Annotated in this window: 50 protein-coding genes (1 of these 50 only partly in view); 32 read left to right on the plus strand and 18 right to left on the minus strand. The window is 71.7% G+C overall.

Translation table 11 applies throughout. The features are described 5' to 3' along the window. Positions 1 to 451 carry the end of an efflux RND transporter permease subunit gene (locus ABLE88_RS22635; protein WP_348834100.1) on the plus strand. Its footprint begins 2,777 nt before the window's first position, so only the last 451 of its 3,228 coding nucleotides appear in the window; its start codon lies beyond the left edge, outside the window; its stop codon occupies positions 449 to 451. Positions 452 to 485: 34 nt separating this feature from the next. Here ABLE88_RS22635 and ABLE88_RS22640 read toward each other — a convergent pair whose 3' ends face one another. Genes ABLE88_RS22640 through ABLE88_RS22655 form a run of 4 tightly spaced genes read right to left on the minus strand, consistent with a single transcriptional unit; the run spans position 486 to position 4,196 of the window. After that, positions 486 to 1,979 (minus strand): tripartite tricarboxylate transporter permease, encoded by a 1,494-nt coding sequence (locus ABLE88_RS22640; RefSeq protein ID WP_348834101.1) that lies wholly within the window; start codon positions 1,977 to 1,979, stop codon positions 486 to 488. Positions 1,980 to 1,986: 7 nt separating this feature from the next. Further along, the gene (locus ABLE88_RS22645) at positions 1,987 to 2,451 is read right to left on the minus strand and encodes a tripartite tricarboxylate transporter TctB family protein (protein ID WP_348834103.1); all 465 of its coding nucleotides are present in this window, start codon (positions 2,449 to 2,451) and stop codon (positions 1,987 to 1,989) included. A gap of 3 nt (positions 2,452 to 2,454) precedes the next feature. After that, positions 2,455 to 3,414, minus strand: coding sequence for a tripartite tricarboxylate transporter substrate binding protein (locus ABLE88_RS22650; RefSeq protein ID WP_348834104.1), 960 nt, complete (start codon positions 3,412 to 3,414; stop codon positions 2,455 to 2,457). Positions 3,415 to 3,434: 20 nt separating this feature from the next. Further along, on the minus strand, positions 3,435 to 4,196 hold the full coding sequence (locus ABLE88_RS22655) for a GntR family transcriptional regulator (RefSeq protein ID WP_348834105.1): 762 nt from the start codon (positions 4,194 to 4,196) through the stop codon (positions 3,435 to 3,437). A 124-nt stretch (positions 4,197 to 4,320) separates the two neighbouring features. Between ABLE88_RS22655 and ABLE88_RS22660 the strand changes: the two genes are divergently transcribed. Then, positions 4,321 to 5,190, plus strand: coding sequence for an amidohydrolase family protein (locus ABLE88_RS22660; RefSeq protein ID WP_348834107.1), 870 nt, complete (start codon positions 4,321 to 4,323; stop codon positions 5,188 to 5,190). Here ABLE88_RS22660 and ABLE88_RS22665 read toward each other — a convergent pair. Beyond that, complete coding sequence (locus tag ABLE88_RS22665) at positions 5,175 to 5,858, minus strand: sulfite oxidase-like oxidoreductase (protein WP_348834109.1); 684 nt, start codon at positions 5,856 to 5,858, stop codon at positions 5,175 to 5,177. The two genes, ABLE88_RS22660 and ABLE88_RS22665, sit on opposite strands and share 16 nt — an antisense overlap. Positions 5,859 to 6,253: 395 nt before the next feature. Here ABLE88_RS22665 and murB point away from each other — a divergent pair, with 395 nt between their 5' ends. The 8 genes from murB to recN all read left to right on the plus strand — a co-directional run bounded on the left by murB (position 6,254) and on the right by recN (position 16,885). Continuing rightward, positions 6,254 to 7,207 carry a UDP-N-acetylmuramate dehydrogenase gene (gene murB / locus ABLE88_RS22670; protein WP_348834110.1) on the plus strand — a complete coding sequence of 318 codons (954 nt, stop codon included), beginning with the start codon at positions 6,254 to 6,256 and terminating at the stop codon, positions 7,205 to 7,207. A gap of 339 nt (positions 7,208 to 7,546) precedes the next feature. After that, positions 7,547 to 8,467 carry a D-alanine--D-alanine ligase gene (locus ABLE88_RS22675; protein WP_348834112.1) on the plus strand — a complete coding sequence of 307 codons (921 nt, stop codon included), beginning with the start codon at positions 7,547 to 7,549 and terminating at the stop codon, positions 8,465 to 8,467. After that, positions 8,434 to 9,408 carry a cell division protein FtsQ/DivIB gene (locus ABLE88_RS22680; RefSeq protein ID WP_348834113.1) on the plus strand — a complete coding sequence of 325 codons (975 nt, stop codon included), beginning with the start codon at positions 8,434 to 8,436 and terminating at the stop codon, positions 9,406 to 9,408. The genes ABLE88_RS22675 and ABLE88_RS22680 overlap by 34 nt, the downstream gene beginning before the upstream one ends. Beyond that, entirely contained in the window at positions 9,405 to 10,733 is a 1,329-nt protein-coding gene (gene ftsA, locus ABLE88_RS22685; protein ID WP_348834115.1) for a cell division protein FtsA, read from the plus strand. The genes ABLE88_RS22680 and ftsA overlap by 4 nt, the downstream gene beginning before the upstream one ends. 88 nt (positions 10,734 to 10,821) lie before the next feature. After that, on the plus strand, positions 10,822 to 12,735 hold the full coding sequence (gene ftsZ, locus ABLE88_RS22690; RefSeq protein WP_348834117.1) for a cell division protein FtsZ: 1,914 nt from the start codon (positions 10,822 to 10,824) through the stop codon (positions 12,733 to 12,735). A 294-nt stretch (positions 12,736 to 13,029) separates the two neighbouring features. After that, positions 13,030 to 13,965 (plus strand): UDP-3-O-acyl-N-acetylglucosamine deacetylase, encoded by a 936-nt coding sequence (gene lpxC / locus ABLE88_RS22695; RefSeq protein WP_348834118.1) that lies wholly within the window; start codon positions 13,030 to 13,032, stop codon positions 13,963 to 13,965. Between the two features lie 364 nt (positions 13,966 to 14,329). Next, positions 14,330 to 15,184 (plus strand): outer membrane protein assembly factor BamD, encoded by an 855-nt coding sequence (locus tag ABLE88_RS22700; protein WP_348834119.1) that lies wholly within the window; start codon positions 14,330 to 14,332, stop codon positions 15,182 to 15,184. 6 nt (positions 15,185 to 15,190) lie between these two features. Continuing rightward, complete coding sequence (gene recN / locus ABLE88_RS22705) at positions 15,191 to 16,885, plus strand: DNA repair protein RecN (RefSeq protein WP_348834120.1); 1,695 nt, start codon at positions 15,191 to 15,193, stop codon at positions 16,883 to 16,885. Positions 16,886 to 16,979: 94 nt separating this feature from the next. Here the strand turns inward: recN and arfB are convergent, their stop codons facing one another. Together arfB and olsB are read right to left on the minus strand one after the other, a co-directional pair. After that, a complete protein-coding gene (arfB, locus tag ABLE88_RS22710; protein ID WP_348834121.1) occupies positions 16,980 to 17,402 on the minus strand; it encodes an alternative ribosome rescue aminoacyl-tRNA hydrolase ArfB in 423 nt (140 codons plus the stop codon). A 172-nt stretch (positions 17,403 to 17,574) separates the two neighbouring features. Beyond that, a complete protein-coding gene (gene olsB / locus ABLE88_RS22715) occupies positions 17,575 to 18,717 on the minus strand; it encodes a l-ornithine N(alpha)-acyltransferase (RefSeq protein WP_348834122.1) in 1,143 nt (380 codons plus the stop codon). A 657-nt stretch (positions 18,718 to 19,374) separates the two neighbouring features. On the opposite strand from olsB, the gene ABLE88_RS22720 reads away from it, so the two are divergent. Further along, entirely contained in the window at positions 19,375 to 19,986 is a 612-nt protein-coding gene (locus tag ABLE88_RS22720) for a hypothetical protein (RefSeq protein WP_348834123.1), read from the plus strand. A gap of 249 nt (positions 19,987 to 20,235) precedes the next feature. Here ABLE88_RS22720 and ABLE88_RS22725 read toward each other — a convergent pair whose 3' ends face one another. Then, on the minus strand, positions 20,236 to 21,768 hold the full coding sequence (locus ABLE88_RS22725; protein WP_348834124.1) for a YifB family Mg chelatase-like AAA ATPase: 1,533 nt from the start codon (positions 21,766 to 21,768) through the stop codon (positions 20,236 to 20,238). A gap of 141 nt (positions 21,769 to 21,909) precedes the next feature. Here ABLE88_RS22725 and ABLE88_RS22730 point away from each other — a divergent pair, with 141 nt between their 5' ends. Both ABLE88_RS22730 and ABLE88_RS22735 read left to right on the plus strand, forming a co-directional pair. After that, positions 21,910 to 23,181, plus strand: coding sequence for an MFS transporter (locus ABLE88_RS22730; protein WP_348834125.1), 1,272 nt, complete (start codon positions 21,910 to 21,912; stop codon positions 23,179 to 23,181). 93 nt (positions 23,182 to 23,274) lie between these two features. Beyond that, positions 23,275 to 24,051 carry a class I SAM-dependent methyltransferase gene (locus ABLE88_RS22735; RefSeq protein ID WP_348834126.1) on the plus strand — a complete coding sequence of 259 codons (777 nt, stop codon included), beginning with the start codon at positions 23,275 to 23,277 and terminating at the stop codon, positions 24,049 to 24,051. A gap of 50 nt (positions 24,052 to 24,101) precedes the next feature. Here the strand turns inward: ABLE88_RS22735 and ABLE88_RS22740 are convergent, their stop codons facing one another. After that, entirely contained in the window at positions 24,102 to 24,413 is a 312-nt protein-coding gene (locus tag ABLE88_RS22740; RefSeq protein ID WP_348834128.1) for a polyhydroxyalkanoic acid system family protein, read from the minus strand. Positions 24,414 to 24,431: 18 nt separating this feature from the next. Beyond that, a complete protein-coding gene (gene gshB, locus ABLE88_RS22745; protein ID WP_348834130.1) occupies positions 24,432 to 25,379 on the minus strand; it encodes a glutathione synthase in 948 nt (315 codons plus the stop codon). A 197-nt stretch (positions 25,380 to 25,576) separates the two neighbouring features. On the opposite strand from gshB, the gene lgt reads away from it, so the two are divergent. The 6 genes from lgt to ABLE88_RS22775 all read left to right on the plus strand — a co-directional run bounded on the left by lgt (position 25,577) and on the right by ABLE88_RS22775 (position 30,663). Continuing rightward, positions 25,577 to 26,395, plus strand: a complete 819-nt coding sequence (lgt, locus tag ABLE88_RS22750) for a prolipoprotein diacylglyceryl transferase (protein WP_348834131.1) — start codon at positions 25,577 to 25,579, stop codon at positions 26,393 to 26,395. Continuing rightward, entirely contained in the window at positions 26,392 to 27,480 is a 1,089-nt protein-coding gene (locus ABLE88_RS22755) for a class I SAM-dependent methyltransferase (protein WP_348834133.1), read from the plus strand. Before lgt ends, ABLE88_RS22755 begins: the two co-directional genes overlap by 4 nt. Continuing rightward, the gene (gene pgeF / locus ABLE88_RS22760; RefSeq protein ID WP_348834135.1) at positions 27,480 to 28,247 is read left to right on the plus strand and encodes a peptidoglycan editing factor PgeF; all 768 of its coding nucleotides are present in this window, start codon (positions 27,480 to 27,482) and stop codon (positions 28,245 to 28,247) included. Before ABLE88_RS22755 ends, pgeF begins: the two co-directional genes overlap by 1 nt. Before the next feature lie 50 nt (positions 28,248 to 28,297). Further along, positions 28,298 to 28,855 (plus strand): RBBP9/YdeN family alpha/beta hydrolase, encoded by a 558-nt coding sequence (locus ABLE88_RS22765; RefSeq protein WP_348834136.1) that lies wholly within the window; start codon positions 28,298 to 28,300, stop codon positions 28,853 to 28,855. Positions 28,856 to 28,936: 81 nt separating this feature from the next. Next, entirely contained in the window at positions 28,937 to 29,533 is a 597-nt protein-coding gene (locus ABLE88_RS22770; protein WP_348834137.1) for a hypothetical protein, read from the plus strand. A gap of 176 nt (positions 29,534 to 29,709) precedes the next feature. Then, positions 29,710 to 30,663: a ribose-phosphate pyrophosphokinase gene (locus tag ABLE88_RS22775; RefSeq protein WP_348834138.1), complete on the plus strand. Its 954-nt coding sequence runs from the start codon at positions 29,710 to 29,712 to the stop codon at positions 30,661 to 30,663. Between the two features lie 20 nt (positions 30,664 to 30,683). Here ABLE88_RS22775 and otsA read toward each other — a convergent pair whose 3' ends face one another. Continuing rightward, positions 30,684 to 32,138 (minus strand): alpha,alpha-trehalose-phosphate synthase (UDP-forming), encoded by a 1,455-nt coding sequence (gene otsA, locus ABLE88_RS22780; protein ID WP_348834290.1) that lies wholly within the window; start codon positions 32,136 to 32,138, stop codon positions 30,684 to 30,686. Between the two features lie 20 nt (positions 32,139 to 32,158). Beyond that, positions 32,159 to 32,938, minus strand: a complete 780-nt coding sequence (gene otsB, locus ABLE88_RS22785; RefSeq protein ID WP_348834139.1) for a trehalose-phosphatase — start codon at positions 32,936 to 32,938, stop codon at positions 32,159 to 32,161. Between the two features lie 549 nt (positions 32,939 to 33,487). Between otsB and ABLE88_RS22790 the strand changes: the two genes are divergently transcribed. The 6 genes from ABLE88_RS22790 (at position 33,488) to scpC (ending at position 38,516) form a co-directional block, all read left to right on the plus strand. Further along, the gene (locus ABLE88_RS22790) at positions 33,488 to 33,757 is read left to right on the plus strand and encodes a YMGG-like glycine zipper-containing protein (protein WP_348834140.1); all 270 of its coding nucleotides are present in this window, start codon (positions 33,488 to 33,490) and stop codon (positions 33,755 to 33,757) included. A gap of 258 nt (positions 33,758 to 34,015) precedes the next feature. Beyond that, positions 34,016 to 34,267 (plus strand): hypothetical protein, encoded by a 252-nt coding sequence (locus ABLE88_RS22795; protein ID WP_348834141.1) that lies wholly within the window; start codon positions 34,016 to 34,018, stop codon positions 34,265 to 34,267. A 126-nt stretch (positions 34,268 to 34,393) separates the two neighbouring features. Further along, on the plus strand, positions 34,394 to 34,684 hold the full coding sequence (locus ABLE88_RS22800) for a NepR family anti-sigma factor (RefSeq protein WP_348834142.1): 291 nt from the start codon (positions 34,394 to 34,396) through the stop codon (positions 34,682 to 34,684). A gap of 324 nt (positions 34,685 to 35,008) precedes the next feature. Continuing rightward, on the plus strand, positions 35,009 to 36,106 hold the full coding sequence (locus ABLE88_RS22805) for an extensin-like domain-containing protein (RefSeq protein ID WP_348834143.1): 1,098 nt from the start codon (positions 35,009 to 35,011) through the stop codon (positions 36,104 to 36,106). A 10-nt stretch (positions 36,107 to 36,116) separates the two neighbouring features. After that, a complete protein-coding gene (locus tag ABLE88_RS22810) occupies positions 36,117 to 36,893 on the plus strand; it encodes a DUF429 domain-containing protein (protein ID WP_348834144.1) in 777 nt (258 codons plus the stop codon). Positions 36,894 to 36,989: 96 nt separating this feature from the next. Beyond that, positions 36,990 to 38,516 (plus strand): succinyl-CoA:acetate CoA-transferase ScpC, encoded by a 1,527-nt coding sequence (gene scpC / locus ABLE88_RS22815; protein ID WP_348834145.1) that lies wholly within the window; start codon positions 36,990 to 36,992, stop codon positions 38,514 to 38,516. A 3-nt stretch (positions 38,517 to 38,519) separates the two neighbouring features. Here scpC and ABLE88_RS22820 read toward each other — a convergent pair whose 3' ends face one another. After that, the gene (locus tag ABLE88_RS22820; protein WP_348834147.1) at positions 38,520 to 39,743 is read right to left on the minus strand and encodes a penicillin-binding protein activator; all 1,224 of its coding nucleotides are present in this window, start codon (positions 39,741 to 39,743) and stop codon (positions 38,520 to 38,522) included. 167 nt (positions 39,744 to 39,910) lie between these two features. Here ABLE88_RS22820 and rsmI point away from each other — a divergent pair, with 167 nt between their 5' ends. Together rsmI and ABLE88_RS22830 are read left to right on the plus strand one after the other, a co-directional pair. Further along, the gene (gene rsmI / locus ABLE88_RS22825) at positions 39,911 to 40,873 is read left to right on the plus strand and encodes a 16S rRNA (cytidine(1402)-2'-O)-methyltransferase (protein WP_348834148.1); all 963 of its coding nucleotides are present in this window, start codon (positions 39,911 to 39,913) and stop codon (positions 40,871 to 40,873) included. Continuing rightward, positions 40,866 to 41,249, plus strand: coding sequence for a YraN family protein (locus tag ABLE88_RS22830; RefSeq protein WP_348834150.1), 384 nt, complete (start codon positions 40,866 to 40,868; stop codon positions 41,247 to 41,249). Before rsmI ends, ABLE88_RS22830 begins: the two co-directional genes overlap by 8 nt. 219 nt (positions 41,250 to 41,468) lie before the next feature. On the opposite strand, the gene ABLE88_RS22835 is transcribed toward ABLE88_RS22830, so the two are convergent. Further along, the gene (locus tag ABLE88_RS22835) at positions 41,469 to 42,356 is read right to left on the minus strand and encodes a branched-chain amino acid aminotransferase (protein ID WP_510182940.1); all 888 of its coding nucleotides are present in this window, start codon (positions 42,354 to 42,356) and stop codon (positions 41,469 to 41,471) included. 212 nt (positions 42,357 to 42,568) lie between these two features. Here ABLE88_RS22835 and ABLE88_RS22840 point away from each other — a divergent pair, with 212 nt between their 5' ends. The 3 genes from ABLE88_RS22840 to ABLE88_RS22850 all read left to right on the plus strand — a co-directional run bounded on the left by ABLE88_RS22840 (position 42,569) and on the right by ABLE88_RS22850 (position 45,298). Continuing rightward, positions 42,569 to 43,111 (plus strand): MarR family winged helix-turn-helix transcriptional regulator, encoded by a 543-nt coding sequence (locus tag ABLE88_RS22840; RefSeq protein ID WP_348834152.1) that lies wholly within the window; start codon positions 42,569 to 42,571, stop codon positions 43,109 to 43,111. Between the two features lie 79 nt (positions 43,112 to 43,190). Continuing rightward, the gene (locus ABLE88_RS22845) at positions 43,191 to 43,913 is read left to right on the plus strand and encodes a response regulator (RefSeq protein ID WP_348834153.1); all 723 of its coding nucleotides are present in this window, start codon (positions 43,191 to 43,193) and stop codon (positions 43,911 to 43,913) included. Continuing rightward, positions 43,910 to 45,298, plus strand: coding sequence for an ATP-binding protein (locus ABLE88_RS22850; RefSeq protein ID WP_348834154.1), 1,389 nt, complete (start codon positions 43,910 to 43,912; stop codon positions 45,296 to 45,298). Before ABLE88_RS22845 ends, ABLE88_RS22850 begins: the two co-directional genes overlap by 4 nt. 7 nt (positions 45,299 to 45,305) lie before the next feature. On the opposite strand, the gene ABLE88_RS22855 is transcribed toward ABLE88_RS22850, so the two are convergent. From ABLE88_RS22855 to ABLE88_RS22870, 4 genes are all read right to left on the minus strand, one after another. Then, the gene (locus ABLE88_RS22855; protein ID WP_348834156.1) at positions 45,306 to 45,953 is read right to left on the minus strand and encodes a pyridoxamine 5'-phosphate oxidase family protein; all 648 of its coding nucleotides are present in this window, start codon (positions 45,951 to 45,953) and stop codon (positions 45,306 to 45,308) included. After that, complete coding sequence (locus ABLE88_RS22860; RefSeq protein WP_348834157.1) at positions 45,950 to 46,513, minus strand: TetR/AcrR family transcriptional regulator; 564 nt, start codon at positions 46,511 to 46,513, stop codon at positions 45,950 to 45,952. The genes ABLE88_RS22855 and ABLE88_RS22860 overlap by 4 nt, the downstream gene beginning before the upstream one ends. A 151-nt stretch (positions 46,514 to 46,664) precedes the next feature. Next, entirely contained in the window at positions 46,665 to 47,024 is a 360-nt protein-coding gene (locus ABLE88_RS22865) for a tRNA-binding protein (RefSeq protein WP_348834159.1), read from the minus strand. Positions 47,025 to 47,099: 75 nt separating this feature from the next. Beyond that, a complete protein-coding gene (locus ABLE88_RS22870) occupies positions 47,100 to 48,680 on the minus strand; it encodes an alpha-amylase family glycosyl hydrolase (RefSeq protein WP_348834161.1) in 1,581 nt (526 codons plus the stop codon). Between the two features lie 266 nt (positions 48,681 to 48,946). On the opposite strand from ABLE88_RS22870, the gene treS reads away from it, so the two are divergent. Together treS and treY are read left to right on the plus strand one after the other, a co-directional pair. Then, complete coding sequence (treS, locus tag ABLE88_RS22875; protein WP_348834163.1) at positions 48,947 to 52,237, plus strand: maltose alpha-D-glucosyltransferase; 3,291 nt, start codon at positions 48,947 to 48,949, stop codon at positions 52,235 to 52,237. A 623-nt stretch (positions 52,238 to 52,860) separates the two neighbouring features. Further along, positions 52,861 to 55,839: a malto-oligosyltrehalose synthase gene (treY, locus tag ABLE88_RS22880; protein WP_348834165.1), complete on the plus strand. Its 2,979-nt coding sequence runs from the start codon at positions 52,861 to 52,863 to the stop codon at positions 55,837 to 55,839. Positions 55,840 to 55,898: the final 59 nt, after the last annotated feature.

A 55,898-nucleotide genomic window follows, 5' to 3' on the forward strand; every position in this document is an offset into this window, starting at 1 on the left:
CTCGGGCGGCGACAACAACGTCTTCACCCAGATCGGCCTGTTCGTGCTGGTGGGGCTGTCGGCCAAGAACGCGATCCTGATCGTCGAGTTCGCGCGCGAGCTGGAGTTCGCGGGGCGAACGCCGATCCAGGCGGCGGTCGAGGCGAGCCGGCTGCGGTTGCGGCCGATCCTGATGACCTCGCTCGCCTTCATCATGGGCGTGGTGCCGCTCGTCGCCTCGGTGGGCGCCGGCGCCGAGATGCGCCAGGCCATGGGCATCGCGGTGTTCTCGGGGATGATCGGGGTGACGGTGTTCGGCATCTTCCTGACGCCGGTGTTCTACGTGATGCTGCGGGCGCTCTCGGGCAACCGGCCGCTCATCCAGCACGGCACGCCGACGCTCGCCGCCGCGCCGGCCGGACACGGCGCGCCCGCCATGCCGGTCCCGGCCGCCCACAAGGCCGAGGAGTGAGGCAGGGCGCCCTGCGGGGCGCCCTGCTGGCGCCTCAGGCCATGGCCTTGCGCCAGCCGATGAGGCGGGCGGCGAGCTGGAGCACGAGCACGAGGGCGATCACGCCGATGAGCCCCTTCGCCGCCGGACCGGAGACAAACACCGCGAAGTCCCCATCCGATGTGGTCAAAGCGCGGCGGAAGCTGGTCTCCATGCGCCCGCCCAGCACCAGGGCCAGCAGCAGCGGGGCGACGTCGAACGCGAACTTGCGCAGCACATAGCCCGCCGCCCCCGCCCCCGCCATCAAGACGAGGTCCAGCGCCGAGGCGTTGACCGCATAGACGCCGATCATCGCCACCAGCAGCACCAGCGGGTTGAGCAGGCCCGGCGGGATGCGCAGCAGGCTGGTGAACAGGCTCACGAACGGCAGGTTCAGCACCAGCAGGACGATGTTGCCCACATAGAGCGAGGCGATCAGCCCCCAGAACACGTCCGGATGCTCGGACACCAGCTGCGGCCCCGGCTGCACGCCGTGCACCATCATGGCGGAGAGCAGGATCGCGGTGGCCGGGATGGCGGGGATGCCCAGCACCAAGAGCGGGATCATGCTCGAGCCGGTGGTGGCGTTGTTGGCGGTCTCCGGCCCGGCGACCCCGGCGATGGCGCCGTGGCCGAAGGTCTCCGGATGGCGCGAGAGCTTCTTTTCCACCGCATAGGAGACGAAGGTGGAGACGATGTGCGAGATGCCCGGCACGATGCCGAACAGGAAGCCGATGAGCGAGCCGCGCCCCATGGCGGGCGCCGCCTCGCGCATGTCGGCGGCGCGCGGGATCAGGTCCTTAAGGCGCGGCGCCTTGGGGGCGGCGATGCGGCCCTCCTCGAGGCTGATGAGGATCTCCGACACGCCGAACAGGCCGATGGCGAGGGGCACGAAGGACAGGCCCTCGGTCAGCTCCAGCGCGCCGAAGGTGAAGCGCGGCCAGGCGGTGAGCTGGTCGAGCCCCACCATGGAGAGCGCGAGGCCGAGAAGGATCATGGCGAGCGTCTTCAGCGCCGGGCCGGAGCCGATGAAGGCGATCACCAGCAGCGCCGCCGCCATGAGGATGAATTCCGCCGCCGGGCCCACGGCGAGCATGGCCCGCGCCAGCGGCGGGGCGAACAGCACCAAGCCGAAGATGGAGAGCGTGCCGCCGACGAAGCTGCCCACGGCGGCGATCATCAGCGCCGGGCCGGCGCGGCCCTGGCGCGCCATCTCGTGGCCGTCGATGCAGGTGATGACGCTCGCCGCCTCGCCGGGAATGCGCACCAGGATCGAGGTGGTGGAGCCGCCATACATGGCGCCGCAGAAGATGCCCGCCAGCATGATGATGGCGGTCTCCGGCGGCAAAGCGTAGGTGAGCGGCAGCAGGAGCGCCATGCCGGCGAGCGGGCCGAGGCCGGGCAGCACGCCCACCACCGTGCCCCAGAAGCAGCCGACGAAGCACCACAGCAGGTTCTGCGGCGTCAGCGCGACCCGGAAGCCGTCAAGCAGATGGGAAAAGCTCTCCATGGCTCCCTCACGCGGGTAGGAGGCCCGCCAGCAGGCCGTCGGGCAGGCCGACGCCCAGCAGGCGGGTGAACACCACATAGGAGACCGCCGCCGCGGCGATCCCATAAGCGGCGCAGCGCCACGGCGCATAGGCGCCGAGGATGCGGAACAGCGCCGCCAGCGCCACCGCCAAAGTGAGCAGCGCGCCCACCGGCTCGAAGGCGAAGGCGGCGGCGGTCAGCACGGCGAGGGTCGACCAGGGCCGCCAGCCGCCGAGGCTCACCATCTCCCGCCCGTCCACCAGGATCGCGCGCCCGGCGCAGGCGAGGCCGCACAGAGCGAGCAGCACGCCGATCGCGACGGGGAAGAAGCCCGGCCCCGGCAGCGCGAGGCTGCCGAGCGGCATGCGCGCCGCCATCCCCGCCATGGCGGCGCCGATGGCCGCCAGGGCGAAGCTGACCGCCGCCTCGCCGGAGCGTTGGGTGACCGCCATGGCTCAATTGCCCTTGGAAACGCCGATGGCCTTCGCCACCTCGCCCAGGGCGGCAAGCTCGGCGCGGATGGCGGCATCGGTGGCGGCGGCGTCCTTCAGGGCGAACACGGCGCCCTGCTTTTCCATCACCTCCTTGAAGCGCGGCTCCTTGGCGGCGTCGGTGAAGGCCTTGGTGATGACGGCGAGGCGGTCCGCCGGCACGTTCTTGGGCGCGATCATGGCCCACCACAGCACCGTCGCTTCCTGGCCGATGCCCAAAGCGTCGAGGCCGGAGGCCTCCGGCAGCGCGGGATTGCCCTCGGGCGAGGTGAGGATCAGGCACTTGGCCTTGCCGGCCTTGGCGTGGGCGAGGATGGGCGGCAGCGAGCCGCCATAGAAGTCCACATGCCCGCCGAGGAAGTTTTTGGCGGTCTCGCCGGCGCCGCCGAACGGCACCGAGCGCACCTTGAGGCCGAGCGCCTTGAAGATGCGCTCGGCGGCGAGCTGCATGGTGCCGCCGACGCCGTCATTGCCGTAGGTGTACTTGCCCGGCGCGGCCTTGATGGCGGCGATCAGCTCCTTGGCGTTGGCGGCCGGGAAGTCCGGCTGCACGCACAGCACGTAGGAGGAATAGCCGATGGAAAGCACCGCCTGATAGCTGTCCGGCGTGTAGGCCACCGGCAGCGAATGGGGGCTGGTGGTGACCGGCGAGTTCCAGACGAAGCCGAAGGTGTAGCCGTCGGGCTTGGCGGCGGTGACGAGGGTGGTGCCCACCGTGCCGCCGCCGCCCGGCTTGTTCTCCACCACCACCTTCTGCTTCAGCGCCGGCTCGGCGATCTCGGCGAGCTGGCGGGCGAACACGTCGGTGCCGCCGCCGGGCGGCGAGGGCACGATCAAGGTGATCGGCCGGTCGGGATAGGCGACGGCGAGCGTCGCGGGCAGCGCCAGCGCCGCGGCGGCGAGAAGGGTGCGAACGAGCTTCATGTGATCCTCCCTGTTCTTGTTCAGCGGATGTCCACCCGGTAGCGGAAGCGCGCGGTGGGGCCGTAGCTGCGGCGCCATTCGCGCGGGGTGTCGTCGAGGCCGAAGGCGAGGCGTTCGATGCACACCACGCCGGCGCCCGCGCGGCAGCGCAGCAGCCGCGCCTGCGGCGCCGGGCACGGCTCGATGGTGATCACCTCCTCCGCGCGGGCGATGGGGATGCCGCAATGCTGCGCATAGACCGGATAGAGCAGCGGCCCCACCTCCTCAGCCGGCACGTCGAGGAAGGCGCGGAACGGCTCCAGCGGCAGCACGATGTCCTCGGCGAGGATCGGTTCGCCGCCCACCACCCGGAGGCGCGACAGGCGGATCGCGGGCGCCCCGCGCGGGATGCGCAGCGCGTCCGCCGCATCGTCGGGCGCGGGCGCGACCTCGCGCGCCAGCAGCCGGCCGCCGGGGCGCAGCACGCCGCCCGCGAGATCCTCCAGGCGAAAGAACCGGAACATGGAATTGGCGAAGGCGCCGGCGCGCACGAAGGTGCCCGAGCCCTGCCGGCGGTCGAGGACCCCCTCCTCCACCAGCTGGGAGACCGCACGGCGCGCGGTGCCGAGGGCGACATCGTACTGCGCGGCGATCGCCGCCTCGGCCGGGATGGCGGCGCCCGCGCCCCATTCGCCGGCCTTGATGCGGGCGAGCAGCGCCTCGCGCAGGCGCTCGTAGAGCGGCAGGCGCGCGTCGCCGCCGAGGGCGGTGGCGGGCTCGCTTGCGGCGCGACCAGTGGGCATGGCGGGTTCTCCTCCCGGAGCGGCGGATCGGCGGCGTGGCGGCGTGGCGGCGCCTTGTGGGCGTCTTGATTTATATTCATATATAAGACTAGAAATTTGGTCAAATATCTCCTCAGAGGGTGCGATGGGCGTTCAGGACAGCGGATCGGCGGCGCGGCTCCCGGCGTTCGCGGGCGGCGCCGTGGACACCCATGCGCACGTGTTCGCGGCCCGGCTCGGCGCCGTGACGGGGGCGCGCTACGCCCCGGCGGCGGACGCCCCGCTCGCCGACTATCTCGGCCATCTCGACGCGCACGCCCTCGCCGGGGCGATCCTGGTGCAGCCGAGCTTCCTCGGCACCGACAATGGTTTCCTGCTCAACGCCGTGGCGCAGGCGCCGGCGCGCCTGAGGGCGGTGGTGGTGGTGGATCCCGGAAGCGAGGCGGCGGCGCTCGGCGCCTTGGCCGCGCAGGGGGCGGTGGGGGTGCGGCTCAACCTCATCGGCGCATCGACGCCGGACCTTGCGGCGCCGCTTTATGCCGGCTTGCTCGCGCGGCTGCGGCGCGCCGGCCTCTATCTGGAGATCCATGCCGAGGGCGGGCAATGGGCGCAGCTCTTGCCCCCGGCGCGGGCGGCGGGCGTCGTCGTGCTGATCGACCATTTCGGCCGCCCCGGCGCGGCCGCGCCGGGCGGCGGCGACCTCGACGCGGTGCTCGGCGCGCTTGCCGACGAGCGGGTGTTCGTGAAGCTCTCGGCGCCCTACCGCTTCCCGGCGGACCCTGTGGCGCTGGCCGCCCTGTTCCTCGCCCGCGCGCCGGGACGGGTGGTGTGGGGCAGCGACTGGCCCTTCACCCAGCATCCCGAGATCGCGAGCTATGCCGAAGCACGCGGCTGGCTCGACCGGTGGATCGTGGACCCGGCGGTGCGCGCCCGCGTGCTCGACGCCAATGTGCGCGCGCTGCTGGCGGCCGCCGCGGCGGGCGCGCCGGTGCGGGCCGCTCAGTCGTCGGAGTAGCGCTGCTCGGCCCAGGGATCGCCGCGCATGTGGTAGCCGCGCTCCTCCCAGAAGCCGGCCTTGTCGGCGGCGATGAAGTCGATCGACTTCAGCCACTTGGCGCTCTTCCAGAAATACAGGTGCGGAACCACCAGCCGCATGGGCCCGCCATGCTCGCGGGTGAGCGGCGCGCCCTGCCAGGAATGGGCCAGGAAGGCGTCGGGCGAGGCGAAATCCTCCAGCAGCAGATTGGTGGAATAGCCGTCGAACGAATGCAGCATCACCGCTGCCGCATGGGGCGCGGGCATGACGAGGTCCATGAGGTCGTGGGTGGAGACTCCCTGCCAGGCATTGTCGTAGCGCGACCAGGTGGTGACGCAGTGGATGTCGTTGACGAAACTCGTCTGCGGCAGCGCCAGGAAGGCGTCCCAGTCGAGCGACACCGGGTTCTCCACCGCGCCCGACACGTCGAGCCGGAAGCGCGTGGGGGTGATCATGGGCTGGATGCCGAGGTCGAGCACCGGCCAGTCCTTCACCAGATGCTGGCCGGGGGGCAGGCGCTCGCTCTCGGGCCGCGTAACCCGGCCGGTGAGGAACTTGCCCTCCTTGGCCCAGCGCAGCTTGGTGCGGGTCAGCTTGGTGTCCTGCGGCACCCCCTCCGGGACGCTGTCTTCGCTCAGGTCGGTCATGGCGCCCTCCGGGTCAAGGCCGTGGTGTCGCGGCAAGATTAACACGGTCCTGCGCCGGCGGGTTTTCACATGGCCCGGCGAGGTTCGCGGCGGCGATGGCTGGGCTGGGCGCGACCTCGCGCCCCGGCCGACGGGAGCGCGCGCGGAAGGAGAGCCGGGCCCCCCCGCAAGGGGATGCCAAAGGCGGCTCTTTTCCGCCGCGGGCGGAGCCTTGGGCATTTGCCTGCTGCGCAGGAGCCCTGCGCTGGGCCCCGGATCTGCGCTCCGGCTGCGCCGTCGCTGGTCCGGGGGACAAGGCGCCGCGCTTGCCCTTCCCGCCGGCATGTGGGAGAGGCAGGCCGCCGGCCGGGCCGCCTCGCGCGGCGGGAGACGCCGGCCCGCACGATGGGACGTTCATGGTGGCTGAGGGACAGGCGGCGACCGCGCCGGGCGGCGCCATTCTTGCGGAGGCGCTGAAGGCGGCCATGCCGGCGCTGCGCGGCACGCTCCAGGCCGGGGTATCGCTGGCCGACCTCACCTGGTTCCGGGTGGGCGGCCCGGCCGAGGCGCTGTTCCTGCCGGCCGATGCGGACGACCTCGCTTATTTCCTCGCCCGGCTGCCGGCCGCGGTGCCGGTGACCGTGATCGGCCTCGGCTCCAACCTCATCGTCCGGGACGGCGGCGTGCCGGGGGTGGTGATCCGGCTCGGGCGCGGCTTTTCCGAGGTCGAGGTGGAGGGCATGCGCATCACCGCCGGCGCCGCGGTGCCGGACGTGAAGGTGGCGCGCGCGGCCGGCGACGCCGGCATCGCCGGCTTCTCCTTCCTGCGCGGCATCCCCGGCTGCATCGGCGGCGCGCTGCGCATGAACGGCGGCGCCTATGGCGGCGAGACCAAGGACGTGGTGGTGGCGGTCGAGGCGGTCACCCGCGCAGGCGAGAAGGTGAAGCTCTCCAACGCCGACATGGGCTATTCCTACCGCCACAGCGCGGTGCCGGACGACCTGATCTTCACCCGCGCTGTGTTCGAGGGCCGGCCCGGCGACATGGAGGTGATCGCCGCCGAGATGGCGAAGATCACCGAGAGCCGCGAAGCCACCCAGCCCATCAAGAGCCGCACCGGCGGCTCCACCTTCAAGAACCCGCCGGGCACCAGCGCCTGGAAGCTGGTGGACGCCGCCGGCTGCCGCGGGCTCGTCATGGGCAACGCCCAGGTGTCGGAGCTGCACGCCAACTTCCTGATCAATCTCGGCGGCGCCACCGCGGCCGAGATCGAGGGCCTCGGCGAAGAGGTGCGCCGCCGGGTGCGCGAGACCAGCGGCGTGACGCTCGACTGGGAGATCAAGCGCGTCGGCGTGCCGAAGGACGGATAGGCGGCGCGCGGGCGAAGCCGGAGCCGTTCCCGGACAAGCGACAGCGAAGCCGGAGCGCCGATCCGGGGTCCAGCGCAAGGTTCCGCGCAGCGGCCATATCCGCAGCGGCCTATGGGAATGGAGCCGCCTTCGGCGCATTCTTGCGCTGGGTCCAAGCTCTCCTTCCGCGGGCGCTGCCGTCGGCCGGGACCCATGGCAGGCGCCTGGTGCGCGCGGGCGGTGGCATCCGGGCGCGGCGCCCATTATGGATTTGGAGAGGGTTCGGCGGTGCAATGCGTGCCGCCGGACGGCTGCGGCGCGCCTCGGCGCGTCCGCGCGGCGCATGAGGGACCAGACGAGATGGCGAAACACGTGGCGGTGCTGATGGGTGGCTGGTCCGCCGAGCGCGAGGTGTCCCTGAGGTCCGGCGCCGCCTGCGCCGCGGCGCTCGAAGCCGAGGGCTACCGCGTCACCCGGGTCGACGTCGGCCGCGACGTCGCCGAGGTGCTGGCGCGGCTCGAGCCCGACGCGGCGCTCAACGTGCTGCACGGGCGCCCCGGCGAGGACGGCACCATCCAGGGCATCCTGGAGATCCTGCGCATCCCCTATTCCCATTCCGGCGTGCTCGCCTCCGCCCTCGCCATGGACAAGGCGCAGGCGCGAATCACCCTGGCGGCCGCCGGCGTGCCGGTGGCGGCGGGGCGCACGGTCTCGCGCGCCCAGGCGGCGGCCGGCCATGTGATGGAGCCGCCATACGTGCTCAAGCCGATCTGCGAGGGATCGAGCGTCGGCGTGTTCATCGTGCGCGAGGATCAGGCCCACCCGCCCCAGGAGCTCACCCGCCCCGACTGGTCGTTCGGCGAATTGCTGCTGGCGGAGCGATTCGTGCCCGGGCTCGAGCTCACCTGCGCGGTGATGGGCGAGGCGGCCCTCGGCGTGATCGAGATCGAGGCGACGCAGAAGTTTTACGATTACGAAAGCAAGTACGCGCCCGGCGGCTCGCGCCACATCCTTCCGGCCCGGATTTTACCTGAAGTTTACCAGCACGTGCGGATGTTGAGCGTGACGGCGCACCGAGCTCTCGGCTGCCGGGGGGTGTCGCGATCCGACTTCCGCTATGACGACCGCTCGGGGGATGCCTCCGGCATCGTCTGCCTGGAGGTCAACACCCAGCCCGGAATGACCGAGACCTCGCTCGTGCCCGAAATGGCTGCCCATGCGGGCATCTCGTTCGGTGAGCTTGTGAAATGGATGGTCGAGGACGCGTCGCTCCAACGCTGAAGCCGAACAGGCCCGCGGCGCCGCGTCCGGCGAGCGTGCCGCCGGACCGGCACAAGCGCCTGCCGCCCGAGCCCCGGCCCGCAAGCCGCCTCCAGCTCCTGCTGCGCCGGCTCTCGGTGCGCCTCGCCGCATCGAGCCTCGGCCGGCGCGGGGCGAGCCTTTTGACGGTGGCGGTGATCGGCGGCTTCGCGCTCTACGGCACCGTCATCGGCGGCCATGGGGAGGAGGCCAAGGCGATCGGCCTCGACATCGCCGACGCCGCCGCCAACATCGCCGGTTTCAAGGTGGTGCAGGTGAACCTGTCGGGGCAGAACCACGTCACCCCGGCGGCGATCCTGGAGGCCGCCGGCATCAAGCCCTCGACCTCGATCCTGTTCGTCCATGCGGACGAGACCCGCGTGCGGCTCGAGGCGATGCCCTGGATCCAGTCGGCGAGCGTGCGCAAGTTCTATCCTGACCGCATCGACATCGCGATCACCGAGCGGGTGCCGTTCGCGCTCTGGCAGATCAACCGCGAGCTCAACGTGATCGGCCGCGACGGCCGGATCATCGCTCCTTATTCGGACGATCCGCGCTACATCAACCTGCCGATCGTCGTCGGCGAGGGCGCCGACAAGCAGGTGGGCGAGATCGTCGACGCTCTGGCCCGCATGCCGGTGATCGCCGACCAGGTGCGCGCCGCGATCCTGGTCGCCGAACGGCGCTGGACGCTGAAGATGCGCAACGGCATCGACGTGCGCCTGCCCGAGGACGGGCTCGAGGCCGCCCTCGCCCAGCTCGCCGATCTTGACCGGGAGAAGAAGCTGCTCTCCCGCGACATCACCATCATCGACCTGCGCCTTCCCGACCGCGTCGCGGTGCGCCTGTCCGACGCGGCGGCGGACGCGCGCGCGCAGGCGATCAAGGCCAAGGCGAAGGCGAGGAAGGGAGGCGCCACATGAGCAGGCACAGGCTCGCCCAGGGCTTCGCCCCGAAGATGCGGCCGCTGCCGCCGCGCAAGAGCGGCATCGTCGGCGTGCTCGATATCGGCACCGGCAAGGTGGTGTGCGCCATCGCCCGGCTGAAGCCGCGCGGCGCCTCCGACGTGCTCACCCGCCGCACCCATGCGGTGGACGTGCTCGGCATCGGCCACACCCGCGCCCACGGCATCAAGGGCGGCGCGGTGGTGGACATGGCCAAGGCCGAGCTCGCCATCCGTCAGGCGGTGGACATGGCCGAGCGCGCCGCCGGCGTGCAGATCGCCTCCGTCGTGGTGGGCGTCTCCGGCGGCCGCCTCGCCTCCCAGCATTACGAGGCGGCGGTGCGCGTCGCCGCGCCCGCGGTGGAGGAATTCGACATCCGCCGCGTGCTGGAGGCCGCCTCCACCTACGGGGTGGGCGACGGCCGGGCGGTGATGCACGCGCTCCCCGTCGGCTATTCGCTCGACGGGCGGCGCGGCATCGGCGAGCCGTGCGGCATGCTCGGGCGCGAGCTCGGCGTCGACATGCACGTCATCACCGCCGATCTGACGGCGCTGAAGAACCTCGTTCTGTGCATCGAGCGCTGCCACCTCTCCATCGAGGCCATGGTCGCGGCCCCCTATGCGGCGGCGCTGTCCTCGCTCACCGACGACGAGATGGAGCTCGGCGTCACCCTGATCGACATGGGCGCCGGCACCACCACGTTCGCGATCGTCCAGGGCGGCCACTGCATCCATGTGGACGGCATCGCCATCGGCGGCCAGCACATCACCAACGACGTCGCCCGCGGACTTCCCGCCCGCCTTGCCGACGCCGAGCGCATGAAGGCGCTGCACGGCGCAGTGGTGGCGGTGTCTTCCGACGACCACGACATGCTCACCGTGCCGCCGCTCTCGGGCGAGCCGCGCGACCAGCCGCACATGGTGCCGAAGTCGCGCCTCGTCACCATCGTGCGCCCGCGCGCCGAGGAGATCGTCGAGCTGATTCGCGACCGGCTGAAGGCCACCGGCCACGCCTCCGACGCCGGCCGGCGCATCGTCCTCACGGGCGGGGCGGCGCAGCTCCAGGGGCTGCCGGACCTCGTCGCCCGGGTGGTCGGGCCGCAGGTGCGGATCGGCCGCCCGCTCGGCGTCTCGCGCCTGCCGGAGGCCGCGCGCGGCGCCGCCTTCGCGGTCACGGCGGGGCTGCTCGTCTATCCGCAGGTGGCCGGCCTCGAGCATTTCGAGCCGCGCCGCCGGCAGGCCGCCGGGGGCGAGACGGCGGGCTATTTCGGCCGCGTGGGGCGCTGGCTGAAGGACAGCTTTTAGACATGGTTAACCAACATTGGCGTAGAAATTTACCCAGTCACGATTCGTAGCGTGAGCCGCGTAGGGTCGGGTTCGACGGAGCAACAGCATGACGATCAATCTTCAGATGCCCGACATTCGTGAGCTTCGTCCGCGGATCACGGTGTTCGGTGTCGGCGGTGCCGGCGGCAACGCCGTCAACAACATGATCGAGGCCGGCCTCAACGGGGTCGAGTTCGTGGTGGCCAACACCGACGCCCAGGCGCTGGCGCTGACCAAGGCGCAGCGCGTGGTGCAGATGGGCGTGGCGGTGACCGAGGGCCTCGGCGCCGGCTCCCAGCCGGAAGTCGGCCGCGCCGCCGCCGAGGAGGTGCTGGACGAGATCCGCGACCACCTCTCCGGCTCCCACATGGTGTTCATCACCGCCGGCATGGGCGGCGGCACCGGCACCGGGGCCGCCCCGGTGGTGGCCCGCGCGGCGCGCGAGCTCGGCATCCTGTGCGTCGGCGTGGTGACCAAGCCGTTCCACTTCGAAGGCGCCCGCCGCATGCGGGTGGCCGAGCACGGCATCAACGAACTGCAGAAGAGCGTCGACACGCTCATCGTCATCCCGAACCAGAACCTGTTCCGGGTCGCCAACGAGAAGACCACCTTCGCCGACGCCTTCGCGATGGCGGACCAGGTGCTCTATTCCGGCGTCGCCTGCATCACCGATCTGATGGTGAAGGAAGGCCTCATCAACCTCGACTTCGCCGACGTGCGCGCCGTGATGCGCGACATGGGCAAGGCGATGATGGGCACCGGCGAAGCCTCGGGCGACAAGCGCGCCCTGCAGGCGGCGGAAGCCGCCATCGCCAACCCGCTCTTGGACGAGACCTCCATGCGCGGCGCCGGCGGCCTGCTGATCTCCATCACCGGCGGCAAGGACCTCACCCTGTTCGAGGTGGACGAGGCGGCGACCCGCATCCGCGAGGAGGTGGACCCGGACGCCAACATCATCCTCGGCGCCACTTTCGACGAGAATCTGGAAGGCATCATCCGCGTCTCGGTGGTGGCCACCGGCATCGACCCGGCGGTGATCCCCGAGCAGGTGATCCCGGCGGACCGCTTCCCCGAGCTGCAGGGCATGCAGGGCCGCAAGATGTCGAACGCCGGACGCGCCGCCGTGGAGGCGACCCGCGAGGCGCAGATTCGCCATGCGGTGGCGGCCATTTCCGCGGAGGACCTGATCGGCCTCGAGGCGGAGACCGCCGGGCTGGTCGGTCATGACGACGCCTTCGCGCCCGAGCCGCCGCGCCAGGAGCGCGGTGCCGTGGCGATCGACGACGTGACGATCCGCCAAGCGGCGCCCAAGCCCTCCTTCTTCGTCGAGCCCGAGGCCGCCCCGGCGGCGCCGGCGCCCATGGAGGACGACTTCGCCCCCTATATCCCGCCGCAGGGCCAGCGCCCGCGCCCGCCGCGCATGCCGCGGCTGGAGGAGCTGCCGCTGCCGGCGCAGAACCAGATCCGCGCCCAGCGCGGCGAGGCACCCGTGGCCGAGATGCAGACCGACAAGAAGCGCATGAGCCTGCTCCAGCGGCTCGCCAATGTCGGCCGCCGCGAGGAGCCGGAGGCCGAGCCGCAGCCGCGCCGCGAGCAGCCCAGCATGCGCGCCCCCGGCCGCCCTGCGGAGGGACGTCCAGAAGGCCGCGCCATGGAGCAGCGCCCGCAGCGCCCGCCGATGGCGCCGCCCGCCGAGGGCAAGGGCGAAAATCGCGCGACGGACCCGCGCGCCGGCGAGCGCCGCCCGCGTCCCCAAGGCGAGCGCCCCCAAGGCGAGCGCCCCATGGGTGAGCGCCCCATGGGTGAGCGTCCCATGGGTGAGCGTCCGACGCTGCCCCAGCGCCCCGGCGATCCGGTGTCCGAGTTCGCCAAGCGGCCTCCCGCCCGCCCGGCGGCCGAGGTGCCCCAGCGCGCCATGCCCCACGCGGACGAGGACGAGCAGCTGGAGATTCCCGCCTTCCTGCGCCGCCAGGCCAATTGACGGTCCGTCGGCAGGTTACAGAAGGCCCTGGGGCTGCCCGCACGCGGGCCCCCAATTCATTGAAATTTAATGATAATTTCAATTACCGTCGTGGTAACAGGCGGTAAGCAAGCGTGATTTGGCGCCGCAGCCCCATCCGACTACGGTTCACCCAACGCCTCGGCGATTCACCGGTTCCGCATGTTTCCGATTTATTCGGAAAACCTCGGCGAAAGTGGGAACGCAAGGTGATGTTTTGGGGGTGGGATGTGGGCAGCCTTCGGGTTGCCCGTTCCCGAAAGAACGGTGCGGAACATGCAGACCACGCTCGCTCGTGAGATCGCTTTGAAGGGGGCCGGCGTGCATGCCGGCGTCGAGGCGACCGTCACTTTGAAGCCCGCGAGCGCCAATACCGGTTTCGCCTTCGTCCGCACCTTCGCCGATCAGGCCCCCCGCAAGGCCACCGTCTCCCACAAGTCCGTCCAGGCCACCGACCTTGCCACCGTGCTCGGCGACCGCTCGGGCGCCCTGGTCTCCACCGTCGAGCACCTCCTGTCCGCCTTCGCCGGCCTCGGCGTCGACAATGCGACGGTCGAGATCGACGGCCCCGAGGTTCCGATCCGGGACGGCAGCGCCGCCGATTTCGTGGACGCCATCGACGACGCCGGCGTCGTCGAGGTGCGCGGCCGCCGCAAGTATCTCAAGGTCCTCAAGCCGATCCGGGTGGAAAACGGCGCCTCCTTCGGCGAGCTCGTGCCTTACGACGCCGGCTTCCGCCTCGAGGTGGAGATCGACTTCGCCCACGAGGCGATCGGCCGCCAGCGCTTCGCCGCCACCATGAACCCCTCGGTGTTCCGTCGCGAGCTCGCCGGCGCCCGCACCTTCGGCTTCCTGAAGGACGTGGAGCGCCTGCGCGCGGCCGGCTATGCCCGCGGCGCGGCCCTCGAAAACACCGTCTGCCTGGACGATGCGGGCGTGATCAATCCGGAGGGCCTGCGCTTCTCCGACGAGTTCGTGCGCCACAAGGCGCTCGACGCGGTGGGCGATCTGGCGCTGGCCGGACTGCCGCTGCTCGCCCGCTACCGCTCGTTCCGCGGCGGCCACAAGCTGAACTTCGCGGTGGTGGACTCCCTGCTCGCCGACCGCGCGGCCTTCGCCGTGGTCGAAGAGGCCGCCCGCCCGGTACGCGACACTGTCGGTGTCGAGATGGGCGTCTCCGCCCCGGTGCCGGTGTTCGCTCCGGACATCTGAGCGCCTCGCGCGCAGCTTCATCAACCTCCTCGCCCGGCGGCACCGCTCCGCCGGGTTTTTCCTTTTTGGGCCGGGAAAACCGCACCCCAAGCACGCCGGGCGCCGCCGGCGCTCCATGCCGGAGCGGCGCGCACCGGCACTTGTGACCCCCACGACACACCCTCTTCAGGGAAATGCTTTGCCGGGCCGCCGCCGCCACAATACCGGCCGAAAAATCCCCTACCCGCCTTGAAGGCGAGGCGCGGGCGGGCCGGCAGCCGAGAGCGGGGGCTGGGGACGGGGGGAATCGCGACGTGATTTCCTTCATCGCCAGGCTCCTATAGAAACCCTGCAGCCCAACGGCGCGGCACGGAAACGGATCGTGATGGCATCTTCGACCGAAGCTCACACGTCGCGCGCGAGCCTCAGGGGCGCCCTGTGCGCCCTCTCGCTCGCCTGCACGCTGCTGCTGTCCGCCTGCGCCAGCGACAAGGACGACGTGCTCATCCCCGACGAGCCGGCGGAAAAGATCTACAATGAGGGCCTGACCCTGCTGCGCAAGCAGGAGCCCGACAAGGCGGCGGCGCGATTCGAGGACGTGGACCGCACCCATCCCTATTCGGAGTGGGCGCGCAAATCGCTCCTGATGGCCACCTATTCCTATTTCGAGGCGGGCAAGTACGACGAGGCCATCACCACCGGCCGGCGCTACGTGGCGCTCTATCCCGGCTCGCAGGACGCGGCCTATGCCCAGTACCTCGTCGCCTCCTCGCTGTACGAGAACATTCCCGACATCACCCGCGATCAGCGCAAGACCCGCCAGGCGCTCGAGGCCCTCGAGGACGTGATTCGCAAGTATCCCAACACGGAATACGCCGCCACCGCCAAGCGGAAGATCGAGGTGGCGCGCGACCAGCTGGCCGGCAAGGAGATGATGATCGGCCGCTATTATCTTGAACAGCGCAACTACACGGGCGCCATCAACCGCTTCAAGGTGGTGGTCACGCAATACCAGACCACCCGGCAGGTGGAGGAGGCGCTGATGCGCCTCACCGAGGCCTACATGGCCCTCGGCGTGGTGAGCGAGGCGCAGACGGCGGCCGCGGTTCTGGGCTATAATTTTCCCAACAGCACGTGGTACAAGGACGCCTACAAACTGGTCTCCGCGGGCGGTGCCACGCCCCAGGAGAACAAGGCGTCCTGGATCAGCCAGGCATTCAAGAAGATGGGGCTCGGCTAAAGGTCCATGCTCTCCTCGCTCTCGATCCGGGACATCGTCCTTATCGAGAAGCTCGATCTCTCCCTTGCGGATGGGCTTACCGTCCTCACCGGCGAGACGGGAGCGGGCAAGTCGATCCTGCTCGATGCCGTCTCCCTCGCCCTCGGCGGGCGCGGCGACGGGGCGCTGGTGCGCCATGGCGCCCAGAAGGGTCAGGTGACCCTGGCCTTCGACCTCGCCCCCGACCATCCCGCCCACGACATCCTCGCCGGCGCCGATCTGCCGGACGAAGGCCCGCTGGTGATTCGCCGCGTGCAGATGGCGGACGGGCGCACCCGCGCCAGCGTCAATGAGGAGCAGGTGAGCGTGCAGACCCTGCGGCTCATCGGCGCGAGCCTGATCGAGCTGCACGGCCAGCACGACGACCGCGCCATGGTGGACGCCTCCACCCACCGGGCCCTGCTCGACGCGTTCGCCGGCGTCTCGGATGCGGCGGCGGGTCTCGGCAGCCTGTGGCGCCTGTGGCGCGACGCGCTGGACAATGCCCGCGCCGAGCGCGCCCGCATCGCCGCGGCGGAGAAGGAGGCGGACTTCATCCGCCACGCGGTGGAGGAGCTTTCCGCCCTTGCTCCCAAGCCCGGCGAGGAGACGCAGCTCGCCGAGCGGCGCTCGGCCATGATGCGCGCCGAGAAGATCGCCGGCGACCTCACCGAGGCGCTCGATGCGGTCTCCGGCGGCGCCTCGCCCGTCCCCGCGCTCGCCGGCGCCGTGCGCCGCCTGGAGCGGCGCGCCGGCGAGGCGCAGGACGTGGTGCGCCCGGCGGTGGAGGCCATCGACCAGGCGCTCAACGCCCTTGAACTGGCGCGCGGCCACCTGGAGGCCGCGCTCGCCGACGCGGCTTACGAGCCGGCGGAGCTGGAGCGCATCGAGGAGCGGCTGTTCGCCTTGCGCGCGGCGGGCCGCAAATACGCCTCCCCGGTGGACGACCTGCCGGCGGTGGTGGCGCGCTTCACCGCCCAGCTGGAGCGCCTGGACCAGAGCGTCGCCTATCTCGCCGGCCTCGAGAAAGTGTGCGCCGACGCCGAGGCCGCCTACCGCGCCGCCGCCGACCAGCTCTCCCGGGGCCGCCATGCCGCCGCCCGGCGCCTCGACGATGCGGTCGGCGCGGAGCTCGCGCCCCTGAAGCTCGAGCGCGCCGCCTTCATCACCAAGGTGGAGAGCGATCCCGCCGCCGCCGGGCCGGACGGCTACGACCAGGTGGAATTCTGGGTGCGCACCAATCCGGGCACGCGGCCCGGCCCGCTGATGAAGGTGGCCTCGGGCGGCGAGCTCGCCCGCTTCCTGCTGGCGCTGAAGGTGGTGCTGGCGGACAAGGGCTCGGCGCCCACTTTGGTGTTCGACGAGATCGACACCGGCGTCGGCGGCGCCGTGGCCGATGCCATCGGCCAGCGCCTCGCGCGCCTCGCCGGCAAGGTGCAGGTGCTGTGCGTCACCCATGCGCCGCAGGTGGCGGCGCGGGCGCGGCACCATCTGCTGATCGCCAAGGGCTTTGCGGACGGCGGCGCCGGCGCGCTTGCCGACGCCGAAGCGCCGGTGACCACCTCCGTGGCGGTGCTCGATGCGCGCGACCGGCGCGAGGAGATCGCCCGCATGCTGGCCGGCGCCACGGTGACGGCGGAGGCCCGCGCGGCGGCGGAGCGGCTGCTGAAGACCGCGCGCTAGCTTTCGAAGTCGCGGATGCGCGCGGATGGCTGCTGCCGGCGCATCGCCGGCCGGACTCTCGCCGCGGCCCTGCGCGAAATCTCCGCGGCGCGCCTCACTCCTGGCCCGGCTTGTCCTGCCTCAAGCTCTTCACCGCGCCGCGGCGCGCCTTGGCGTCGAGCCGGCGGGTCTTGGAGCCGAGGGTCGGGCGGGTGGGACGGCGCGGCGGGTCGACCTTCAGCGCCGCGCGCACCAGCTCCACGAGGCGTTCGATCGCGTCCTCGCGGTTGCGCTCCTGGGTGCGGAAGCGCTGGGCCTGGATCACCAGCACGCCCTCGCGGGTCAGGCGTCGCCCGGCCAACGCCGAGAGGCGCAGCTTCACCGGCTCGGGCAAGCTCGGCGAGCCGGCCACGTCGAAGCGCAGCTGCACCGCGCTCGACACCTTGTTCACGTTCTGCCCGCCGGGCCCGGAGGCGCGCACGAAGGCGAGCACGATCTCCTCCTCGGGGATGCGGATGCGGGGCGATATCTCGATCATGATTCGAAGCTTCCGGGCCGCCGCAGCATAAGCGGTTCCCGGCGCGCCCGCATGCGCCGGCGCCGCGGGCGCGCTGTCGGGGCGCGGTGCGTCCCCGGAGCCGCCGCGGCCGCAAGCGCCGGCCGGCTCAGACGGTCCGGCGCGCGAACGGCGCGGCCCTATCGCGGAAGGCTCAGATGGCGTGCCGGTTGGCGGTGGGGCCGAAATGCTCCACGTAGCGCGGGCTCAGCGCCGAGACCGGCAGCATGATCAGCACGTCGGTGGTGCCGAACTGATGGTCCACCACCGCGCCGTCGCCCACATAGCCGCCGAGCCGCAGATAGCCCTTGATCAGCGGCGGCAGCGCATGGAGCGCGGCCTTGGGGTTGATCTCGGCCTTCGGCAGGCGGTCCATGGCGGTGTAGCGACGCTCCACCGCGCGGGCGCGCCATTCCTCGGGCGCGCGGGCGTTGTGGTGGAGGAAGGACAGCGGCAGAGCGAGCGCATCCGGGTCGGTGCCCTCGAGGCTGGCGCAGCCGAACATCACGTCGATCTTGTTGCGCAGGATATAGGTCCACACGCCGTGCCAGAGCAGCTCCACCGTGCGCTTGTTGCGGTAGGGCTTCAGCACGCAGGAGCGGCCGAGCTCCAGGAACTTCAGGCCCGGATGAGCGGCGATGATGCCGGAGACGTCGAACTCGCCCTGGGTGTAGAAGCCGCCGTGGCGCTGCGCCACCTCCTGCTTCAGCAGGCGGTAGGTGCCGACCACCTTGGGCTTGCGGCGCCCGAGCACCACCTTGCCGGCCTCGTGGTCGAGCACCAGGATGTGGTCGCAGATGGTGTCGAAGCTGTCCATGTCGCGGCGGGCGAGCCGGGTCGCGGCGTCCGGCACCGCGGCCATCTCCTCGTAGAACACCTTGTAGCGCAGGCGCTGGGCGCGGCGCACGTCGCGCGCGGTGCGGGCGAGCCGCACCTCCAGCGGGCCGAGCCGGCCGAGCACCACGCTCGCCTTCTGCGGCACCGCCTCGCGGTGGCGGATGCCCGAATAGGCGCGGAAGTCGGTGACGAGCTTCTGCGGGTCCGGCAGGAGCGGCTTGGGGGGCAGGTCCGTCTTGTCCGCCGAGAGCTTGTCGGCAAAGAAGGGAAAGGCCGAGTCCTTGCCGAACCACGGCTGCGGGAACAGCGGCGCACCGAACGGCACCGGCTTCTCGCCGAGCTTGTCGGACGCCGGCTTCAGGCCCGGCCACTTGGCGAAGCTCTCCTTGGCGACGTCGATCCCGCGCCCCACCAGCGCCGGAAAGTCAAAGCCCGGATCGTTCTGTCCGATGCGTTTCATGGCAACGACCCCCTCCCTCGGGCCGCCGCGGGCGGACTGCGCGAGCTTGCGCTCCCGCCCCTCCCCGGTGTCAAAGGGCATCCCGTGTCTCGACGCGCAGCCACACGCGACGGCGTGTACGGCTGCGCGCCCATCCCCTGCCGGTTGTACGCCGGGTGATCGAGATGAACACCATAGTTTTCGGACGGCCGTGTGACAATCTTTCTCGCCCATTCGAGCCGTTCCAGGCGGCCCTCCCTCGCGCCTCGGGAGCGCGCGGCGCGAGGAGGGCCAAGGCCTTGTGTCGGTTCGCCGAGGGCCGCGACTGACGCAAGGTCATGCCGAAAAGCCCGGCGACGGCTGACAGGCCGCTCGGGGCGGGCCGCCGCACCCATGGCGGCGCACGAATCGCGCCCGTCGGCGGCCGCCAAGGACCGTGCGGCGTCCGGCCGACGGCACCATCCCGGCCCCGCCCGCCCCCGCTGCGGCGCCGCCCCTCCCCCGCGCCCGCACAGACGGCCCGTTCGCGAAAGATGACGCGCCTGATCGCGCCGCAGGGCGCCGACCTGCGCGGCGCGACTTGCGCGCGGGCATTGCCCCGCCGCACCGCCGATGCTAGCGGCTCGGGGGCAGGCCGCTGGCATCGCGCCAGCCTCTCCGTCCATGGGGCACCTCACGATGACGTCTCGCCGCATCTTCTTCGCCCGCGCCGCCGCGCTGCTCGCGGGCCTCGCCGCCGTGACCGCGCCCGCGCTGGCGCAGCCGCGTCCCACACCCGCGAACGTGACCGCGGTGACGCTTCCCGGCGTCGGCCCGGTGAACATCCTCACCTACAACGCCGCCTTCGTCTCCGGCGACCCCGCCACCCGGCGCGTGGTGCTCGAGGCCCCCAACGGGCGGCGCTGGGCGGTGGTGGTGCCGGCGCTCTATGCGGACGTGCTGAACATGCCCGTGGGCCAGAACCTCGTCATCCGCGTGCTGCCCGGCGTGGTGACGGCGCTCGGCAAGGCGCGCCAGGGGCGGCCGGGCGAGGTGCTGGCGGAGGAGGTGCTCGACGCCGGCCTGCCGGGCTGGCCGCAGGACTTCGGCGTGCGCAAGGTGACCATGACGACGATCTTCGTGGCCATCGACCGGGCCGCGGGCACGGTGACCTTCGAGGGCCAAGACGGCCTCGCGCGCACCATGGCCGCCACCGATCCCAAGGTGCTGAACGACCTGCAGCAGGTGCAGCCGGGCGACCTCGCGCAGATCTCCTATTTCGAGGGCCTCACCGTCAACGCCGTGCGGTGAGCGGCGGGCGCGAAAGCGGCCCGGAGGGAAGCGGCGCGCCGGGCAAGCGGGCGGCGGGGCCCCGCCCCGCGACCCGGATCCAGCGAATGGCCTCAGCGCGCAGTGTTGGCGCGTGCCACAAGTGCGTGCCGTTGGCGCGTGCCGTTGGTGCATGCCTGGTGGCTGCCCCGAACGGGCCCCGGGGCGCGGGCCGGGCCGACGCGAACGCCAGCCGGCGGTCGAGCCCGTGAGCGATGACGCCCGCCCGCCTCAGGCCGCCGCGCGCGGGCGCTCGGCGGCGGCGCGGTAGGCCAGCGCCTCGGCCAGATGGCGCCGGCCCACGGCGTCCGCGCCGTCGAGGTCCGCCAGCGTGCGCGCCACCTTCAGCACCCGGTGATACCCGCGGGCGGACAGCCGCATGGCATCCGCCGCATCCTTCAGCAGCGCCGCGCCGGCGCCGTCCGGCCGCGCCACCGCGTCGAGCAGCGGGCCGGAGGCGGCGGCATTGGTGCGCACCTCCGGCCGGTCGAGGGCGGCATAACGCTCGGCCTGGATCTCCCGCGCCATGGCGACCCGCGCCGCCACTTCGCGCGAGCCCTCGGCGGGCGCCGGCAGAACCAGGTCCGAGGCGGAGACCGCGGGCACCTCCAGATGGATGTCGATGCGGTCGAGGAACGGCCCGGAGAGCCGCGCCTGGTATTCGTCGGCGCAGCGCGGCCCCCGCTTGCAGGTGAACCCCGGCTCCCCGGCGCGCCCGCAGCGGCAGGGATTCATGGCGGCGATCAGCTGGAAGCGGGCGGGATAGGTGACGCGGTGGTTGGCCCGGGCGATCAGCACCTCCCCGCTCTCCAGCGGCTGGCGCAGGCTGTCGAGCACCTGGGGCGTGAATTCCGGCAGTTCGTCGAGGAACAGCACGCCATTGTGGGCGAGCGAGACCTCGCCGGGCCGCGCCTTGATGCCGCCGCCCACCATGGCGGCCATGCTGGCGGAATGGTGCGGGGCGCGGAACGGGCGCCGATCCAGCACGGCGCCATTCTCGAGCGCGCCCGCCACCGAGGCGATCATGGACACGTCCAGCATCTCGGCCGGCGAGAGCGGCGGCAGGATGGAGGGCAGGCGCTGGGCGAGCATGGACTTGCCCGCCCCCGGCGGCCCGACAAACAAGAGATTGTGCCCGCCGGCGGCCGCCACCTCCAAAGCCCGCTTGGCCGCCTCCTGGCCGCGCACGTCCCTGAGGTCCAGCGCCGCCACCGAGGGCTCGCCCATGCGCGGCTCCGGGCGGGACATCACCTGGCGGCCCGAGAAGTGGTTGGCGAGCGCGATGAGCGAGACCGGCGCGAGAATGTCCATGTCCGGGCTCGCCCACGCCGCCTCCGCCCCGCAGGGCGCGGGACAGATGAGCCCGTGCCCGCGCGCATTGGCGCCGATGGCGGCGGGCAGCACGCCGGCCACCGCCGCCAGCGTGCCGTCGAGGCCGAGCTCGCCCACCACGGTGAAGCCCGCGAGCGCGTCCGCCGGGATGGCGCCGATGGCGGCCATGAGCCCGAGCGCGATGGGCAGGTCGTAGTGGGAGCCTTCCTTGGGCAGGTCCGCCGGGGCGAGGTTGATGGTGATGCGGCGCGCCGGCAGCGCAAGGCCGGAGGCGATGAGCGCCGCGCGCACGCGCTCCTTGGCCTCGGTCACCGCCTTGTCCGGCAGGCCGACGATGGTGAAGGCGGGAAGGCCGGCGGCGACGTGCACCTGCACGTCCACGGGGCGCGCCTCCACGCCCTCGAACGCCACCGTCGCCACGCGCTGGATCATGCGCGCCCCCTGAAGCCCATGATTGCGGAAGGCTACCGGAGCACGCGGAACGGCGCAAGAACGAATTAAGAACATCGATTGCCCATTCCCTCGCGGGCGAACCGCGCTTAGGGTGCGGCGCCGGTACCGGGGGAGGCTGACATGGGGGCGACGCGGTTCCGCTACGTGGTGGTGCTGCTCCTGTTCATCATCACGATGGTGAACTATGTGGATCGCGCCGCCATCTCCTACGCCATCCCGGCGATGGAGGCCGAGCTCGGCCTGTCCAAGCTCGATGCCGGCACCATCCTCGGCGCCTTCGGCATCGGCTATGCGGTGACCACCCTCGTCGGCGGCTTCGCCGTGGACCGCTACGGCGCGCGCGCCGTGCTCGCGGTGGCGGCACTCATGTGGAGCCTGTCCATCGGCCTCACCGGCGTCGCCACGGGCTTCTTCACGCTCTATCTCGCGCGCACGCTGCTCGGCGTCTCGGAAGGGCCGAACTTCCCGGCCATGACCGGCGCGCTGGCGCGCTGGCTGCCGCCCGATCAGCAGGCGAGCGCCCACGGCTATGCGCTGCTCTCGGTGCCGGTGGCGCTCGCCATCGGCGGACCGATCGTCACCCAGCTGCTGGCGTTGCTGGACTGGCGCTGGACCTTCGGCGTCCTGTTCGCGCTCTCGGTGGGCTGGGTGCCGCTGTGGTATGTCCTGTTCCGGGACGATCCCGCCCGCTCGCGCCACGTGAACCCGGCCGAGCTGGCCGAGATCCGCGCCGGGGCGGCGGCGCCGCCGCCGGCGGCGCGCATCTGGCCCGAGCGCGCGATGCTGCGCGCCTTGCTCACCAACCGGACGCTGCTCGCCAATTACTGGGCGTTCTTCGTGTTCGGCTACTTCCTGTTCTTCTTCATGAGCTGGCTGCCGAGCTACCTGCATCTGGTCTACAAGCTCGAGCTCACCACGGTCGGCGCCTTCACGGTGGTGCCCTGGCTCGCCGCGGCGGTGGCGCTATGGGCGCTGGGGCGCTGGTCGGACCACCTCCTGAAGACCACCGGGCGGCTGCGCGTGGCGCGCTCCTACCTCATCGCCGGCACCCAGTTCGTGGCGGCGCTGGCGGTGGTGCCGGTGGCGTTCGCCGACAATCTGTGGGTGGCGATCGCCGGCATCACGGTCGCGGTGGCCGCCTCCATGGGCGCCAATGCCACCTATTACGCCGTCAACGTGGACATCGTGCCCGCGCGCGCCGCCACGGCGCTCGGCATCATGGATTTCGCGTTCGCGCTGGCGGGCTTCATCGCCCCGGCGCTGACCGGCTTCGTGCTCCATCTGCGCGGCTCGTTCACCGACGGCTTCCTGCTCATGGCGGTGCTCGCTCTGTCCTCGGTGGTGGTGATGCTGCTGTTCCACCACCCCGACCGCGACCGCAGGGCTCATTGAGGAGCCCTGCGCCGCGCAGGCTTGCGCGCGCGGGGCCGGCGGGCTGAAATCCGCCGCCGCGCGCCGCCGCGCCGGCCCGCCGGGAGCCCATCCATGTCGTCACGCCCTTCCGCCACGATCCAGGACCTGGTGGCGCGCCAGTTCGGCCCGCAGGCGAACGCCTATGTGACGAGCGCGGTCCACGCCCAGGGCGAGGACCTGGAGGCGCTCGCGCGCCTGCTGGAAGGCCGCGCCGGCGCGCGCCTGATCGATCTCGGCTGCGGCGGCGGGCATGTGAGCTTCACCGCGGCGCCGCACGTCAGCGAGGTGGTCGCCTGCGACCTGTCCGCGGAGATGCTGGCGGCGGTGGCCGCCGAGGCGAAGCGGCGCGGCCTCGCCAACATCGCCACCGCGCAGGGCGTCGCCGAGCGCCTGCCGTTCGCCGACGCCAGCTTCGACATCGTCGTCTCGCGCTACAGCGCGCACCATTGGGCCGACGCGGCGGCGGGCGTGCGCGAGGCGCGGCGCATGCTGAAGCCCGGCGGCCTGGCGGTGTTCATGGACGTGATCGCCCCCGAGAACGCGCTGCTCGACACCTTCCTGCAGACCATCGAGATGCTGCGCGACCCCTCCCACGTGCGCGACTATGCGGCGCGCGAGTGGCGCGCGTTCGCCAAGGAGGCCGGCTTCGCGGTGGCGCAGGAGACGCCGCGGCGGCTGCGGCTCGAATACGGGCCGTGGATCACCCGCATCGGCACCAGCGCCGTCAACGCCGCCGCCATCCGCTCGCTCCAGGAGGGCGCCAGCGCCGAGGTGTGGCGGCATTTCGAGATCGAGGCGGACGGCACCTTCACGTTCGACACCCTCACCCTCGTGCTGAAGGCGGTGTGAGCGGCGGGGCGGGCCCGTTTGTGTTTCGATAGCCCCGCTGCGCCGGCCCGCTACTTCTTCTCCAGCAGGATCTGCCCCTGCTTCATCACCAGCTCCTTGGCCTTGTTGGCCAGCAGGGAGAGGAAGAAGGGCAGCTCCACCGACAGGTTCACCGCCTCGTCGAGCACGTCCAGCGTGCCCGAGGCGTGCTGTCCCATGACGGCGATGCGGAAGTCCAGGTGGCCGTCGGTCCAGCGCTCCTCGACGATCTCCACATGGCTCCCGAAGCGGTCGCGCACGGTGCTGAGCCCGTTCTGGAGCCGGCGCGTCGCTTCCTCGCGGCCGAGCTTGTGGGGGACGGAGGCGGTGAAGGGTTGGGCCATGCGTTCGAACTCCAAAATTCACTGCGCGGCGCGCTTTTCCTCGATCCTGTCCCAGATCTGGGCGGCGATATCGGGCCCGCCCAGGCGCTTGATGGCGCGCAGGCCGGTGGGCGAGGTGACGTTGATCTCGGTGAGGTTGCCGTCGATCACGTCGATGCCGACGAAGATCAGGCCCATCTTTTTCAGCGACGGGCCGATGCGGGCGCAGATCTCCTGCTCGCGCGCCGTGAGGTCGGTGGGCTTGGCCGCCCCGCCGCGCACCATGTTGGACCTGAGGTCGCCCTCGCTCGGCACCCGGTTCACCGCGCCCGCCGCCTGCCCGTCCACCAGGATGATGCGCTTGTCGCCGTGCTTCACCGCCGGCAGGAAGCGCTGGATCACCCAGGGCTCGCGGAAGGTGGTGGCGAACAGATCGTAGAGCGAGCCGAAATTGAGGTCGTCCGCGGCGAGGCGGAACACGGCGGCGCCGCCATTGCCGTAGAGCGGCTTCATCACCACGTCGCCGAACTCGGCCCGGAACGCCTTGATCTCGTCGAGGTCGCGGGAGATCAGCGTCGGCGGCATGAGGTCCGGGAACTCGGTGACGAAGATCTTCTCCGGCGCGTTTCGCACATGGGCCGGGTCGTTCACCACCAGGGTCTGCGGGTGGATGCGCTCCAGAAGATGGGTCGCCGTCACATAGGCCAAGTCGAAGGGCGGGTCCTGGCGCATCAGCACCACGTCCATCTCGGCGAGCGCGATGCGCTGCTTCTCCCCCAGCGTGAAATGGGCGCCCGCCTCGTCCTTCACCGTGAGCGGCTCGACGGTGGCGAACACCACGCCGTCGCGCATGGCCATGCGCTCGGGGGTATAATGGAACAGCGCATGGCCGCGCCGCTGCGCCTCCAGCAGCAAAGCGAAAGTGGAATCGCCGGCGATGTTGATGCGGGCGATGTGGTCCATCTGGACCGCGACCTTGAGAGCCATGGCAATCTCCGGCGCCCGGCGCGGCGGGGCGCGGGCCTTGCGAACGTCGCTTTATCTATAGGGCGCGGCGCCGTCCCGCCAGCGTGCGGGCCGCGTCCCCGCGCGAGGACGGCGCTGCGCCCTGGCGGCTTGACGGCGGCGCCTGCGCCTTGCCACATGGCGCGCGCTTCGGCGGCCACAGGAGAACCGGGGTTCCGATGCCGACCCTCGCCTTGCCCTTCCCCGCCATCGACCCGGTGCTGGTCCAGATCGGCCCGCTCGCCATCCGCTGGTATGCGCTCGCTTACATTGCCGGCCTGGTGCTGGGCTGGCTCTATGCGCGCTTCCTGGTGGCGCGCCCGGCGCTGTGGGGCGGCATTTCGCCCATGCGGCCGCAGGACCTCGACGACGCGCTGTTCTGGGCGACGCTGGGCGTCATTCTCGGCGGGCGGATCGGCTATGTGCTGTTCTACAATCCGGCCTATTTCGCCGCCCACCCGGACGACATCGTCGCCGTGTGGAAGGGCGGCATGTCGTTCCATGGCGGGCTCGCGGGCACCATCCTGGCGTTGGTGCTGTTCGCCCGCGCCCGCGGCATCGCCATCTTCTCGCTGCTGGACGTGGCCGGCGTGGTGGCGCCGCTCGGCCTGCTGTTCGGGCGCATCGCCAACTTCATCAACGGTGAATTGTGGGGCCGCCCGGCCGACCTGCCGTGGGCGGTGATCTTCCCCACCGGCGGCAACATCCCGCGCCATCCGAGCCAGCTCTACGAGGCGGCGCTGGAGGGCCTCGTCCTGTTCCTGGTGATGCTGGTGGTGGTGCGCCTCGGCGGGCTGAAGCGGCCCGGCGTCGCCGCCGGCATCTTCGGCATCGGCTACGGCCTCGGCCGCATCACCGGCGAGTTCTTCCGCGAGCCCGACGCCCAGCTCGGCTACCTCGCCTTCGGCACCACCATGGGCATGTGGCTCTCGGTGCCGGTGGTGCTGGCCGGGCTCGGGCTGCTCCTCTATGCGCTCAGGCGGCGCCCGGCGCCGTGAGCGGACGGCTCGAAGACGAGATCAAGGCGCTGATCGCCGCCGAGGGGCCGATGCCGGTGAGCCGCTTCATGGCGCTCGCGCTCGGCCATCCGCGGCTCGGCTACTACGTCACGCGCGATCCATTCGGCGCCGGAGGCGACTTCGTCACCGCGCCCGAGATCAGCCAGATGTTCGGCGAGCTGGTGGGGCTGTGGGCGGTGGCGCAGTGGCAGGCCATGGGCGCCCCCGCCCCCTTCGCCCTGGTGGAGCTCGGCCCCGGGCGCGGCACCCTCATGGCCGATGCGCTGCGCGCGGCGCGCCTGGTGCCGGAGTTCGGCGCGGCGGCGCGGCTGCATCTGGTCGAGATGAGCCCGACGCTGCGCGCCGCCCAGGGGCGCGCGCTCGGCGCCGCGGCGCCGCAATGGCACGATCGCCTGGAGGACGTGCCGCCGGGCCCCATGATCGCCATCGCCAACGAGTTCTTCGACGCCATCCCCATCGACCAGTTCGTGTTCCGCGACGGGCGCTGGCGCGCGCGGCGCGTCGGCCTTAAGGCAGACGGCGCCCTCGCCTTCGGCCTCGATCCCCTGCCCCACGGCGCCGAGCCCGCGCCGTATGGTCCGCCGGCCGAGGGCGCCGTTCTGGAGCGCATGGTGGAAGGCCCCGCTCTGGCGCTGGCGGGCCGCATCGCCGGGCAAGGCGGCGCGGCGCTGGTGGTGGATTACGGCCATGCGGGCGGCTATGGCGACACGCTCCAGGCCGTGCGCGCGCACCGCTGGGTCGACCCGCTCGCCGATCCGGGAGAGGCCGATCTCACCGCCCATGTGGATTTCGCCGCCCTCGCGCGGCGCGCCCGCGCTTCTGGCGCGCGCGCCTTCGGACCCATCGGCCAAGGGGAATTCCTGGCCCGCCTCGGCCTTGCGCAGCGCGCCACGCGCCTGAAGGCCGGCAAGGACGCGGCGGCGCAGGCGGCTGTGGACGCCGCCGCGCTGCGCCTCGCGGGACACGGCGAGGGGCAGATGGGCGCGCTGTTCAAGGCTATGGTGATCGCCCATGGGGGGCTTGGCGCGCCGGTCGCGTTCGACACCGGCGAGGAGGTCGTGTGATGAAGATCGAGGCGCCGTCGCTCAAGGACCTGCCGGGCATCCGCCATGCCTTCTTCACCCGGCGCGGCGGCGTCTCCACCGGCATCTATGCCAGCCTCAACGGTGGCCAGGGCTCGAACGACGATCCCGCCAACGTCGCCGAGAACCGCGCCCGCATGGCGGCGGCGCTCGGCGTCGCGCCGACCCATCTCGTCGCCTGCTGGCAGGTGCATTCGCCCGACGCCGTGCTCGCCACCGCACCCTGGAGCCGCGAGGATGCGCCCAAAGCCGACGCGGTGGCGACCCGCACGCCCGGCATCGCCGCCGCCGTCTCCATCGCCGATTGCGGGCCGGTGCTGTTCGCGGACCCCGAGGCGGGCGTGGTCGCCGCCGCCCATGCGGGCTGGAAGGGCGCGCTCGGCGGCGTCGTCGCGTCGACCGTCACCTTGATGGAGGCGCAGGGCGCGCGCCGCGCCGCCATCCGCGCCGCCATCGGCCCGCTGATCCGCCAGCCGAGCTATGAGGTGGGCGAGGATTTCGTGGCGCGCTTCCTCGAGGCGGACAAGGCCTTCGCCCGCTTCTTCGCGCCGGCCGAGCGGGCGCACCACGCGCTGTTCGATCTGCCGGGCTTCATCGCGCTGCGGCTGAAGGAGGCCGGCGTCGGCCATGTGGAGGACCTCGGCCTCGACACCTATCCCGACGCCGAGCGCTTCTATTCCTACCGCCGCACCACCCACCGCCGGGAGCCGGACTATGGCCGGCTGATCGCCGCCATCGCGCTCGGGTGAGGCCTTCGATCCCGCAACACGTCCCTTCGAGACCCAGACATCGAGACCCCATGAAATCGTCTGACGTGGACATCCTGGTGGTGCCGGGCTGGCGGGGCTCCGGCCCCGACCACTGGCAGAGCCGCTGGGAGCGCGCGCTCTCCACCGCGCGACGTGTGGACCAGGAGGACATCGAAGTCCCCGACCGCGACGCCTGGACCGCACGCCTCGTAACCGAGGTGGCGCGCGCCACCCGCCCGGTGCTGCTGGTGGCCCATTCCCTGGGCGTCACCACGGTGGTGCATGCCGCGCCGTCATTGCCAAAGGGCAAGGTGGTCGGCGCCTTCCTGGTGGCGCCGCCCGACCTTGAGGCCCTGGCGGCGCCCGCCCTCGGCGCCTTCGCCCCGGTGCCCACCGATCCCCTGCCCTTCCCGTCCTTGCTGGTGGCGAGCCGCAACGATCCCTATTGCGCGTTCGCGCGGGCGGAAGGCTTTGCGCTCGATTGGGGCGCGGCGCTGGTGGATGCGGGCGAGGCGGGCCATGTGAATGCCGAGGCCGGCTTCGGCCCCTGGCCCGAGGGCTCCATGCGCCTGCTCGGCTTCCTGCGGTCCCTGGGACCGGAATCTTAAAGGTTCCTTAACCGTTCTTGTGGACCGCGGTCCTGTTTCCCGCTACCCCTGAGCCTTCGATCACGCGCTCCGAGGGGATGGATGAAGGCCGGACGGTCGAGCGGAGCTCATTTTTTTGAGCGCGCCCTGAGGGTGCTCACCGGCGCCGGCCTGCTCGGCGCGGGCCTGCTGCTCGCCGGCTGCCAGACCGACGGGCTCGCCTCGGGCGGCGGGGCGCTGGCCTTCGACCGGATCGAGGGACCGCCGCCCGCCAGCTTCGACAAGCTCGTGAGCCAGCTTTCCAGCGCCGCCGACGCCCGCAAGGTGGAGGTGGTGTCGCGCCAGCAGGACGCTCCCTACCGCGTCAAGGGCTATCTCTCGGTGCACCAGGACGGCGGCAAGACGTCGGTCGCCTATGTCTGGGATGTCTATGGCCGCGACCGGGAACGCATCGCGCGGATCTCCGGCGAGGAGGCGGTGGCCGCCGCGCGGAGCGCCGATCCCTGGACGGCCTGCACCGATGCCTGCCTCGCCAAGATCGCCGACACCACCATGGCGGGCCTGTCCGAGGCGCTGGGCGGCTCGGCCGCCCCTGCGTCCGCCGCCATCGCCGCCGCGGCGCCGGTCGCCGCCGAGCGGTCCGCGAGCCTCGGCGGCGCGGGCCAGCCTGGCGCCGCGCTCGGCTACGCCGCGCGCTGATCGCGCGCGCTCACCCCGCCGCCCGCCGGCCTTTCCCGACAGGGCACGGCCCGATCGGGTGATGCGACGCCGTCCACCGGCCAATCCACAGTCTGGAGCGGCCTTTACAAAAGCCCGACCGCCCGCCTATCTGAACGTCCCTGCACGGTGGCCCTGCGCGTCGGGCGGAGCACGAAATGTCATCCGAGAACGGTCCCATGAAGCTCGTCGCCGGCAATTCCAACCGCGCGCTCGCCGAAGCCATCGCCGCCTACCTCGCCACCCCGCTCACCAAGGCGGTGGTGCGGCGTTTCGCCGACATGGAGATCTTCGTCGAGATCCAGGAGAACGTGCGCGGCCAGGACGTGTTCGTCCTGCAGTCCACCTCGTTCCCCGCGAACGACCACCTCATGGAGCTCCTGATCATCATCGACGCGCTGCGCCGCGCGTCGTCGAAGCGCATCACCGCGGTGCTGCCGTATTTCGGCTACGCCCGGCAGGACCGCAAGCCCGGCCCGCGCACGCCGATCTCGGCCAAGCTGGTGGCCAACCTCATCACCCATGCCGGGGCCGACCGGGTGATGACGCTCGATCTGCACGCCGGCCAGATCCAGGGCTTCTTCGACATCCCCACCGACAATCTCTATTCGGCCCCGGTGATGGTGCGCGACATCAAGGAGCGGTTCGACATCTCGAACCTCATGGTGGTCTCGCCCGACGTCGGCGGCGTGGTGCGCGCCCGGGCGCTGGCCAAGCGCATCGACGCCCAGCTCGCCATCGTCGACAAGCGCCGCGAGCGGCCCGGCGAGAGCGAAGTGATGAACGTCATCGGCAATGTGGAAGGCCGCTCCTGCATCCTGGTGGACGACATCGTCGATTCGGGCGGCACGCTGGTGAACGCCGCCGAAGCCCTGCTGGCGCGCGGCGCCAAGGAGGTGCATGCCTACATCACCCACGGCGTGCTCTCCGGCGGGGCGGTGGCGCGCATCACCGCGTCCAAGCTCAAGGAGCTGGTGATCACCGATTCGATCCAGCCCACCGAGGCGGTGCGCGTGGCGCGCAACATCCGCGTGGTGTCCATCGCCTCGCTGATCGGCGAGGCGATCGCCCGCACCGCCCACGAGGAATCGGTCTCCAGCCTGTTCGACTGACCGGCCTCGACCGACCGGCCTCAGCCGCGCACGGTGCGCGCGCTTTCCGGCGGCCGCCGCGCGATGCGCACGGCCGGCCGCGGCAGACCGGGCGGGCGGGGCGGATCTTCCAGCGCGGCGAGGAAGCGCTTGGCCCAGCGGTCGATGTCGTTCGGCTCCAGCACCGCCATCATCCGCCCGTAGCGCTCGCGGCGCTCGCGCAGGGGCATCTCCAGGGCCCGCCGCAGGGACTGCGCCATGCCGTCGAGGTCGTGCGGGTTGACGATCAGCGCGCCGTTCGAGAGCTCGTGCGCCGCGCCCGCGAACTGGGACAAGAGCAGCACGCCGGGGTCCTCGGGATCCTGCGCGGCGACGAATTCCTTGGCCACGAGGTTCATGCCGTCGCGCAGCGGCGTGACCATGGCGACGCTCGCGGCCCGGTAGATGCCGGCGAGCGCCGAGCGCGAATAGGTGCGGTTGACGTAGCGCAGCGGCGTCCACGACACGTCGCTGAACATGCCGTTGATCTGCCCCGCTTTGTGCGAGACGAAGCGGTCCATTTCTTGATATTCGGGGACCTCCGAGCGGCTCTTGGGCGTGATCTGCACGTAGGAGACCTTGTCGTGCCAGTCCGGCGCATTGCGCAGGAACCGCTCGTAGGCCTCCAGGCGGTTGGGAATGCCCTTCGAGTAATCGAGCCGATCGACGCCGATGATCAGCTTGCGACCGGAGAGGCTCTCCTTGAACGTCTTCACGAACTGCGAGCGGCTGGCATGGCGCGCGCGGCGCGCAAAGGCCTCGGTCTCGATGGCGACGGGAAAGGCGCCGAGCCGCACCCGCCGCCCGGCCACGTCGTAGCTGTGGCCGTCGGCCGAGGGCTGGCCGCCGCGGGTGTCGAGATAGCGGGCGAAGTTCTCCTTGTCCTGCTGGGTCTGGAAGCCGACGAGATCGTAATAAGCGAGCGCGCCGATGATCTCGCCGTGCTTCGGCAGGGCCTGGATGAGGTCCGGCGGCGGCATCGGGATGTGCAGGAAGAAGCCGATGCGGTTGGCGTGGCCGCGCTCGCGCAGATACTGGGCCAGCGGCATCATGTGGTAGTCGTGGATCCACAGAATGTCGTCGGGGGCGATGATCTTCGCCAGGTGGTCGGCGAAGTTCCGGTTGACCCGGATATAGCCGGAAAGGTCCGCCTGGGCGAACTCCGCGAGGTCGACCCGGTAATGCAGGATCGGCCACAAAACGCGGTTGGCGAAGCCGTTGTAGTATTCCTGATAGTCGTGCTCCTTCAGGTCCACCACCGCATAGGTCATGCGCTTCTGCATGGTGACGACGGGATGGTCGGACGGCGTAGGCGAGATCACGCCGCTCCAGCCGAACCAGATGCCGCCGCGCTCCTTGAGCGCCGCGTTCACCGCCACCGCCAGGCCGCCGGCCTGGATGCGCCGGGCCGGATCGGGCACCGCGACGCGGTTCGACACCACGACGATACGGGACATGCGCTCGCCCGCCGGCTGGATCATCGGCCCGTCCCGCCGGCAAGGGTGGCGGCGAGCCAGGCGCGCACCGCACGGGCATCGGCGAGCACCGCATCCGCCCCCGGCAGCTCCCGTCCCACCGAGATCGCACGCCCGCCATGCGCGCGGGCGGCGGCGAAGCCGGCCTCGTCGGTCACGTCGTCGCCGACGAACACCGGCCGGCGCCCGGCGAAGGGCGGCTGGCGCAGGAAGGCGGCCACCGCCGTTCCCTTGTCGTGCTGCGCCGGCTTCACCTCGAACACCATGTGGCCGGGGAGCACCGCATAACCGCGCCCGGCTGCCTCCACCAGATCGGCGATGGCGGCGCCGAGCGGCGCGCCGGCCTGCGGCGCGGCGCGGTAGTGGACCGCGACGGCGCTCGTCTTGTCTTCCGTGAAGACGCCGTCGAAGCCGCGTGCAAGGTCGTGGAGGCCGAGGCGCAGCCGCTCCGGGAAAGGCTGGGCCTCGCAGTCGACGCCGCCGCCCGCCACGAGCCGCAGCTCCGCGCCGTGCACCCCGGCGGCGGGCAATGCCAGCGGCGCGAACAGCCCGTCGAGCCGGGCCACGGTGCGCCCGCTCACCAGAGCGAGGGCGCCGCCGAACGCCGCCGAAAGGCCCTCGATGAGGCCCACCAGGCCCTCCGGAATCCGCACCGCGTCGGGATGCGGGGCGATGTCGATGAGGGTTCCATCCACGTCCAGGAACAGGGCATGGGTGCCCGGGTCGAGGAGGTGCGGCAGGCGGGGGTCGAGAGCGCGCGCGCGCGCGGCGGACGAATGCATCAAAAAGCCACCTCTCTTGAGCTATGCGGTTTCAACGCCGGGGAGGGTACGAGGTTCCCGTTCCGGGCGCCGGCTTGTCGATGATCGGGCGAGAAAGGGGCGCGGTCGATTCCCTGCGGGCTTCAATCATAGGTTATTAGATACCATGGTTCGTGGCCTCGAAGCCACACCTGTGCGACTTCGTCGCTCCCGACAGCCACGCTTGTCCAGCGGCCCCGAACACCGCTTGAGGGCGGACGACATCTGGCGCCAGCGTGGGACGGAACCGTTTCCGCCGCAAGGCCCGGGCCGAGGCCCCCGGGGCTGGCGCGCCGCTGCGGCAGGGCGCGGGGGCGCCCGGGAACCGGCGCGGGGCGGCCGCGCTTGCGGCCGGACGAGGCTGGGCCGGCCGGGAAACGCCGTGATATATGACGCTAGGTCCGAGGCCGTGGGGCGGTCCTCCGGATCGCCCCGTCGAGCGGCTTCGTCCGCCGGCCGCTCCCCGGGGGCCACGTCGTGTGCGCGGACGCGCTCCCGGCCCCCGGCCGGGAAATGGGGCAGGAGATCAGGATGAAAGCGGCTCTCATCGCGGGCGCCCTCGCGCTCGCTCTCGGCGGGTGCAGCGAATATTCGCGGTCCGACCGCGCGGTTGGCGGAGCGGCCATCGGCGCCGGCACCGGCGCGCTCATCGGCGCGGCGGCCACGGGCACCGGCACCGGCGCCCTGGTCGGCGGCCTCATCGGCGCCGGCACCGGCGCCATCATCGGTGCAGAGACCACCCCGCGCGCCTGCTGGGCCAAGGATCGCTACGGCAACCAGTACCGGGTGCAGTGCCCCTGAGGCGCACCCGGAGCGGCTTGCGAGAGGGGCGCCGCGGCGCCCCTTTTTCGTGCCGGTGTCTTGGTCAAGGAAGGGTTTATTTACCTTGTTGGCCCTACCTTGCCTGCACCTCTGAGTTCGACTTGCGGAGCGGGCCGGCATCGCCGACCCGCTCTTCTTTTGTGCGTCGGAGGATCCGTCGCCGCATTTTCTTTCCGTTCGGAACAAAACCCGCAGGTGCGCGTTTGACCGGCGGATGGAAGCGCGGAGACCACCACCATGACCGAGCCGCGACACGTGGAGACCGGACCGGGCGGGGCGCGGCCCTGGACCGGGCGAATAGGTGCAGCGGCCACCCGCGCGCGCCGGCCGAGGATCGTCGACGAGGAGCGCCGGCTCCTGCGCGAGGCGGAAGCCGCCTTCGCCGGCAGGGAGAACAAACGCGCCGACGCCGATGCCGCCGGGCATTTGCCGTGGGACGAGGAGACCGATGTCGATCCGTCTCCTTCCTCGCGGCTGTTCCGCGAATGAGCCCACCTTGACGACGATGCCTTGGATTCCCGAAGGCGGGCTTCCGGTCCCGCCATTCCTTGTTGCAACGCACGCAATCGGATGCCAGAAGTGAGCTTCCGCCTGCGTCTGCCGCGATGAAGAGCCATGCGAACCGTGCGCGCCCTGAGCCCCTTCGACACCACGCCCGCGTCGACGCAGAACCAGAAAGAGAACGGCGGCATGCGAACGCCTCACCGACGGGACATTTCCGCGCGCCAGGACCTCATCGGCCGTGAGTTGCGCCAGTTGTTCGACGGCTACACCCACGAGGAGGTGCCGGACGACCTGCTGCGCCTTGCCGAGCGGCTGCAGTCCGCTTTCGAGCAGCGTGATCCGCAGCCCGCCGGCGAGCCTGCGCCGGCGAGCGCCCCGCGCGGAGAGCCAGACGGCGACTAGAACGCCCGGACGGGACGGAGGCATTGTCACGCTTCCGTCCGACGCGCGGCGTCCTCTCGCTCATCGCCCCAGGCCGGCCGCTCATGGCGCGCCCGCCTGATCGGCGAAACCGTTCCTAGACCCCTCCAACGCTGCGCCCCCTGAAAAATCCGCGCGGGCCCGCTCCGGTCGCGATGCGCCGCGATCGGCGCACGGACCCTTTGACGCGATAGCCGTTCGGCCGGCCGGGCGCGGCCAGTGGCCGACGCGGAACGGCGCGCACAGCTGCCGCCTGCGGCCGGCGCCTTAACCCCATCGCAAGGCCGCTGCGCCAGGATGCCCGCCATGGCGCGCGGCGTATCCTTGTTCATCGTAGCCTCGCTCGTCCTCACGGGGCTGCTCACCGGCTGTCGTTTCGAGTTCGAAACGCGCGAGCCTTGGCGCGCCGAGGCGGAGGAGCAGTGCCTCGCCGAGAAGGGCGTGGTCGCCTCCGCATTCCTGGAGCCGCTCTCGGCGCTCAACGGCGCCGGCGGCTGCGGCATGGAGCACCCCTTCCAGGTGCACGCCTTCGCCGAAGGCAACGTGGCGCTCGAGCCCACCGGCAAGCTCGCCTGCCCGGTGATCCGCGAGACCGACCGCTGGATCGCCGAGGTGGTGCAGCCCGCCGCCATCGCCTGGATGGGCCAGCCGGTCACCGCCGTCCGGCAGATGTCGGCCTATTCGTGCCGTGGCATGAACGGCGACCCCAACGCCAAGATCTCCGAGCACGCCTTCGGCAACGCCCTCGACATTGGCGCCTTCCGTTTTGCCGACGGGCGCTGGGTGACGGTGAAGGACGGCTGGCGCGGCCCGGCGGACGCGCGCGGCTTCCTGCTGCAGGTGCAGGCCGGCGCGTGCGAGCGCTTCACCACCGTGCTCGCCCCGGGCTCCAACATGTTCCACTACGACCACATCCATGTGGACCTGATGCGCCGCACGTCCGGGCGCACCATCTGCAAGCCCGCGCCGCGCCCCATGCCGGCGCCGCTCATGGCCGTGCAAATCCCTGCCGCGCCGCCGCCGGAGCCCCCCGCCTCTGCGCCGCAGGAGGCGCCCGAGCCGCCGGGGCTCCGGCCGCCCTTGGCGCCGCCGGTCGCGACCTCCGAAGTGGTGCGCCAGCCGGCGCCGGAGACGGTCCCGCCGGGGGCGCTGTTCGGCGGCCCGCCACGCCCGGCGCGCGATCTTCCGCAACGCAATGCGCCGCCGGCAGACGCGCCGCCGGGCACCCTGCCGCCCGGCTGGATCGTCGGGCCGGAGGGCCAGCGCCCGCCGCCCATGTCGTATGCGCCGGGCGACCATGGACCCGCCGTCACCGGCTCGGTGCCGAACCGCAAATACTACACCGCCCCGGTGCCCCAGCCCTCCACCATCCCCCTGCCCCGGGCCAAGCCGGGCGAGGACTGAGCATCGCGCCATGGACGCAGCTCCCGTCACCCGCGCCGCGCCCTGCGCCGGGCTCGACGGCTGCCCCGGCGGCTGGATCGTCGCGTCCTGGGACGGCGCCGGCCCGCTGGAGCTGAAACGGCTTGCCGCCCTCGCCGATCTGTTCGCCGGCGACGACGCCCCCTTGCTGGCCGCGATCGACATCCCCATCGGCCTGCCGGAGCGCGTCGGGCCGCGCGGGCGTCCGCCCGAACGGCTGGTGCGCCCGCGTCTGGGCCGCCGGCAGTCCTCGGTGTTCTCGGTGCCATCCCGCGCGGCGGTGGCGGCCGGGCTCGGCGCCGGCGATGAGACGACGCGCTATCGCGCCGCCTGCGCCGCCGCCCGCGCCACCTCCGATCCGCCGCGCGCGGTGGCCAAGCAGTGCTTCCACCTGTTTCCCAAGATCGCCGAGGCGGACGTCCTGCTGCGCGGGCGCGCGGAACTGAGGAACCGCCTCATCGAGTGCCACCCGGAAGTGGCCTTCTGGGCGATGAACGGGGATGCGGAGGTCGAGCGGGCCAAGAAGGTGAAGGGCCGTCCCTGCCCGGACGGCCTTGCGTTGCGCATCGATCTCCTGGCGGCGGCGGGCCTTCCCACCGATGCGCTCTCAGCGCAGACGGCCAATGCGCTCCGCGCGGGGCTGGACGACCTGGTGGACGCCTGTGCCTGCCTGTGGACCGCGCGCCGGGCCATGAACGGCAAGGCCTTGCGCTTTCCCGATCCGCCGGAGACGGACGCGTTCGGCCTGCCCATCGCCATCCATGCGTGAGGCAAGGCGGCCTTAAGTCGAATATCCTATGGGGCGATACCCTTCCTATTGCGACAGCCCAAGCGACGCGCAAACCCGCACCAGCTTGGAGCCCCCATGCCGCACGACCGCATCCGCCTCGGCCAGCTACGCGAGAAGATCGTCTCCGCGGAGGCGGCGGCGGACCTGATCCGCGACGGCATGGTCGTGGGCATGAGCGGCTTCACCCGGGCCGGCGAGGCGAAAGCGGTGCCCGTGGCGCTCGCGGCGCGGGCCAAGGCGGCGCACGCGCGCAACGAGCCGCTGAAGATCACCCTCATCACCGGCGCATCGCTGGGCAACGACCTCGACAAGCAGATGGCCGAGGCGCACCTGCTCTCGCGCCGCATCCCATTCCAGTCCGACCCCGCGCTGCGCAAGGCGATCAATGCCGGCGAGGTGATGTTCGTCGACCAGCATCTCAGCGAGACGGTGGAGCACCTGCGCACGAACATGCTCGGGCCGATCGACGTCGCGGTGATCGAGGCGGTGGGCATCACCGCCAATGGCGGCATCATTCCCACCACCTCGGTGGGCAATTCCGCCACGTTCGCCATTCTGGCCGAAAAGGTGATCGTCGAGATCAACCTCACCCAGCCGGCGGAGCTGGAGGGGCTGCACGACATCTACATCCCCACCCGCCGCCCGTTCCGCGAGCCGATCCCGGTGGTGACGCCGGAAAGCCGCGTGGGCCTGCCCTTCATCGCCATCCCGCCGGAGAAGATCGCCGCCATCGTCGTCAGCCGGAAGCTCGATTCCGCCTCCACCGTGCTGCCGCCGGACGCCGAGACCGCCGCCATCGCCGCGCACCTGATGCAGTTCCTGGAGCACGAGATGCGGCGCGGCCGGCTCACCTCCCGCCTCCAGCCACTCCAGGCGGGCATCGGCACCATCGCCAATGCGGTGATGCACGGCTTCATCGCGAGCCCGTTCCACGACCTGACCATGTATTCGGAGGTGCTGCAGGATTCGACCTTCGATCTGTTCGACGCCGGCAAGCTGAACTTCGCCTCCGGCTCCTCCATCACCCTGTCGAAGGACAAGCACGACGCGGTGATGCCGAGGATCGCCGACTACAAGCCGCACCTCATCCTGCGCCCGCAGGAGATCTCCAACCACCCGGAGATCATCCGCCGCCTCGGCATCATCGGCATCAACACGGCTCTGGAGTTCGACATCTACGGCAACGTCAATTCCACCCACGTGGCCGGCACGCAGATGATGAACGGCATCGGCGGCTCAGGCGACTTCGCGCGCAACGCTTTTCTCTCGGTGTTCGTCACCAAGTCCATCGCCAAAGGCGGGGCGCTCTCATCCGTGGTGCCCATGGTGAGCCATGTGGACCACACCGAGCACGACGTCGACATCCTGATCACCGAGCAGGGGCTGGCGGACCTGCGCGAGCTGGCCCCGCGCGAGCGGGCGCGGCTCATCATCGCCAATTGCGTCCACCCGCTCTATCGCGACGCGCTGGAGGACTACGTGGCGCGCGCCGGCGCGCGCGGCGGCCACACGCCGCACGTGCTTGAGGAGGCGCTCTCCTGGCATGTGCGGGCGCGGGAGACCGGCGCCATGCTGCCGCAGGCGGTCCGCGCGGCCGTCTGAGGCTTAGAGCTGCGCGAACGAGCGCGGCGCGGGGCTCGCCACCTGGACCGCGCCGGCCTTGATCTCCATCACCGCGAGGCCGCGCTCGATGGTGCCGTCGGCGCGGAAGCGGAACGCGCCCTCGACCCCGCTGAAGCCCGAGGCGCTCGACAGCGCCGCGATGCTCACGCCGTCCGGCCCGCTGGCGCGCACCACCGCCGTGACCAGCGAGACGGCGTCGTAGGAGAGCGTCGCGGTGCGCACCGGATCGGCGCCGAAGCGCGCCCGGTAGCGCTCGGAGAAGGCGCGCCAGCCGGACAGGTCGGGGGCGGCGAACTGCGCGCCGTCGAACATCGCGTCGGAAATCAGGCGCTGGTCGTCCCACAGGCCGGTGCCGGCGAGGCGCAGCCGCTTCAGGTCCACCCCGTTGGCGGCGAGCATCTGCACCATCTGCAGCACCTGGTCCGGCGTGTCGGGGATGAACAGCACGTCCGCCTGGGCGAGCGCGGGGGCGATGCGGCGTGCCACCTCGCCCATCTTGGCGCGGTCGGTGCCGAATCGCTCCATCACCGCCACCCGCCCGCCGGCGGAGGCCACCGTTTGCTGCAGCGCGCCCTCCACCACGGTGCCGTAGGCGCTCTCGGGCAGCAGCGCGGCGAACGAGCGCCGGTTCTGGGAGACCTCGAAGCGCACGATGCGCTCCACGTCGCCGGAGGGCAGGAAGCTCAGCAGGAAGACGCCATTGCCGGCGACGTTGGCGTCGGTGGAGAAGGCGATCACCGGAATGTTCAGCGGCCGGGTCACCTGGGCGGCCGCGGCCACCGAATGGGCGAACAGCGGGCCGATCACCACCTTCGCGCCCTCCGCCACCGCCGCCTCGGCGGCCATACGCGCGCCCTGGGCGGTGCCGAGGTCGTCCTTCACCACCAGGCGGATGTCGCCGCCGCCCGCCTCGACGACCGCGAGCTCGGCTGAATTCTTCATGGACAAAGCGACGATGCCGGCATTGCCCTGGGCGCCGAGCGGCAGCAGCAGGGCGACGACCGTGCCGCCGGTGCCGAGCTGCTGCGCGGTGGGCGGCGGCGCCGGGGTGACCTGAGGCGCCTCGCCGATGTCGCCGCCCGCGCAGGCCGCGAGCAGGCCGAGCGCACCGAGCCCGCCGCCCGCGCGCGTCCAGCGCTGGAGCACCGCGCGCCGCGTCAGTCGATCTGCAGCGGCGCCCGCCGTTCCGTGCCTGTCTTCGCTCAACGCCTGTCTCCCCGCTGCCCGCGCCCCCCGCGGGACGGCGTACCCCTTGGGGCGGCAATTTGACGAGGGGAAGGCGAAGCGGCGCGGAAACCGCGTGGGCGTGGACAATTCCGCTGGCCGGGCCGGCCGCGTTTCCCGTCGGCCCCGGCTGGGTCTATGTTTGACCCATGAGCGTCCCGTCATCTTCCTCCGCCCCAGCGGCCGAGGCGCCGCGCAGCTTCCTCATCGCCGGCGTGCGCGTGCCGGTGCCGCCGCTGGCGCCGGGCCTCCACGTGGTGGCGACCCCGATCGGCAATCTCGGCGATGTGAGCGTGCGCGCTTTGGAGACGCTGGCCGGCGCCGATGCCATCGCCTGCGAGGACACGCGCATCACCCGCCGGCTGCTCGACCGCTACGGCATCGAGACCCAGCTCGTGCCCTATCACGACCACAACGGCGCCAGCGCGCGGCCCAAGCTCCTGGCGCGGCTCGCCCAGGGCGCGCGCATCGCGCTGGTGTCGGACGCCGGCACGCCTTTGGTGTCGGACCCCGGCTACAAGCTGGTGGTGGAGGCGCTCGAGGCCGGCCACAGGGTGCATCCGATCCCCGGCGCCTCGGCGCTGCTGGCGGCGCTGGTGGCGGCGGGCCTGCCCACCGACTGCTTCCTGTTCGACGGCTTCCTGCCGCCCAAGGGCGGGCAGCGCCGCGCCCGCATCGCCGAGCTGGCGCGGATCCCGGCAAGCCTCGTCCTTTACGAGAGCGGCCCGCGGCTCGCCGACAGCCTCGCCGACCTCGCTGCAGGGCTCGGCGCGCGGCCCGCGGCGGTGTGCCGCGAGCTCACCAAGGCATTCGAGGAGGTGCGCCGCGGCGATCTCGACGCCCTCGCCGCTTACTATGCCGGCCGCGAGGCCCCCAAGGGCGAGATCGTGCTGGTGGTGGGCCCGCCGCGCGAGGCGGCGGCGGACGACGCGGCCGTGGATGCGGCGCTCCTCCACGCGCTGACCGAGGGCACGGTGAAGGATGCGGTGGCCGAGGTGGTGAGCCTCACCGGCCGCCCCAAGCGCGAGGTCTATGCCCGCGCGCTGGCCTTGTCCGAGGCGCGGGCGCGCGACGGAACCGACGACGACCCGGACGAGGGCGGCGGTGGCTGAGATCCCGGCCGGCGCCGAGAAGCGGCGCGCCGCCTTTCGCAGCGGGCTCGCGGCGGAGGATCGCGCGGCGGTACTGCTGGAGGCGCGCGGCTTCGAGGTGCTGTTCCGGCGGGTGCGCACCAAGGCCGGCGAGATCGACCTCGTGGCGCGCCTCGGCGATCTCCTGGTGTTCTGCGAGGTGAAGCTGCGCGCCGGGCTCGACGACGCGGCCTACGCGGTGCTGCCGCGCCAGCGCCGGCGCATCGCCGCCGCCGCCGCGGCCTTCCTTGCCGCCCATCCGGAATATGAGGGGATGAACCTGCGCTTCGACGCGGTGCTTTTGGCGCGCTCGGGGGAAGCCGAGCATCTGCCGGGGGCGTTCGAGGCGGAGGGGTGAGGGGCGCCGGCCGAAGAGCAGCAGCCCAGCCACCATGGTGCGGCGGCGCAACGCAGGACCCCAACCGCGGTCATGCTCCGGCTTGACCGGAGCATCCATTCCGGCGGCCCGCCTCGCGGTGCCGTCCGTGGGCCCTCCGGTCAAGCCGGAGGGCGACGGTGGGCAGGCCGCGGTTGGCTCACGCGGCCTGCTGACCTTTTGCCTTTTGAAGCCGTCCGCTCACGCGGCCTGCTTTTTGGGCTGCACTTCCGCCGTGTAGGCGTCCATCAGCTGGTGGGTGATGCCGGTGGGGGCGAAGGTCCAGTCGGCGATGGAGCCGACGGGGGTCACCTCGGCCGCGGTGCCGGTGATGAAGCATTCCGTGAAGTCGGAGAGCTCCTCCGGCTTGATGTGGCGCTCCACCACCTCGATGCCGTGCCGGCGCGCGAGCTCGATCACCGTGCGGCGGGTGATGCCGTCGAGGAAGCAGTCCGGGACCGGCGTGTGGATCACGCCGTCCTTCACGAAGAAAAGGTTGGCGCCGGTGCATTCGGCCACCAGACCGCGATAATCGAGCATCATCGCGTCCGCATAGCCGCGCCGCTCGGCCCGGTGCTTGGAGATGGTGCAGATCATGTAGAGCCCGGCCGCCTTGGCGCGGCACGGAATGGTGGCGGGGTCGGGCCGGCGCCACTCCGACAGATCGAGCCTGAGGCCCTTCAGGCGCTGCTCGGGATCGAAATAGCTCGGCCACTCCCACACGCCGATGGCGAGATGGATGGTGTTGTTTTGCGCCGCGACCCCCATCATCTCGCTGCCGCGCCAGGCGATCGGGCGCACATAGGCGTTGGTGAGGCCGTTCTTCTCCAGCGTCATGCGCTTGGCGGCGTCGATCTCGCCGATCGTGTAGGGGATGGTGAAGTCCAGCATCTCCGCCGACAGGCGCAGGCGCTCGGAATGCTCCGACGACTTGAAGATCTCGCCGCCATAGGCCCGCTCGCCCTCGAACACGCAGCTCGCATAATGCAGGCCGTGGGAGAGCACATGCAGCTTGGCATCGCGCCAGGGCACCAGCGCCCCGTCATACCAGATGAAGCCGTCACGTTGGTCGAAGGGGACAGACGCCACGCTCATGATGAATACTCCTCCTCGGCGCGTCGCGACGCGCCGCCTCCCCCGGGCCCGCAATTGCTTTGCAGCGGTGCCACATGGAGATATCTTTACGCCCGCTAAGGAAGCTGGCAACACCGCGAAAGGATCGAACGTCCACGAGCCCGTCGGCGACCGATCATTTCGCGAAACCGAGTTCCTGCGTAACGATCACAACGAAAAAAGTCAACATGGCTGACATAAACATTCTCGCTGCCCCTCCCGCCCAAGCCGAGCGCGCGCCCTCGGCCGAGCCCGGCGAGGATGTGCCGCTGGTCGACCTGATCGAGCTTTTCTTCTTCGCCTACAGGGACTTCGTGGGCGACCCCGACGAGATCCTGGCGCCCATCGGCTTCGGCCGCGCGCACCACCGCGTGGTCCACTTCGTCAACCGGCATCCGGGGATGCGGGTCACCGACCTCCTGGACATCCTGCGCATCACCAAGCAGAGCCTCGGCCGGGTGCTGCGGGAACTGGTGGACGAGGGCTTCGTGGAGAGCCGCGCCGGCGCATCCGACCGCCGCCAGCGCCTGCTCTTTCCCACCCCCAAGGGCGAGACCCTGGCGCGCCAGTTCATCGAGATCCAGAGCCGGCGCATCGCGCGCGCCCTCGATGCCTGCGGTCCGAACGGGCGCGAGGGCGCGAGCCGCTTCCTTCTCGCCATGATCAACCCCGATGATCGCGTCGCCGTGGAGCGGCTGATCCAGCGCGCCGACCGCGCGCGGCGGCCCTGAGCGGCGCCTCGCGCGCCGGCCGCCCACGCAACCGACCAGACGTCACCCCGCGCGCGGCGCGGGCGCCGGGAGCCAGTGCATGTCCGAGACCGCAACCGTCACCTCCGCCCAGGCGCGCCTGCCGGACGATGCGCCCCATCTTCTGGTGGTGGACGACGACAACCGCATCCGCACCCTGCTGATGCGCTTCCTGAGCGAGAACGGCTACCGCGTCACCACCGCCGCCTCCGCCGCCGAGGCGCGCGGGCGGCTCGACGGGCTCGCCTTCGACCTGCTGGTGCTCGACGTGATGATGCCCGGCGAGAGCGGGGTCGACCTCGCCCGCTCGCTGCGCGCCACCTCCAGCGTGCCGATCCTGATGCTGACCGCCCGTTCGGAGATCGCCGACCGCATCGACGGCCTGGAGGCGGGCGCCGACGACTATCTCGGCAAGCCGTTCGAGCCGCGCGAGCTGCTGCTGCGCATCGGCTCGATCTTGAAGCGCGCCGCCACGCCGCCGCAGAAGGCCATCGAAAGCGTGAAGTTCGGCGACTTCACCTACCATCTCGAGCGCGGCGAATTGACCCGCGCCGGCGAGATGGTGCGCATCACCGAGCGCGAGCGCGACATGCTGCGCACGCTCGCCACCGAGCCGGGCGAGACCGTGCCGCGCCTCGCGCTCGCGGGCGGCGGCGCGATCTCCGAGCGCGCCGTGGACGTGCAGGTGAACCGCCTGCGGCGCAAGATCGAGCGCGATCCCGCCAATCCGCAGCACCTGCAGACCGTGCGCGGCATCGGCTACCGCCTGGTGGTGACCCCTTGAGCACCACCGACACCGGCCTCGGGGCATTGAAGAGCCTCGGCGCCCGGCTCTCCGAGGCCAACGCCAAATTCTCCGCCTGGCTCAACCGGGTGATGCCGAAGGGGCTGTATCCGCGCTCGCTGCTCATCATCGTCACGCCGATGGTGATCCTGCAGTCGGTGGTCGCGTTCGTGTTCATGGAGCGCCACTACAACACCGTGACGCGCCGCCTCTCCGCCGCGGTGAGCCAGGACATCTCGGCGGTGGTGGCGCTCTACCGGGTGCTGCCGGCGGAGAAGGACCACGCCATCCTGCGCCGCATCGCCTGGCGCAACCTGCTGCTGAACGTCGAGGTGCTGCCGCCCGACCCGCTGCCGCCGCAGGGGCCGAAGCCGTTCTTCTCGATCCTCGACAGCGCGCTCTCGCGCGAGATCGGCAAGCGCGTCAGCCAGCCGTTCTGGATCGACACGGTGGGCCGCTCGGACCTGATCGACGTGCGCATCCAGATGGACGACGCGGTGCTGCGCATCTTCGCCCCGCGCAGCGCCGCCTACGCCTCCAACTCGCACATCTTCCTGTTGTGGATGGTGGGCACCTCGCTGGTGCTGCTCACCGTCGCCATCCTGTTCCTGCGCAACCAGATCCGCCCGATCGAGAACCTCGCCGACGCGGCCGAGGCGTTCGGCAAGGGGCGCGACGTGGAGAACTTCCGCCCCTGGGGGGCGCGCGAGGTGCGCCGCGCGGCGGTCGCGTTCCTGGAGATGAAGCGGCGCATCGAGCGGCAGATCGAGCAGCGCACCACCATGCTCGCGGGCGTCTCCCACGACATGCGCACCATCCTCACCCGCTTCAAGCTGGAGCTCGCCTTCCTGCCCGAGGGGCCGGAGATCGACGCCCTCAAGAAGGACGTGGACGAGCTCCAGGGCATGCTCGAAGCCTATCTCGCCTTCGCCCGCGGCGATCCCGGCGAGCAGGCGCAGCTCACCGACATGAGCCAGCTGATCGAAGACCTGCGCCTCAATGCCGAGCGCGACGGCGCGGTGGCGCGCGCAAGCTTCATGGGGCCGCCTCTGGTGCAGGTGAAGGCGGAGCAGTTGAAGCGCTGCCTCGGCAATCTGGTGGGCAACGCCGTGCGCTATGCGAGGACGCTGGAGATTTCGGGAACCCGCGATGCCCGCTGGCTCGTCGTCAGCGTGGACGACGACGGGCCCGGCATTCCGCAGGAGAAGCGCGAGGAGGTGTTCCGCCCGTTCCTGCGCCTCGACGACGCGCGCAACCAGGACGCCTCGGGTACCGGCCTCGGTTTGTCCATCGCCCGCGACATCGCCCGCGCCCATGGCGGCGACGTCACCCTCTCCGACAGCGAGATGGGCGGCGTGAAGGCGACCCTGCGGCTGCCGGTCTGACGCCGCTTTATCGCGCCGGGCCGCTCGACGGCGCGTCATCACCCGGAGCCGGCGCGCCGCGCTGCGCCAGCGCGGCCTCCAGCTCGGCAATGCGGGCCCGCATGGCGTGGACCGATGGCGCGAGGTCGGCGGCGGTGAAGCGCGGGGTGATGTGCTGCGGGCAGTTCCAGTCGAAGGCCTCGACCGAGATGACGAACACCCGCTCCACGCGCGCCTTGTAGCCGGGGTCGGTCACGCGGGCGACCACGTCCGGCTCCGCGCCGGCCTCCACCGCGCGCATCCGGCCGAGCAGCTTCAGGCGGGCGCAGCGCGCATAGTCCATGAAGAACAGCGCCACGCGATCATCGGCGCTGGCATTGCCGAGGCTGACATATTGCCGGTTGCCGCGGAAATCGGCAAAGCCGATGGTCGCCGGATCGATGATCTTCACGAAGCCCGGCGGGCCGCCGCGATGCTGCATGTAGGGCCAGCCGGTCTCGGTGACGCTGGCGAGATAGAAGCTGTCGCGGGCGGCGATGAAGGCGGCCTCCGGCTCGCCGAGGCGATCGGGGCCCTCGGCGCCTTGCCGGTGCGAGAAGGCATGGCGGCTGCCATTGGCTTCCTGTGCGGCACGGACGGCGGGCGTGAAGACGGTGTCCAGGAAACGAGCGGTCATCCGAGAAGCTCCTGCGGCAGGTCTGCCAGCATCTGGCGAAAGGGTTCAGGCGAGCCGAGGGCGCGGGCCATCACCAGGCTGCCCTGGATCATCATCACCGCGCGCGCGGCGCGGCGGCGCGCGGCGGCGGGCGGGTGGCCGGCTTCGGCCGCGAGCGCCGCGAAGGCGCCGATGGTCCGCTCCAGCGACAGCTTGATCCGGGCCGCGAACGGGCCGTCCTCCAGCCCCCGCGGCGCCAGCATGTTCAATAGGCAGGCCCTGCCTCCCCCGGCATAGAAGCGCGCGAGCCCCGCCAGCGCCGCGTCGAGGCGGGCGCGCGGCTCGCCCGGCGCTTCGAGGGGGCCGAGCACCTGCGCGTGAAACCCGCGGCTGGACGCCTCCAGCACCTGCTCGGCCATCTGCTGCTTGCCGCCGGGAAAGCGGTGATAGAGGCTCGCTTTCTTGAGGCCGGTCTCGCGCGCCAGCCGCTCCAGCGAGGCGCCCGCGAAGCCGGCCTGCCGGAACACCTCCGCCAGCCGCGCCAGCAGCGCCTCGTCGTCGGTGGTCTGTGGCCGCGCCATCGCCTGCTCATTTCCGAACGTTCGATAGGAAATTATGTGACACTTCGCCCGTCGCCTGGCAAGCCCTGGGTGGCTGCGGTGGCCACGGGGTGCCCATGCGCAAAAGCCGGACCTGCGGGGATACCCCCTGGGCCCGGCGCCCGCCGGCCGCTCAGAACAGGCGGCCGCCGTCCGGCACCTGCACCGTGGGCGAGATCAGCACCACGGCGCCGTTCTCGTCCGGGAAGCCGAGGGTGAGCACCTGCGACATGAAGGGGCCGATCTGGCGCGGCGGGAAGTTCACCACCGCCGCCACCTGCCGGCCCACCAGTTCCTCCGGGCGGTAATGGACGGTGATCTGCGCCGACGAGCGCTTCGTGCCGATCTCGGGGCCGAAATCGATGGTGAGCTTGAAGGCGGGCTTGCGCGCCTGCGGAAACGGCTCGACGGCGACGATGGTGCCGACGCGGATGTCCACCTTGAGGAAGTCGTCGAAGGAGATGGTCCCGCTCGCTGTGTCCTCGCCCGCCATTCTCGCCTCCTTGCGTGAGGCGGCGACTAAGGCCGCCTGCGGCCGCCGGGTCAAGGTGCCGCGCGGCCGGAGCCCTCAGGCGAGCGCCGTCATCACCCCCTCGTTCGGGCGCACCGCCAAGGCGCCGGCCACCTTCTCCCCTTCGCGGTCGCAATAGGTCGACAGCAGCACCTCGCCCTTCGGCCCGCCGTCCGGCAGCGCGAGCGAGAGCGGGTCGCCACCGAGATTGAGCGCCACCAGCAGCCGCTCGCCCTCCCCCTCGCGCACATAAGCGAGCAGGTCCCCGTCCGCCCCGAGCCTGCGATAAGAGCCGCGCGTCAGCGCCGGCCGCGCCCGCCGCAGCGCCAGGAGCGCCCGCGTGAGGGTCAGCATGGAGAACGGACTCGCCTTCTCGGCCTGCACGTTCACCTCGGTATAGTCCGCGGCGAGCGGCAGCCAGGGCTCCACGGTCGAGAAGCCCGCGAACGGACCGCTGTCCCACTGCATGGGCGTGCGGGCGCCGTCGCGGCCGAGGCCGAGGCCCGGCACCCGCTTCTCCCACGGGTCCATCACCCGCTCGGGCGGGATCGGCACCTGGTCCATGGCGATCTCATCGCCGTAATAAAGCGTCGGCGTGCCGCGCAGCGTGAGCAGCAGCATGGCCGCCACCCGTGCCTGGTCGCGTCCGACGCGGCCGGCGATGCGCGGGCGATCGTGGTTCGAGAGCACCCAGTTGGGCCAGGCGCCCGCGGGCAGGCTCGCTTCGTAGCGGGCGATCCCGTCGTCGAGGGCGCGCGCAGTCCAGGGCGCCTCGAGGAGCGCGAAGTTGAACGGCAGGTGCACCCCGCCGCCATCTTTGCCGAAATAGGCGGCGAGCCGCTCGAACGGCAGATAGGCCTCGCCGATCAGGAGGCGGTCGCCGAACGCATCCGCAACCTGGCGCATGCCGGCGATGGCGTCGTGCACCTCGGCGGTGTCGGTGGAGTGGACCGGCAGCAGCCGGCGATAGGGGTTCATGCCCTCCCGGAACGCCGGGTCCGGCGGGTTGTCGCGCAGGAGCTCGTCCTTCATCAGGTGCCAGAGCGCGTCGATGCGCAGGCCGTCCACGCCGCGGGAGAACCAGAAGCGCATGACGTTGTGCATGGCCGCGACCACCTGCGGGTTGCGCCAGTCGAGGTCCGGCTGCTCGGGCAGGAAGGCGTGGCAATAATATTGCCCGCTCGCCGCGTCGAATTCCCAGGCGCTGCCGCCGAACTCGGAGCGCCAGTTGTTCGGCGGGCCGCCGTCCGGCGCCGGGTCGCGGAAGATGTACCAGTCGCGCCTGGCATTGGTGCGCGAGGCGCGCGCCTCTACGAACCACGGGTGCCGGTCGGAGGTGTGGTTCGGCACGAAATCGAGGATCACCTTCAGGCCAAGGGCGTGCGCCCCGCTCAGAAGCGCGTCGAAATCGGCGAGCGTGCCGAACAGGGGATCGACGGCGGTGTGGTCGGCGACGTCGTAGCCGAAATCCGCCATGGGCGAGAGATAGAAGGGCGAGATCCACACCGCGTCGACGCCGAGATCGACGAGATGCGGCAGCCGGCGCGTGATGCCGGGAAGATCACCCACCCCGTCCGCGTCGGTGTCCTGGAACGAGCGCGGATAGATCTGGTAAATGACGCCGTCCCGCCACCACATGGGCCTCTCCCTGACGCTTTTGGTCTGATCATGGCCGACGGCGCGCACAACCTGGAACCTTGCCGCCGCGCGAGCGTTGGCTCGGCAGTAACCCGCCTGCCGCGGCGAAGCTCCGCACCGATCACTCCTCCTCCCGCCACGGAGACGCCCGACCTTGCCAGCCGCGTCCCTTTGCCTGCTCACCCGCTCCGGGCGCCCCCAGCGGCGCCTCCTGCGGCTCGTCCGGTTGCGTTCCCGGTCCCGCTGCGACGGGAGGGCGCGCGATCATGGCTGATCCCGTCACCGCCGGCGACGACCCGCTCTGGTACAAGGACGCGATCGTCTACCAGCTGCACGTGAAGTCGTTCTTCGACGCCAATGACGACGGCATCGGCGACTTCAAGGGGCTGATCTCGCGCCTCGATTATATCGCCGCGCTCGGCGCCACCGCCATCTGGCTCCTGCCCTTCTATCCCTCGCCCCGGCGCGACGACGGCTACGACATCTCGCTCTATGAGGGCGTCTCGCCGGACTACGGCACCATGGACGAGGCACGCCGCTTCATTACGGAGGCCCATGCACGGGGCCTGCGCGTGATCACCGAACTGGTCATCAACCACACCAGCGACCAGCATCCTTGGTTCCAGGCGGCGCGCCGCGCCCCCAAGGGCAGCCCCGAGCGCGACCTCTATGTCTGGGCCGACAACGACGCCGGCTATCCGGGCGTTCCCATCGTCTTCTGCGATGTCGAGGCCTCCAACTGGACCTACGACGCGGTGGCCGGCCAATATTACTGGCACCGCTTCTATTCCCACCAGCCGGACCTCAATTTCGACAATCCGGAGGTGCTGGAGCGCGTGCTCTCCATCATGCGGTTCTGGCTCGACATGGGCGTCGACGGGCTGCGGCTCGACGCGGTGCCCTATCTGGTGGAGCGCGAAGGCACCGACTGCGCCAACTTGCCCGAGACCCACGCGGTCCTGCGGAAGATCCGCGCCCATCTCGACGCCCATTATCAGGGCCGCATGCTGCTGGCGGAGGCCAATCTCTGGCCGGAGGACACCCAGCAATATTTCGGCGCCGAGGCGGACGAATGCCACATGGCGTTCAACTTCCCGCTGATGCCGCGGATGTACATGGCGATCGCCAAGGAGGACCGCTTCCCGATCACCGACATCCTGCGTCAGACGCCGGAGATTCCGCCCACCTGCCAGTGGGCGATCTTCCTGCGCAACCACGACGAGTTGACGCTCGAGACGGTCACCGACAGCGAGCGCGACTATCTTTGGAACGTCTACGCGGCGGACCGGCGGGCGCGCATCAATCTCGGCATCCGCCGCCGCCTCGCCCCCTTGATGGAGCGCGACCGGCGGCGCATCGAGCTGATGAACGCGCTGCTGCTCACCATGCCGGGAACGCCGGTAATCTATTATGGCGACGAGATCGGCATGGGCGACAACATCCATCTCGGCGACCGGGACGGGGTTCGGACCCCCATGCAGTGGTCGCCCGACCGCAACGGCGGATTCTCCAAGGCGGACCCGGAAAAGCTGGTGCTGCCGGTGATCCAGGACCCGCTCTACGGCTTTGCGGCATTGAACGTGGAGGCCCAGCAGCGGGACCCGTCCTCGCTGCTGAACTGGATGCGCCGGGTGCTGGCGGTGCGCACGCAGCACCGCGCCTTCGGGCGCGGCACCTTCCGCGCCTTCTACCCCACCAACCGGCGGATTCTCGCTTTTCTTCGCGTCCATGGCGACGAGCGCATCCTGTGCGTCGCCAACCTCGCCCGCACGCTCCAGGCGGTGGAGCTCGACCTGTCCGAGTTCGAGCGCCGGGTGCCGGTGGACCTGATGGGCGGTACTTCAATGCCGCCGATCGGCCGGGCGCCCTATGTGTTGACCCTGCCGCCCTACGGCTTCTACGCCTTCTCGCTCTCGACCGAGGCGGCGGCGCCGGACTGGCACACGGGTTCCGGCGAGCAGCTGCCCGAATTCACCACTTTGGTGGTGCGCGGCGGGCTGATGGATGCGCTCTCCGACCGGCACCGGGCGGTGATCGAGGAGGAGTGCCTGCCGCCCTATCTGGTGCGCCGTTCCTGGTTCGAGCTCCAGAGCGCGCGGCCGGCGACGCCGCTGCCGCGGGCGCGCATCGCCTGGGTCGCTGTGGTGCCGAGCGCGCGGCGCCCGGTGGCGCTGACCGAGATCGAGGCCCAGCTCGACGGGCGCTCGGAGCGCTTCCTGCTGCCGCTCGCCATCGTCTGGGAGGACGAGGCGCCGCCGGCCCTCGTGCCCCAGCTCGCTCTGGCGCGGGTGCGCAACGGCCGGCGCGTCGGCTATCTGACCGACGGGGTGGCGCTGGAGCGCTTCGCCCACGGCGTGGTCAAGGCGGTGCGCGAGAGCGGGAGCCTGGCGCTGCCGGACGGCAGCGCCCTCGTCTTCTCGGCGACGGCCGGCCTTGGCGAGGCCGAGCCCGACCAGAGCGAGCCCTCCGAGATCATGGAGATCGACGAGCCCACCGGCACGCTGGCGGCGGCCGGCGACGTGGCGGTGCGGCTGTTCCGCCGCGCCGAGCCGGCGCGGGCTGCCCAGGCGGAGATGGCGCGCCTGCTGACCGCGGCAGGCTATCCCCACATGCCGGCGCTGCTCGGCGCGGTGCTGCGCCGCCACCTCGACGGCGCCGTGACCCCGGTTTTGCTGATCTCGCGCCGGGTGCGCCACCAGGGCAGCGGCGCCTCTTTCCTCGCCAACCAGCTGCGCCGGGCGCTCGACGAGGCGGCGGGCGCGGGGGAGGCGCTGCACCGGCGCTTCGACGAGGAGGTGTCCGGCCTCGTGCCGTTCCTGCGCGGCGTCGGCCGGCGCCTCGGCGAGGCCCATGCCCTGCTCGATCCCGCCGCGTCCGGCGGCGCCGCGACGCCGGCCGGCGAGGCGGCGGCGGAGGCCTGGGCGCTGCGCGCCATGCAAGCGGTGGACCGCGCCGGCGAACTCATCGCCGGCACCGCCGAGGCGATCGCCGCGGCGGCGCGCCGGCCGGAGGTGGCGGGCCGCATCGCCGAGCGCGCCGCCGCCGCCCTCGGGACGCCGACCTTCCCGGTGCACGGCCGGTTCGGCCTCCACCGGGTGCTGGTGGCGGCGGGCGAGGCGATCCTGCTCGGCTTCCAGGGCGCGCGGTCCGACATCGCCGCGGCGGCGCCGGCCGGCACTCTGCCGGCGGACACACCCTGGCAGGACGTCGCCGCTTTGGCGGCCTCCCTGGAGCGGGTGGTGGCGACCTTGTCCGGCGAGGCGGAGGCGACCCCGGCGCTCGACGCGGCGACGCGGCGCGAGCTTCTCGCCCAGTTCCGCGCCCGCGCCGAGCGCGCCATGCTCGCCGGCTATCTGGAAACGGCGCCGGCGCGCCGGGCCGACCGCGCCTTCCTGGACCTGCTGCTGCTCGGCGCGCTCCTCGACGCGGTGGAGCACGCCGCCGCTGCGCCCGCGGCGGCGCCGGCGCTGGCGCGGCGCATCCTGGAGGTGGCGGCGCGCCTCGCCGACGGACGCAGCGAGGATCTGGACGCCGAGCCGGCGGAGCCGCCCGCTTAGGGCGCGATCCGGTCCGATCGAGCAGATCTGATCGGCGAACCGCTCCGGGTCGGCGATGGGGCCCGCGCCGGCCATCCACCCCGTGGCGGGGCAGATCGCGCTCCGGTGCCCCTGCGGGGGCGCGGCGGCCCTGCCCCGCTGGCCGCCGTGCGCCAGCGCACCCACGCCGCCGGCGCGGCCATGCCAGCCGCGCGCCTGCCCCGGATGACGCGCCATGGCCGCCCGAACCGCCGGCCAAGCTCCCGCCGTGGCGGGGAGGCCTCTTCATCATACCTCCGAATCAGGGTGCCCCTAGCAAAAGGATTGGTATTTTGCTCTTCCCACAGCGCATGAGGGGGGGTGTCAGAATCCTGTTCTCGGCCAGGGCATTCCCGACTAGAATACTGTCAGACATTGCTCTGTCCGCGCTTTCGCGGAGCTGCGATGATCTCCAATGCCAAGAGCACCGCGTCGGGGGGCGCGACAAGGACGGGATAGGCCAGAGTGGGCGTCAGGCGTGCCGTAGGGACAAGATCGCATCGCGGGGACCAGGTTCCCGCCGTGCCACGGGCAAGGCATAGGTCGATGGCTGGCGCGTTGGTCCGCGCGGTGGCGCACGGGCCGGACCGGCGCGAATGCCGCCCATGAGCCGGATCTTCCAGATCACGCCGCAGGGCGATGCCGACCTCGAGAATGCGGACCTCATCAGCGCAGGCCTCATCGGCGCGGGCGAGATTCCTTCAAGCCCGTTCACCGCGAGCCGATTGCCGCCGAGCGAAGTCGCGGCCGCCGTCCCGGCGCCGCTGCTGTGGCGCGACGGCCTCGCCACGGTGCCGCGCGCCGTCTATCGCCTGCGCTTCCACAAGGGCTTTCCGCTGGAGGCCGCCGTTCCCTTGGCGGACTACCTCGCCGATCTCGGCGTGAGCCATGTGTGCGCCTCGCCGCTGCTGCGCTCGCGCCCGGGCCGCCGGCACGGCACCAACGTGGTGGACTTCTCGGCCATCGACCCCGATCTCGGCGGCGCCCGATCGCTGGAGCGCCTGTCCGCCGCCTTGCACCGCGCGCAGATCGGCCTTCTGATGGAGCTCGCCCCCGGCCACATGGGGGTCGGCGGCACCGACAACGAGGCCTGGCTCGATCTGCTGGAATGGGGCCGCGACAGCGCCTATGCCGCCTGGTTCGACGTGGACTGGCGCGCCGGCGACATCGATCTGCGCAACAAGGTGCTGGTCCCGTTCCTCGACCGGCCCTATTGGGAGGCGATCGGCGAGGGCGCGCTCACCTTGTCCTACGACAGCGGCCTCGCCGGCTTCGCGGCGCGCCACAACGAGCACGCTTTCCCCATCTGCCCCGCCGACTGGGCGTCGATCCTCGAGGCTGCGGACACCCCGGCGCTCTCCGGCATGGCCGACCTGTTCCGCACGCTCTCCGCCATCCGGCCCGACCGGGAGGAGCTGCGCGCCGCCAAGTATCGCCTGCTCGGCCAAGCCGAGACCGAGGAGGGCGCGCGCGCCATGCGCGGCGCGCTCGCCGCCTACGACGGGCGCACCCCGGACGGGCGCGCCCGCCTGAACGGGCTGCTCGACCGGCAGAATTTCCGCCTCGCCTGGTGGCGCGCCGCCAATGACGACCTCAACTTCCGCCGCTTCGTCGAGACCCCCGGCCTGATCGGCCTGAGGCTCGAGCGCACGGACGTGTTCGAGGCGGTGCACGCTTATGCCTTCCAGCTCTATGCCGAAGGCCTTCTGGACGGTTTCCGCGTCGCCCATCTCGACCTCATGGCCGACCCCGCCGCCTATGCCCGGCGCCTGGCGCTGAAATTGAGCGATCTGTCCGGCCGCAGGCCGCAGGAGGCGCTGCCCGCCGCTGGCTGCATCGGCCTGCCGCCCGGCTTGTTCGAGGACCGGCGCACGGCGCGCGCGGACCTGGAAGCGCCCGCGGTGGCGCCCGGCGAGGATGCCATGGCCGAGGCGGTCTCTCTGGTGATGCACGACCCCCTCGCCGCACCCGCCCTCGCCGATGTCTCGGCCGGGCTCGGCGACGAGCGCCGGTCCTTCGAGGAGGCGCGCGCCTTGAGCCGCCGCACGCTGCTCGCGGAGACCTTCGGCGCCGAGCTCCAGGCGACGGCCCGCGCGCTCCACGACGTGGCGCGCGGCGCACCGGAAGGCCGCGACGCCACCTTCGCCGCCCTGAAGCGCATCGCCCGCGCGCTCGCGGTCGCCTTCCCCGCCCGGCGCGCCTTCGGCGACATGGACGGGCGAAGCGCGCACGACGCGGCGCTCTACGCCGCCGCCTTCGCCCGCGCCCGCGCCGACGTGCCGCCCATCGATCTGCCGGTGATGGACCTGGTGGAGCGCTGGCTCGGCGGAGAGGCACCGCGCGCGGTGGCCGATTTCGCCCAGAGCGGCGCGCGCGCCCATGCCATCGCCCGCTTCCAGCAGCTCACCGCCAGCCTCGACCGCGCCGTGGCCGAGGGCATGCTGGGCGAGCGCTACGGCCGCCTGCTCTCGCGCAACGAGCGCGGCTCGGATCCCGCGCTCGTGGGCCTGCGCGCCGCCGCCTTCCACCAAATGGCGGGCGCGCTCGGCCAGGCCTGGCCCGCCGCCCCCATCGTCACCGCCGGACCCGAGCACAAGCGCGGCGAGGACGCCCGCATGCGCCTCGCGGTGATCTCCGAGCTGCCGGGCGAGTGGGAGACGCTGGTGCGCCAGCTGATGGAGCAGGCCGGCGCGCTGCGCGGGCGCACCGCGGCCGGCCCCTGCCCGCTGCCGGCGGACGAGGCGCTGCTCTATCAGAGCCTCGTCGGCGCCTGGCCGCTCACCCTGCGGCTCGACGACACCGCCGGCCTCGCCGATCTCAAGGCGCGCGTCCGGCGCTGGTTCCTCGAGGCCGTGCGCCGGACGCGGCGGGGCACCCGCCCGCTGTTCGGCAACGAGGACTACGAAGCCGGATGCGCGCGCTTCGTGGACGGCCTGTTCGAGCTGCCCGAGGCGGCGCCGGTGCGCCGGCTCATCGCCGCCTTCGTCGAGCGCATCTCGCTCGCGAGCGTCATCAATGGCTATGGGCAGGCGGTGCTGAAATGCACGCTGCCGGGCATGCCGGACATCCACCAGGGCACGGAATTCTGGGACTTCGCGCTCGATGAGCCGGACAATCTGCGCGCCGTCGACTTCCCGGCCCGCGCTTCCGCCCTCGCCTCCGGCCTGCCCGCCGAGGCGCTGCTCGGCACCTGGCCCGATGGGCGCGCCAAGCAGACGCTCATCGCCCGCCTGCTGCGCCTGCGCGCCGCCGAGCCGGCGCTGTTCGCCAAGGGCAGCTACGAGCCGCTCCACGTGGAGGGCATGCGGGAGGCGAGCGGGCTCGCATTCCTGCGGCGCCACGAGGGCAAGGCGGTGATCGTCGCGGTGACGCGCCTCGCCGCCCATCTGGTGGGGCCGGACCCCATGCCGCCGCGGGTGCCCACGGTGCGCTGGGGCGACACCGGCTTCGCGCTGCCCGACGGGCTCGCGGGCGAGTTCCGCGACGCCATCACCGGGCGCCGCACGGAGGCCAGCATGGGCCGGCTGGAATTCGGCGACCTGTTCGCCGCCTTCCCGGCGGCGGTGCTCACACAGCTCGCCTGAGCCAAGGGGAACCGCGCCCGACATGGCGACGTTACCTCCTGGGAAGGCCGCGCGCAGCG

It is taken from the genome of Xanthobacter luteus (assembly GCF_040049235.1).
GTDB lineage: Bacteria > Pseudomonadota > Alphaproteobacteria > Rhizobiales > Xanthobacteraceae > Xanthobacter.

Coding starts and splice junctions, on each gene's coding strand:
- ABLE88_RS22640 (WP_348834101.1), bottom strand. CDS start 1,979: ATGGAGAGCTTTTCCCATCTGCTTGACGGCTTCCGGGTCGCGCTGACG.
- ABLE88_RS22645 (WP_348834103.1), bottom strand. CDS start 2,451: ATGGCGGTCACCCAACGCTCCGGCGAGGCGGCGGTCAGCTTCGCCCTG.
- ABLE88_RS22650 (WP_348834104.1), bottom strand. CDS start 3,414: ATGAAGCTCGTTCGCACCCTTCTCGCCGCCGCGGCGCTGGCGCTGCCC.
- ABLE88_RS22655 (WP_348834105.1), bottom strand. CDS start 4,196: ATGCCCACTGGTCGCGCCGCAAGCGAGCCCGCCACCGCCCTCGGCGGC.
- ABLE88_RS22660 (WP_348834107.1), top strand. CDS start 4,321: ATGGGCGTTCAGGACAGCGGATCGGCGGCGCGGCTCCCGGCGTTCGCG.
- ABLE88_RS22665 (WP_348834109.1), bottom strand. CDS start 5,858: ATGACCGACCTGAGCGAAGACAGCGTCCCGGAGGGGGTGCCGCAGGAC.
- murB (WP_348834110.1), top strand. CDS start 6,254: ATGGTGGCTGAGGGACAGGCGGCGACCGCGCCGGGCGGCGCCATTCTT.
- ABLE88_RS22675 (WP_348834112.1), top strand. CDS start 7,547: ATGGCGAAACACGTGGCGGTGCTGATGGGTGGCTGGTCCGCCGAGCGC.
- ABLE88_RS22680 (WP_348834113.1), top strand. CDS start 8,434: ATGGATGGTCGAGGACGCGTCGCTCCAACGCTGAAGCCGAACAGGCCC.
- ftsA (WP_348834115.1), top strand. CDS start 9,405: ATGAGCAGGCACAGGCTCGCCCAGGGCTTCGCCCCGAAGATGCGGCCG.
- ftsZ (WP_348834117.1), top strand. CDS start 10,822: ATGACGATCAATCTTCAGATGCCCGACATTCGTGAGCTTCGTCCGCGG.
- lpxC (WP_348834118.1), top strand. CDS start 13,030: ATGCAGACCACGCTCGCTCGTGAGATCGCTTTGAAGGGGGCCGGCGTG.
- ABLE88_RS22700 (WP_348834119.1), top strand. CDS start 14,330: ATGGCATCTTCGACCGAAGCTCACACGTCGCGCGCGAGCCTCAGGGGC.
- recN (WP_348834120.1), top strand. CDS start 15,191: ATGCTCTCCTCGCTCTCGATCCGGGACATCGTCCTTATCGAGAAGCTC.
- arfB (WP_348834121.1), bottom strand. CDS start 17,402: ATGATCGAGATATCGCCCCGCATCCGCATCCCCGAGGAGGAGATCGTG.
- olsB (WP_348834122.1), bottom strand. CDS start 18,717: ATGAAACGCATCGGACAGAACGATCCGGGCTTTGACTTTCCGGCGCTG.
- ABLE88_RS22720 (WP_348834123.1), top strand. CDS start 19,375: ATGACGTCTCGCCGCATCTTCTTCGCCCGCGCCGCCGCGCTGCTCGCG.
- ABLE88_RS22725 (WP_348834124.1), bottom strand. CDS start 21,768: ATGATCCAGCGCGTGGCGACGGTGGCGTTCGAGGGCGTGGAGGCGCGC.
- ABLE88_RS22730 (WP_348834125.1), top strand. CDS start 21,910: ATGGGGGCGACGCGGTTCCGCTACGTGGTGGTGCTGCTCCTGTTCATC.
- ABLE88_RS22735 (WP_348834126.1), top strand. CDS start 23,275: ATGTCGTCACGCCCTTCCGCCACGATCCAGGACCTGGTGGCGCGCCAG.
- ABLE88_RS22740 (WP_348834128.1), bottom strand. CDS start 24,413: ATGGCCCAACCCTTCACCGCCTCCGTCCCCCACAAGCTCGGCCGCGAG.
- gshB (WP_348834130.1), bottom strand. CDS start 25,379: ATGGCTCTCAAGGTCGCGGTCCAGATGGACCACATCGCCCGCATCAAC.
- lgt (WP_348834131.1), top strand. CDS start 25,577: ATGCCGACCCTCGCCTTGCCCTTCCCCGCCATCGACCCGGTGCTGGTC.
- pgeF (WP_348834135.1), top strand. CDS start 27,480: ATGAAGATCGAGGCGCCGTCGCTCAAGGACCTGCCGGGCATCCGCCAT.
- ABLE88_RS22765 (WP_348834136.1), top strand. CDS start 28,298: ATGAAATCGTCTGACGTGGACATCCTGGTGGTGCCGGGCTGGCGGGGC.
- ABLE88_RS22770 (WP_348834137.1), top strand. CDS start 28,937: ATGAAGGCCGGACGGTCGAGCGGAGCTCATTTTTTTGAGCGCGCCCTG.
- ABLE88_RS22775 (WP_348834138.1), top strand. CDS start 29,710: ATGTCATCCGAGAACGGTCCCATGAAGCTCGTCGCCGGCAATTCCAAC.
- otsA (WP_348834290.1), bottom strand. CDS start 32,138: ATGTCCCGTATCGTCGTGGTGTCGAACCGCGTCGCGGTGCCCGATCCG.
- otsB (WP_348834139.1), bottom strand. CDS start 32,938: ATGCATTCGTCCGCCGCGCGCGCGCGCGCTCTCGACCCCCGCCTGCCG.
- ABLE88_RS22790 (WP_348834140.1), top strand. CDS start 33,488: ATGAAAGCGGCTCTCATCGCGGGCGCCCTCGCGCTCGCTCTCGGCGGG.
- ABLE88_RS22795 (WP_348834141.1), top strand. CDS start 34,016: ATGACCGAGCCGCGACACGTGGAGACCGGACCGGGCGGGGCGCGGCCC.
- ABLE88_RS22800 (WP_348834142.1), top strand. CDS start 34,394: ATGCGAACCGTGCGCGCCCTGAGCCCCTTCGACACCACGCCCGCGTCG.
- ABLE88_RS22805 (WP_348834143.1), top strand. CDS start 35,009: ATGGCGCGCGGCGTATCCTTGTTCATCGTAGCCTCGCTCGTCCTCACG.
- ABLE88_RS22810 (WP_348834144.1), top strand. CDS start 36,117: ATGGACGCAGCTCCCGTCACCCGCGCCGCGCCCTGCGCCGGGCTCGAC.
- scpC (WP_348834145.1), top strand. CDS start 36,990: ATGCCGCACGACCGCATCCGCCTCGGCCAGCTACGCGAGAAGATCGTC.
- rsmI (WP_348834148.1), top strand. CDS start 39,911: ATGAGCGTCCCGTCATCTTCCTCCGCCCCAGCGGCCGAGGCGCCGCGC.
- ABLE88_RS22840 (WP_348834152.1), top strand. CDS start 42,569: ATGGCTGACATAAACATTCTCGCTGCCCCTCCCGCCCAAGCCGAGCGC.
- ABLE88_RS22845 (WP_348834153.1), top strand. CDS start 43,191: ATGTCCGAGACCGCAACCGTCACCTCCGCCCAGGCGCGCCTGCCGGAC.
- ABLE88_RS22855 (WP_348834156.1), bottom strand. CDS start 45,953: ATGACCGCTCGTTTCCTGGACACCGTCTTCACGCCCGCCGTCCGTGCC.
- ABLE88_RS22860 (WP_348834157.1), bottom strand. CDS start 46,513: ATGGCGCGGCCACAGACCACCGACGACGAGGCGCTGCTGGCGCGGCTG.
- ABLE88_RS22865 (WP_348834159.1), bottom strand. CDS start 47,024: ATGGCGGGCGAGGACACAGCGAGCGGGACCATCTCCTTCGACGACTTC.
- ABLE88_RS22870 (WP_348834161.1), bottom strand. CDS start 48,680: ATGTGGTGGCGGGACGGCGTCATTTACCAGATCTATCCGCGCTCGTTC.
- treS (WP_348834163.1), top strand. CDS start 48,947: ATGGCTGATCCCGTCACCGCCGGCGACGACCCGCTCTGGTACAAGGAC.
- treY (WP_348834165.1), top strand. CDS start 52,861: ATGAGCCGGATCTTCCAGATCACGCCGCAGGGCGATGCCGACCTCGAG.